Below are 57,671 nucleotides of genomic sequence, written 5' to 3'. Positions count from 1 at the left end.
GTCGGCGGTGTGGTGATTGGTCGCGTCGCCGATATTTCGTTGGATACCAAAACGTATTTGCCGCGCGTTGCCATGGATATTCAACGCCGGTACGACCATATTCCCGACACCAGTTCACTGGCGATCCGTACCTCCGGGCTGCTGGGAGAACAGTATCTGGCGCTGAATATCGGTTTCGAAGATGAAGAAATGGGTACCAAGATCCTGGCCGATGGCGGCGTGATTCAGGACACCAAATCCGCCATGGTGCTCGAGGACTTAATCGGACAATTCCTCTATAAGAGCGGGGGCGATAGCACCGACAATACGGAAAAAACGGAATCTGTACCGCAAAACGCTCCGGCATTGACGCCAGCGCCGTCAGCCCCTGCGCCGGCCGTAGCACAATAATCAAGAGGATATCTGCATGTTAAAACGTTTACTGATGGTGGCACTGCTGGTCGTGGCACCTCTTGCCAGCGCGGCGGATCAAACCAACCCTTATCGTTTGATGAACGATGCGGCGGAAAAGACCTTTACGCGTCTGAAAACGGAACAACCGCGCATCAAGCAGGATCCGAACTACTTGCGTCAAATCGTGAAAGAAGAGCTGCTGCCGTATGTGCAGATTCGCTATGCGGGTGCGCTGGTGCTGGGCCGCTACTATAAAGACGCGACGCCAGCGCAGCGTGATGCCTATTTCAAAGCGTTCGAAGCCTATTTAGCGCAGGCCTACGGTCAGGCGCTGGCGCTGTATCACGGGCAGAACTACCAGATTGCGCCGGAACAACCGCTGGGCAGCGCTGATATTATTCCTATCCGTGTGACCATTCTTGACAACGGCGGCCGTCCCCCGGTGCGTCTGGATTTTCAATGGCGTAAAAACAGCCAGACCGGTAACTGGCAGGCTTACGATATGATTGCCGAAGGGGTGAGCATGATCACTACCAAGCAAAACGAATGGGCAGCCATTTTGCGTCAACAGGGTGTTGATGGGTTAACCAAGCAGTTGGAAGCCTCTGCGCGTCAGCCGATTACGCTGGAGCAGAAGAATGGCTGAAGCGCTGCGCTGGACATCGCAAGACACAACGCTGGCGCTGTCCGGCGATTTGGATCGCGATTCCCTGCTGCCGTTTTGGCAGCAGCGCGAGACCTTGTTGGCGGGCAAGCACACGCTGGATATCTCTGCGCTGGACCGAGTGGATTCCGCCGGGCTGGCGCTGTTGGTACACCTCTATCAACAGCAAAACAGTTCAGCGTCATCCTTGGTGATTTCTGGCGCCGGTGAGCGGGTAAAAACGCTGATTGCGCTGTACAACCTCAACGACGTTATTCCCGTCGTTTGATTTTTTTCTTTACCTTTCCCGCGTATAGATAAAAACAGCCCTCTTGGCTTACGCCAAGAGGGATTTCTTTGTTTAAGAAAGCGGCGTATTCATCTAAGATACACGGCTGATAATCCTCCCCAGAACACAGAATTGAGAGCGATGGAAAATAACGAGATCGAAGAGGTGCTGATGAAGGCACTCGCACTGCAAGAAGTCCACGTAACGGGCGATGGCAGCCACTTTCAGGTCGTCGCCGTGGGGGATATTTTTGTTGGTATGCGTCGTGTCAAACAGCAGCAGACCGTATACGCGCCCTTGATGGAGTACATTGCGGACAACCGCATTCATGCGCTTTCTATCAAGGCCTATACACCGGAAGAATGGCAGCGCGATCGTAAGCTGAACGGCTTTTAAGCGAGAGCAGTGCGCCCTGGAATACTTTTAGCAAGCTGAGAACCTTTAACTATGGACAAATTTCGTGTGCAGGGTCCCACCCGGCTCACTGGTGAAGTCACTATCTCCGGGGCGAAAAATGCCGCCCTGCCTATCCTGTTCGCGGCCCTGCTGGCGGAAGCGCCGGTAGAAATCCAGAATGTTCCCAAGCTGCGTGATATCGATACCACGATGAAGCTGCTCGGCCAGTTGGGTGCTCACGTGACGCGCAACGGCTCGGTGCATGTGGATGCCCGCGACGTTAACGTATTTTGCGCCCCTTACGATCTGGTGAAAACCATGCGCGCCTCCATCTGGGCCTTGGGGCCGCTGGTGGCGCGTTTCGGTCAGGGTCAGGTCTCACTGCCCGGCGGCTGCGCGATTGGCGCTCGTCCGGTCGATCTGCACATTACCGGGCTGGAGCAGTTGGGTGCCAAGATCGTGCTGGAGGAGGGCTATGTCAAAGCCACGGTTGACGGGCGCTTGCAGGGCGCGCACATCGTGATGGACAAAGTCAGCGTCGGTGCGACCGTCACCATCATGACGGCGGCAACGCTGGCTGAAGGCACCACGATTATTGAAAACGCCGCGCGTGAGCCGGAAATCGTTGATACCGCAGGCTTCCTGAATGCGATGGGCGCAAAAATCACCGGTGCAGGCAGCGACAAGATCGTTATCGAAGGCGTTGAGCGTCTGGGTGGCGGCGTTTACCGCGTGCTGCCAGACCGTATCGAAACCGGTACGTTCCTGGTGGCGGCTGCGGTCTCTCGTGGCAGCATTGTGTGCCGCAACACGCGCCCGGATACGCTGGATGCCGTGCTGGCGAAATTGCGTGATGCAGGCGCGGATATCGAAGTGGGTGAAGACTGGATCAGCCTGGATATGCATGGCAAACGCCCGAAAGCGGTTACCGTGCGCACCTCTCCGCATCCCGGCTTCCCGACCGATATGCAAGCGCAGTTCAGTCTGCTGAATCTGGTGGCTGAAGGCACCGGTGTTATCACCGAAACCATCTTCGAAAACCGCTTTATGCACGTGCCTGAACTGATTCGTATGGGCGCGCAGGCAGAGATTGAGAGCAACACTGTGATCTGCCACGGCGTTGATACGCTTTCTGGCGCACAGGTGATGGCGACCGATCTGCGTGCCTCAGCCAGTCTGGTGCTGGCGGGCTGTATTGCGGAAGGCACAACCCTCGTCGATCGTATCTATCACATCGATCGTGGCTACGAACGCATTGAAGACAAACTGCGTGGACTGGGCGCGAACATCGAACGTGTGAGCGGCAACGACGCGTAATCCTGTTTCAGTATGAGCAGCCGTGGTGCTGCTCATACTGGCAAGATTAACTCTCCGGGAACTCCTGAATCGTTACCGACAGCGTCATCTCCTGATCGCCGCGGCGAATGGCTACCGGAACGGCAGTGCCGGGACGAACTTCAGCCACCTGATCCATGGTTTCAATCACTGAGACGGCGGGCTTGCCGTTCATGGTCAGCAGCACGTCACCTTTTTTCATGCCGCCTTTATCCGCCGGGCCACCGGGTTCGACGTTCATCACGATCACACCTTGCAGGCGTTTATTGCCGTCCAGCGTGCTATTGGGTGATAACCCTTCCGCTTGTGCGCCGTTAATGCCGATATAGCCGCGAACTACACGACCATCGCGAATCAGTTTTCCCATCACCTTGGTAGCCAGCGCTACCGGGATGGCGAAGCCAATCCCTTCCGGCGTTTCTCCGTCGCTGCCTTTATCAAAGGTCAGGGTGTTGATGCCGACCAGTTCACCCAGCGTGTTGACCAATGCACCGCCAGAGTTACCGTGGTTGATGGAGGCATCGGTTTGCAGGAAGTTCTGTCGCCCGCCAAAGCCGGAACCTGAACCGTCCATCAGGCTCAGCCCCACGCGGCCGGTGGCGCTGATAATGCCCTGGGTGACGGTTTGCCCGAGGTTGTAAGGGTTACCGATAGCCAGCACCACATCGCCGATATGCGCCGTGCGTTTTTCGTTGATGGTGATAACCGGTAGGTTAACGGCTTCCATTTTCACCACCGCCAGATCGGTCAGTTTGTCTGTGCCAATCACGCTGGCCTCATAGACGCGGCCGTCCTGTAACGAGATAACCAACTGCGCAATATTGTTGATCACGTGATTATTGGTGAGCACGTAGCCTTTTTCACTCATGATCACGCCAGATCCGAGCAGGCGAATATTCAGTTCCCCGTTGTTCTCGCTGGCCGATTCTCGGCTATAAACATTAACCACCGCCGGTGCTGCGCGGCGAACCGCCTGATTGTAGCTCAGCGGCACATCCTCGCTCTGGATACTGTGTGAGCGGGAAAACAGTGCGGTATTTGACCGTAGCAACGGCATGATCGCGAGCAGAATTCCCGCCACGATCGCGCCAATAATGGCGGAGCGAAAGAGTTTTGCGAGCATAAAACGTACAGGGAAGTGGACAGGTAAGCGGAGGATAACATGAGTTTACCGGACACGGCATGTACCGTGTCCGATTTTATAGTATTGATACAATATATTGTATTAGCGTAACAGCAGGTAAATCGTTTCTTCGCCACGCACCACGTTCAGCGCCAACACGCTGGGTTTGCTTTCCAGAATTTTGCGCAACTGGGTGATGTTTTCTACCCGCTCACGGTTAACGCCGATAATGATATCGCCCTTCTGCAAGCCCACTTGTGCTGCGGGTGTGTCTTTGGTGACGTCTTCAATCTGCACCCCTTTGCTGCCATCCTTCGCCTGACCATTGGCAAGCGATGCGCCCTGCAAGGCCGGAGAAAGGCTCTCAGCGCTGGTGGCGGCAGAGGTGTTGTTATCGAGAACCACGGAGAGTTCCAGCGGTTTACCTTCGCGCAGCAGGCCAATCTTCACCGTTTTACCGGGCGCGGTGGTGCCGATTTTGGCGCGCAGCTCAGCAAAGCTGCTGATCGGCTTGCCGTCCAGTGATGTCAGCACATCACCGGCTTTGATACCGGCTTTGGCGGCCGCTGATTTTGGCAATACTTCACTGACGAAGGCACCACGTTGCGCCTCCACCTTGAAGGCTTTCGCCATGTCGGCGGTCATTTCACTGCCTTTGATGCCCAACAGACCGCGTTTCACTTCACCGAACTCGATAAGCTGCTGTGCCAGGTTTTGCGCCATGTTGCTGGGAATGGCAAACCCGATACCGATGTTGCCGCCGCCCGGTGCCAGGATCGCGGTGTTAATCCCGATCAGCTCACCGTTGAGGTTAACCAGTGCACCGCCGGAGTTACCGCGGTTAATGGAGGCATCGGTCTGGATAAAGTTTTCTAACCCTTCCAGATTCAGGCCGCTGCGACCCAGTGCGGAGATAATGCCAGATGTGGCCGTTTGGCCGAGGCCGAACGGGTTACCCACGGCAACGGCGAAATCCCCGACGCGCAACTGGTCAGAATCCGCCATTTTAACTTCTTGCAGATTCTTGGCATCGTTCAGTTGCAGCAGCGCGATGTCGCTTTGCTCATCGCGACCCAGCAGTTTGGCTTCATATTCCCGACCGTCATTCAACTGCACGCGAATTTTATCGGCGTTGTTGATGACATGGTTATTGGTCAGGACATACCCTTTGGCCGCATCAATAATCACGCCGGAACCGAGGCCTTCAAACGGGCGACTGTTCTGCTTGCCTGACGGCGCATTCGGGCCAAAGAAGAATTTAAACTCTTCCGGTACGCGTTGGCGCTGGGTTTGCGTGCCTTCGACATGCACGCTGACCACCGCAGGCAGCACTTTTTCCAACATTGGTGCCAGACTGGGTAACTGTTGACCTTCCACCACGGCGGGCAGGGCGGCAAATGCTGCTGGAAGCGATGACAATGCCAGGCTCATGCTTACTGCCAGTGCGCTGAATAATAATGATTTTTTCTTCATTTGACGTTATCTCTCACAACCTGCGAACCATCGACAGAATGTCGATTATGAATAAAATGATGATATATAAACTTAAACGGCTGGTGAAGAGTCGACCAGCGAATAACGTGTAAAGTTCACTGTTCTTTCGTCAAGGGAATGTAACTATCGTCAAACTGGCAGGGAAGGGACGTCGGGGATGTAGGCTGCGTGAAGGATGTTGTCCTTCACGCAGTAGGGCGCAGGGTGATTATTTGCGCAGAGGGCGCTCACCGCGCAGCAGTCCGGACGCGCCGTCTGAATAATCGCGTGGCGGCATGCCCACTGGGGCCTGATCGTTGTCTGCTTCCGCCTCGGTTAAGCGATAGCGAAACGGATTATCCTGCATCGGCAAATCTGGCAGCAGGTTGCTAGAGCTTTTTGCCATATGCTGGTACAACTGACGGTAATCTTTTGCCATGTTGTCCAACAACTCGGCGCTGTGGGCAAAATGGCCCACCAACTCCTGACGATAGGTCTCCAGTTCGGTTTTGCTCTTTTCCAACTCGCTTTGCAGCGCTTGCTGCTGCCGCAGAGTACGGTTGCCAAAGCGCATGGCGACAGCACCGATGATGATGCCGACAACTAATCCTATTAGCGCATACTCCCAAGTCATAAAGACACCTCTTTCGACGTCGTTGTCCCGTAGGGTTTTTTCACTTCATAATAGCCACTATAACCGCTAACGCCGCCCGAGTGGAGTCCCGAAACGCGACGCTGTAAGGTAATTGGGATCTCTTTCAGGTGATATCATGGAAAAATGCGACGATCGCGGAGCGAATCGCCGGTAACGGGCGATAAAACACGACTAACTTTTTTTCGGAAAATGACGGATGAAGGGAGAACGCGAGATGATACAACCGACAACGCTGCCGCTTGCTGGGCCATTGGCACATTATCAGCAGGCAGTGGCGGCGGGCGAGTATCAGCCTGATGAGGTACAACGGCAAACGGTAACCGCGCTGCATGGCATTTATCAGGCCTTGCAAGCGCGCGAAGCGTCGCAGGCGACTCCCGTATCCGATGGCCGCTTTGTCCGCTGGCGGCACTGGCTGGGACTGGCAGATAAAACGCCTGCGGCTCCGGTGCAGGGGCTTTATATGTGGGGCGGGGTCGGGCGCGGCAAAACCTGGCTGATGGATCTGTTTTTCCAGAGTCTGCCGACAGAACGCAAGCTGCGGCTGCATTTCCATCGCTTTATGCTGCGCGTGCACGAAGAGCTGAACCAGCTACAGGGGCAACCGAACCCGCTGGAGCTGGTGGCGGATGGGTTTAAAGCGCAGACCGATGTGCTCTGCTTTGATGAGTTTTTCGTTACGGATATCACCGATGCCATGCTGCTGGCGGAACTGTTGCGTGCGTTGTTCGCCCGCGGCGTTACCTTGGTGGCCACCTCCAATATTCCTCCGGATAACCTCTATCGTAACGGCTTACAACGCAGTCGTTTTTTGCCGGCTATCGATCTGATCAAGCAGTACTGCGAGGTGCGCAATGTCGATGCGGGCATCGATTATCGCCTGCGCACGCTGACGCAGGCGCATCTCTATCTGACGCCGCTGTCGCCCGACACCGAGGCTGAAATGCGACAAATGTTCTCGCGCTTGTCTGGCCGGGCATTCTCTGCGCCGGGACCGGTGCTGGAGATCAACCACCGGCCTATGCCGACGCTCAGTGCGGGCGATGGCGTGCTGGCCGTCGATTTTGCTACGCTATGTCTCGATGCACGCAGCCAGAATGACTATATTGCGCTGTCGCGCCTCTACCACACGGTCCTGCTGCACAACGTGACGGTGATGGGGACCAAAGAGGAGAATGCGGCGCGCCGTTTTCTGGCGTTGGTGGATGAGTTTTATGAGCGGCGGGTCAAGCTGGTGATCGCGGCGCAAACCTCGATGTTCGCGCTGTATCAAGGCGAGCACCTGAAATTCGAATATCAGCGCTGCCTGTCGCGGCTGCAAGAGATGCAAAGTGAAGAATATTTGAGCCAACCGCACCTTGCCTGAGTGGGCAACGGGTAATTTATTGCGCTTTGGTGGAAAAGAGGTCGATCTTTGCTATCGACTTCTCTATAATCCTGCGACCCCACGTTACAACGTTTTTTTCCCGAAACGTTAATCGCGCCGGCATGGCTATTCGAAGGGGTAGGTTTGCTGGACTAGATGCCGTGTGAACCTCGACACTTTATTTCTGAATTTATTGAAGCGTTTGGGTGTTCACCAACGTGTAACTTAAATTGGGTAAGCTTTTAATGAAAACTTTTACAGCTAAACCAGAAACCGTCAAACGCGACTGGTATGTTGTTGACGCGACCGGTAAAACTCTGGGCCGCCTGGCTACTGAACTGGCTCGCCGTCTGCGCGGTAAGCATAAAGCGGAATACACCCCGCACGTCGATACCGGTGATTACATCATCGTTCTGAACGCTGACAAAGTTGCTGTAACCGGCAACAAGCGTACTGACAAGATTTACTATCACCACACCGGCCACATCGGTGGTATCAAGCAAGCGACCTTTGAAGAGATGATTGCCCGCCGTCCTGAGCGTGTGATTGAAATCGCGGTTAAAGGCATGCTGCCGAAGGGCCCGCTGGGTCGTGCTATGTACCGTAAACTGAAAGTTTACGCAGGTAACGAGCACAACCACGCGGCACAGCAACCGCAAGTTCTGGACATTTAATCGGGATTATAGGCAATGGCTGAAAATCAATACTACGGCACTGGTCGCCGCAAAAGCTCCGCCGCTCGCGTGTTCATCAAACCGGGCAACGGCAATATCGTCATCAACCAGCGCAGCCTGGAACAGTACTTCGGTCGCGAAACTGCCCGCATGGTAGTTCGTCAACCGCTGGAACTGGTCGACATGGTTGGCAAACTGGATCTGTACATCACCGTTAAAGGTGGTGGTATTTCCGGTCAAGCGGGTGCCATTCGTCATGGTATCACCCGTGCGCTGATGGAGTACGACGAGTCTCTGCGTTCTGAACTGCGTAAAGCGGGCTTCGTTACCCGTGACGCACGTGAAGTTGAACGTAAGAAAGTCGGTCTGCGTAAAGCACGTCGCCGTCCTCAGTACTCCAAACGTTAATTTCTGGCGTTTATCGCTGCAAATCAACGCAAAAAACCCGGTGCTTGCACCGGGTTTTTTTTGCCTTGCATTCGCCTCATCAGGTTCATTCTGCTCACATTCCGCCTCTCCAGATAAAAAAATAATCCTGCTTTTCTGAGGGTTAGTAATGAAATTGCGCTTCTTTCACCACAGAACGCACAAAATCTGGTAAACTATTTGCCGATTTTGTGCCTGTATGCCAGTCGGCAATTTTCCCGAATGTTGATGCCGCCAGACGTTTTTCTTGTGGACAATCACGTACAGTGATTCCGGGCTATGCAGGATAGCGCCGTTTAGTTATTAGTCGTATTTCTCGATAAACTTGGAGGTTTTCATGGCTGTCGCTGCCAACAAACGTTCGGTGATGACGCTGTTTTCTGGTCAGTCCGACATTTTTAGCCATCAGGTTCGCATTGTCTTGGCGGAAAAGGGCGTGAGTGTCGAGATTGAGCTGGTGGATATGGATAACCTGCCACAGGATCTTATTGACCTCAATCCCTATGGCTCCGTGCCGACGCTGGTCGATCGTGAACTGACGCTGTATGAATCTCGTATCATCATGGAGTATCTGGATGAGCGTTTCCCTCATCCTCCGCTGATGCCGGTGTATCCGGTAGCGCGCGGAACCAGCCGCCTGATGATGCACCGCATTGAATCCGATTGGTATTCCCTCCTGAAAAAAATCATGCAGGGGAATGCACAAGAGGCAGATGCTGCGCGTAAACAGCTGCGCGAAGAGTTGCTGGCCGTTGCACCCGTGTTCAATGAAGCGCCTTATTTCATGAGCGAAGAGTTCAGCCTGGTCGACTGCTATCTGGCACCGCTGCTGTGGCGTTTGCCGCTGCTGGGCATTGAATTGACGGGCGCAGGGGCGAAAGAGCTGAAAGGTTATATGACGCGCGTCTTCGAACGTGATGCTTTCCTGGCATCCTTGACCGAAGCCGAGCGTGAAATCCGTTTGCACACCCGAGGTTAAATCTGTATGGCGTTGTCTCAACTGTCTCCGCGCCGTCCGTATCTGTTGCGGGCTTTTTATGATTGGCTGCTGGATAATCAATTAACGCCGCATCTGGTGGTTGATGTATCGCTGCCGGGCGTAATGGTGCCAATGGAATTCGCCCGCGATGGGCAGATAGTACTGAATATCGCACAGCGCGCGGTAGGTGGCCTGGAGTTGGCTGATGACAGCGTGCGTTTTAACGCTCGCTTTGGCGGCGTACCACGTCAGGTTTATGTGCCGATGGCCGCCGTGCTGGCCATTTACGCCCGTGAGAACGGCGCTGGCACCATGTTTGAGCCCGAGCCAGCCTATGAGCTGGATAACCTGACGGATGCGCAGGGTGAGGCATTGACGCCGGGTGTGGTGATGTCGGTTGTGGATAACGAGCATCAAGACAACGTGATAGAGACTAACCCGCCTGATGACGAGCCACCACCGGCTCCGCGCGGCGGGCGACCCTCGTTACGCGTGGTAAAATAACCACATTCACAGAAAAGGGGCAACCGTCGGTATGCCCCTTTTTTATGGCAACAGCGTTGAAAAAAACGATAACCGTTTGCGGCAGGAGGGCGTGATGAAAATGACCAAGGGCCAGTGCTTATGCGGTGCAGTCACCGTCGACGTGCCGGAAGCGTGCGTGCATGACGTTAGCGTGTGTCACTGCAATATGTGCCGCCAGTGGGGCGGCGGACCGCTGTTGGCGGTAGAGTGCAAACAGGACGTGGTGATGCACGGTGAAGAGAACGTCACGCATTATCGCTCGTCAGAATGGGCCGAGCGTACGTTCTGCCGCATCTGTGGCACCCATCTCTATTACCTGCTGTTGGAAACGCAAACCTATGAGCTGTCTGCGGGGATATTCCCGGACGATCGCAAACGGTTGGTGAGCCAGATTTATATCGAAAGCAAACCGGATTTTTATGATTTCGCCCAGCAAACCCCAATGCTGACAGAGCAGGACATCCTCGATCAGTTCAACAGCAGTAGCTGACTCATCCAGCCACTCATTTCCGTCCACCCCGTCATTCCCGCGAAGGCGGGAATCTCGTGCAGATGAAACGCGTTTCGTCTGACAAAGATCCCCGGCTTTCGCCGAGGATGACGAGGGGTAAAGTGACTTTCTCAGCAACGTCAGGCTACGATTACACTTCCAGATAGTTCATGATGCCATCCGCGGCCTTGCGGCCCTCGGCAATGGCGGTCACCACCAGATCGGAACCGCGTACTGCATCGCCACCGGCGAAGATTTTCGGGTTGCTGGTCTGGAACGCGCTCTCGCTCTGCTCGGGGGCCACGATGCGCCCCTGGCTGTCCAGATCCACGCCGTGTTTCGCCAACCAGTCCATCTTGTGCGGACGGAAACCAAACGCCATGATCACGGCGTCTGCTTCCAGCACATGCTCGGAGCCTTCGACGATTTCAGGACGACGGCGGCCATTGGCATCCGGCGCACCCAGTTCGGTACGCGCCATTCTGACGCCGCAGGCTTTACCGGCACCGTTGATTTCGATGCTGAGCGGTTGCAGGTTGAACAGGAATTCCACACCCTCTTCGCGCGCATTTTTCACTTCACGCTTGGAACCGGGCATGTTGACTTCGTCACGGCGGTAGGCACAGGTCACGTGCGTTGCACCGTGGCGCACCGAGGTACGCACGCAGTCCATCGCGGTATCGCCGCCACCCAGCACCACCACGCGCTTGCCGCTCATGTCGGTGTAGGGTTCATCCGGTGCGGTTTCAAAGCCCATCAGTTGCTTGGTGTTGGCAATCAGGAACGGCAGTGCGTCGTACACGCCCGGCGCATCCTCATTTTCCAACCCACCACGCATGGACTGGTAAGTACCGACACCCAGGAACACTGCGTCGTAATCGGCAAGCAGAGTCTCCAGCGCGATATCTTTGCCAATCTCGGTATTAAGCTGGAACTCAATGCCCATCTCACTGAAGATTTCCCGGCGTTTGATCATCACCTCTTTCTCCAGCTTGAAGGCTGGGATCCCGAAGGTCAGCAATCCGCCGATTTCAGGATGACGATCGAACACTACCGCCTGCACACCGCTGCGTGCCAGCACGTCAGCACACGCCAACCCCGCCGGGCCCGCGCCCACAATAGCGACACGCTTGCCGGTGGGTTTCACGTGAGACAGATTCGGCTTCCAGCCCATTTCGATCGCTTTGTCATTGATGTAGCGTTCGATATTGCCAATGGTGACCGCGCCGAACTCCGCATTGAGCGTACAGGAGCCTTCACACAGTCTGTCCTGCGGGCACACGCGTCCGCACACTTCCGGCAGGCTGTTGGTCTGGTGTGACAGCTCAGCCGCTTCGATAATGCGCCCTTCGTTCGCCAGTTTCAGCCAGTTGGGAATGTAGTTATGTACCGGGCACTTCCATTCGCAATAGGGGTTACCGCAGGCGAGGCAGCGGTCTGCCTGCGCCTTGGACTGGCTTTCGGAAAAGGGTTCGTAGATTTCCACGAACTTGATTTTGCGAATCTTTAACGGCTTCTTCGGCGGATCAACGCGCTGTAAGTCGATAAATTGATATACGTTCTGACTCATAATGCCCTCTTACTGCGCCTGAACCCGCAATTCGGCTGCGGAACGACTACGATGCCCTAATAATGCCTTCACATCACTCGACTTGGGTTTCACCAGCGCGAAACGCGACGCCCAGACCGGCCAGTTAGCGAGGATCTCTTCGCCACGCTGGGAACCGGTGTGCTGCACGTGCTCGGTGATCAAACCGCGCAGGTGCTCTTCGTGAATCGCCAGGTCGTCGACCGACAGCACTTCCACCAGCTCAGGGTTGACGCGCTTACGGAACTCGCCGTCTTCATCCAGTACGTAGGCGAAACCGCCGGTCATGCCTGCGCCAAAGTTGACGCCGGTGCGACCCAATACGCAGACGATACCGCCCGTCATGTATTCACAGCCGTTGTCGCCGATACCTTCCACCACGGTGATGGCACCGGAGTTACGCACGCCGAAACGTTCACCCGCGCGGCCTGCGGCAAACAGCTTGCCGCCGGTGGCACCGTACAGACAGGTGTTGCCGATAATGCTCGCCTCATGGCTGCGGAACGCGGAGCCGACTGGTGGACGCACGGAGATGCAACCGCCAGCCATGCCTTTGCCCACATAGTCGTTGGCATCGCCGGTCAACGTCAGTTCGACGCCGCCTGCGTTCCATACGCCGAAGCTCTGTCCGGCAGTACCGGAGAAGTTGGCTTTGATCGGATCGCTTGCCAGCCCTTGATCGCCGTGCTGCGCGGCAATGGCACCGGACAGCGTTGCGCCGACGGAACGGTCGGTGTTGCGGATATCAAAGTAGAGCGCTTTGCTCTGTTTCGCTGCGATGTGCGGTTGCGCCTGAGACAGCAGCGCCTTGTTCAACAGCCCTTCATCGAACGGCGGGTTGCTCTCGGTGCAGTACAGCGCTTTACCCGGCTGCGGCTGTGCGGTTTGCAGCAGCGCAGAGAGATCCAGTTTGTTCTGTTTGGCGGTGAAGCCATCCAGTTCCACCAGCAGATCAGTACGGCCAATCAAATCAACCAGTTGACTGACGCCCAGTTCCGCCATCAGCAGGCGGGTTTCCTGCGCAATAAAGTTGAAGTAGTTGATCACACGCTCAGGCAGGCCGTGGTAGTGATCTCGGCGCAGCTTGTCATCCTGGGTGGCGACGCCGGTAGCACAGTTGTTCAGGTGGCAAATACGCAGGTATTTACAGCCGAGCGCCACCATCGGGCCGGTGCCGAAGCCGAAGCTTTCTGCGCCCAGAATCGCCGCCTTGATGATATCAACGCCGGTTTTCAGACCGCCGTCCACTTGCAGACGGATTTTGTGGCGCAAGCCGTTAGCCACCAGCGCCTGCTGAGTTTCCACCAGCCCCAGTTCCCACGGGCAGCCCGCATATTTCACTGAGCTGAGCGGGCTGGCACCGGTGCCGCCGTCATATCCGGCGATGGTGATCAGGTCGGCATAGGCTTTGGCTACGCCGGTCGCAATGGTGCCCACGCCCGGTTCAGAAACCAGCTTGACTGAGATCATCGCTTTCGGATTGACCTGCTTCAGGTCGAAAATCAACTGCGCCAAGTCTTCGATAGAATAAATATCGTGGTGCGGCGGCGGCGAAATCAGCGTCACGCCCGGCACGGAATAGCGCAGTCTGGCGATGTACGGCGTAACCTTATCGCCCGGCAACTGACCGCCTTCACCCGGCTTGGCCCCTTGCGCCACTTTAATCTGAATCACGTCAGCGTTGACCAGATAGGCCGGGGTAACACCGAAGCGACCAGAGGCCACCTGCTTGATACGTGACACTTTATTGGTGCCGTAACGCGCCGGATCTTCCCCACCTTCACCGGAGTTGGAGTTACCGCCAATCGCGTTCATGGCTTCTGCCAGAGACTCATGGGCTTCCGGACTCAGCGCGCCGATAGACATGGCGGCGGTGTCAAAGCGCTTAAACAGCTCGCTGGCCGGTTCTACGTCATCAACCGGAATCGCTACCCCTTCCTGCGGTTTAATGGCCAGCAGGTCGCGCAGCGTCGCTACCGGGCGCTCGTTGACGTGTTTGGCGTATTCCAGATAGTCGCTGTACTCGCCGCTTTTCACGGCTTGTTGCAGGGTATTGACCACATCCGGGTTATAGGCGTGGTATTCGCCGTCGTAAACGAATTTCAGCAGGCCGCCTTGTTCCAGCGTTTTGCGCTTTAACCAGGCGCGTTTTGCCAGATTTTGCAGGTCTTGCTCGAAATCACCGAAGTTGGCACCGCCGATGCGGCTCACCACCCCGTGGAAGCAGAGCGCGGACAGCTCTTTGTGCAGGCCCACCGCTTCAAACAGCTTGGAGCAACGGTACGAGGCGATAGTCGAGATGCCCATTTTGGACATGATCTTGTACAGCCCTTTGTTGATGCCGTTGCGGTAGTTGAGCATCACGGTGCGGTAAGGCTTCTCGATGGTGTGGTTATCCACCAGCCGCGCCAATGATTCATACGCCAGATACGGATAGATAGCCGTAGCGCCGAAGCCCAGCAGCACGGCGAAGTGATGCGGATCGCGGGCACTGGCGGTTTCAACGATCAGGTTAGCGTCGCAGCGCAGGCTCTTTTCCACCAGACGGTGCTGTATCGCACCCACCGCCATCGGTGCCGGCACCGGCAACCGGTGTTCGCTGATGGCACGGTCGGAAAGTACCAGCAACACCGCACCTTCACGCACTTTGCGCTCGGCCTCTTCACACAGCGCTTCAACGGTTTGCTGCAATGATTTCTCGCGCGGATCGAAGGTCAGATCCAGCGTTTCAGCACGGTAGTGCTGCTGATCTTGGGTGAGCAACTGCGTAAAGTCGGAGTACAACAGGATCGGCGATTTGAAACTCAAACGGTGCGCCTGACCTTCGGCTTCACAGAATACGTTCATTTCGCGGCCAATACAGGTCGCCAGCGACATCACGTGCGCTTCACGCAGCGGGTCGATCGGCGGGTTAGTCACCTGCGCAAACTGCTGGCGGAAATAGTCGTAAATGATACGCGGACGGCTGGAGAGCACGGCAAACGGGGTGTCATCACCCATCGAACCGGTCGCTTCCTGGCCGTTTTCGCCCAGTACGCGCAGGATCTGGTCCAGCTCTTCGCTGCTGTAGCCGAACTGCTTCTGGTAGGTTTCCAACTGGCTGTCATCCAGCTTACGGCTGCCAACCTGATCGTCCGGCAACTCTTCAAACGGCACCAGACGCTTGACGTTACGTTCCATCCACTCTTTGTACGGGTGGCGACCTTTAAGGTCGTTGTCGGTTTCGTTGGAGTGCAGAATGCGGCCTTCGAGGGTATCGATAACCATCAGTTCGCCGGGGCCAACGCGGCCTTTTTCCACCACTTCGTCCGGCTGATAATCCCAGATCCCCACTTCGGAGGCGCAGGTGATCAGTTTGTCTTTGGTGATGACGTAGCGCGCCGGGCGCAGACCGTTACGGTCCAGGTTACAGGCCGCATAGCGACCATCGGACATCACGATACCGGCCGGGCCGTCCCACGGCTCCATGTGCATGGAGTTGAAGTCAAAGAACGAACGCAGTTCCGGGTCCATGTCCGGGTTGTTCTGCCAGGCGGGCGGCACCAGCAAACGCATGGCGCGCACGATATCCATCCCGCCGCTCAGGAACAGCTCCAGCATGTTATCGAGCGAGCTGGAGTCAGAGCCGGTTTCGTTGACGAACGGGGCGGCGTCTTGCAGATCGGGGATCAGCGGCGTTTTAAATTTGTAAGCACGCGCTCGCGCCCATTGACGGTTACCGGCAATGGTGTTGATTTCACCGTTGTGCGCCAGATAGCGGAACGGTTGGGCCAGCGGCCAGCGCGGCACGGTGTTGGTGGAGAAGCGTTGGTGGAACAGGCAAATGGCCGATTCCAGACGCAAATCCGCCAGGTCCAGGTAAAAGCGCGGCAAATCCGCCGGCATACACAGACCTTTATAGATGTTGATCAGGTTAGAGAAGCTACAGACGTAGAACTCTTTATCCTGAATGCGCTTTTCAATACGGCGGCGCGCCATAAACAGGCGACGCTCCATATCGCGCGGCGACCATCCCGCCGGGGCGTTGACAAAAATCTGTTCGATGCGCGGCAGCGAGGAGAGGGCAATTTCACCGAGCACGTCCGGGTTGGTGGGCACTTCACGCCATCCCAGCACCGACAAGGTTTCATTTTGCAGCTCTTCTTCCACAATGCGACGCGCCGCGCGTGCCAGATCCTGATCCTGATTGAGGAACATCATGCCCACGGCGTAATTCTTCGCCAACCGCCAGCCGTGCTCTTCGGCCACCAGTCGGTAGAAACGATCGGGTTTTTGTAATAACAAGCCGCAGCCGTCGCCGGTCTTGCCGTCAGCAAGGATCGCGCCACGGTGCTGCATACGGGCCAGTGCGTGAATCGCAGTACGCACGACCTTGTGGCTCGGTTCACCTTCTATATGGGCGATCAATCCGAAACCACAGTTGTCTCTCTCTTGGGATGCATCGTACAACATATCTCAGTGAACCTCCCCAGGCTCTGTGTGACTCTCACAACCTACTTCGTTCGGCACCGTGGCGTTGAACGGTGGCGGATGACGGGGTCGCGCATCCTGCCGTTCTCTTCTTCGGCCTCTCGTGACGGTCTTACAAGTGGACTATGACTTGCTTTAAGAGGGAGTCTTTCTTTTCTAACTGCATAAATATGACGAGTCGCGGACTCGTCGGGAAAGCTTCCAGCGGACTCCCAAATTAGCGAGAAAGCCAGTTCAGGTCAAATATCAATGCAAAATGTGCGATTAAGGGATAATTTTTAGTTATGATTATGAAAATAAATGATTTTTTTGAGAAAATCTCCGTTGGGCTACGCATTGATGGCCGAATGAAGTGTGAGCTGTATCACTATGCAAAAGCGTGAACATCTCGTCACCCTGCTGCGTTATCTCTACGTTATAGAATATTCTGCTGTGAATATCTACTTTTAGATTTAATGAAACTCTTTTTAAGTAACGCTTCATCTTTTCATGACGTGTGCGTCAGGGATTAGAAAATTTAATCAGCGTGGATGTGAGTTTATTTTCACTAAAAGCGAATAAAAATGCATTTCATTGGGATGTGCGTGATTGATCGCGGTCATCGCGAACGCAGGAAGAGAAGGGTAGTCTGCTTTCCCTCAGGGGGTAGGTTAGAATATGCAATTGCAAAAATTAATCAATATGTTTGGCGGGGATTTACAACGTCGTTATGGCGAGAAGATTCATAAACTGACGCTGCACGGCGGATTTAACTGCCCAAACCGGGATGGCACGCTCGGGCGCGGCGGTTGCACGTTCTGCAATGTGGCCTCTTTTGCCGATGAAACCATGCAGCGCCAAAGCATTGCCGATCAACTCAATACGCAGGCGGGCAAGGTCAATCGCGCCAAGCGCTATCTGGCCTATTTTCAGGCGTATACCAGCACCTATGGCGAAGTGCAGATGCTGGACCGGCTTTATCAGGAAGCCTTAAGTCAGGCTGACATCGTTGGCCTGTGCGTGGGCACGCGCCCCGATTGCGTGCCGGACAGCGTGCTGGATCTGTTGGCGGGTTACCATGCGCAAGGCTACGAGGTGTGGCTGGAGCTGGGGCTACAGAGCGCCTGGGATAAAACGCTGCATCGCATCAATCGCGGTCACGATTTTGCCTGCTATCAGGAAACGGTGCAGCGTGCGCATCAGCGCGGTCTGCGCGTGTGCTGCCACCTGATTGTCGGGCTGCCGGGCGAGCGTGCCGATCACTGCATGACGACGCTGCAACGCGTGGTGGACACCGGCGTTGAGGGCATTAAGCTGCACCCTCTGCACATCGTTGACGGCAGCATTATGGCCAAGGCCTGGCGCGCCGGACGACTGAGTGAATTGCCGCTGGAAACCTACGTCGCCACGGCCGGCGAGATGATTCGCCACACGCCGCCAGAGGTGGTGTTTCACCGTATTTCCGCCAGCGCCCGGCGACCGACGTTGCTGGCACCGCTATGGTGCGAAAACCGCTGGACCGGGATGGTGGAACTGGATTTATACCTTCAGGCGCATGGGGTGCAAGGTTCCGCGCTCGGTCAGCCATATCAACCGGTTATCCTCGGATAATGTTAAGGTGTTGTGCTGATTGTCTCACCGCATCGTGCTGGGTTTTACGTTATGATGGCGCAGTGGGTATCCAAGGGAATTCTCTATGAAGCAGATCCGGTTGTTGGCGCAGTACTACGTCGATTTGATGGTAAAGCTCGGGCTGGTGCGTTTTTCACTGTTGCTGGCCTCGGTGCTGGTGCTGCTGGCAATGGCCGTGCAGATGGCAGTCACGCTGCTGCTGACCGGCAAGGTCGAAGACATCGATGTGGTTCGTTCGGTGTTTTTTGGCCTGTTAATCACCCCCTGGGCGGTTTATTTCCTCTCCGTGGTGGTGGATCAGTTGGAGGAGTCGCGCCAACGGTTAGCCAAGCTGGTGGCGAAGCTGGAGGAGATGCGTCTGCGCGACCAGACGCTGAACGAGCAGCTAAAGGGCAATATTGCCCAGTTGAATCAGGAGATTGCCGATCGCGAAAAAGCGGAAGAGGCGCGCCTGATGATGCTGAGCAAGCTCAAAGAGGAGATTGCCGGACGCGAACAGGCGCAGGTGGAGCTGGAGCAGCAATCAGCGCTGCTACGATCGTTTCTGGATGCCTCGCCGGATCTGGTTTACTACCGCAATGAGAATAAAGAGTTTTCCGGCTGTAACCGCGCCATGGAACTGCTGTTGGGCCGCAGCCAGAAACAACTGGTGGGCCTGACGCCAAAAGACGTTTACACCCCCGATGTGGCAGAAAAAGTGATGGAAACGGATGAGAAAGTGTTCCGTCACAACGTGTCGCTCACCTATGAACAGTGGCTGGTCTATCCCGACGGGCGTAAAGCCTGTTTTGAGTTGCGCAAGGTGCCTTTCTACGACCGAATGGGCAAACGACATGGGCTAATGGGTTTTGGACGCGATATAACCGAGCGTAAGCGCTATCAGGACGCGTTAGAGAATGCCAGTAGGGAGAAGACCACTTTTATCTCAACGATCAGCCACGAGCTTCGTACGCCGCTTAATGGCATTGTTGGCCTCAGCCGCATCCTGCTCGATACCCACCTGGACGCGGAACAAGAAAAATACCTCAAAACCCTGCATGTCAGCGCCATTACGCTGGGCAATATCTTTAACGACGTGATCGAGATGGACAAGCAGGAGCGCCGCAAGGTGCAACTGGATAATCAGCCTATTGATTTCATTGGCTTCCTGGCGGATTTGGAAAACCTGGGTGGCTTGCTGGCGCAGCCGAAGGAGTTGCAACTGGTGGTTGAACAACATCCGCCACTGCCGCAGCGGGTGATTACCGATGGCACGCGTCTGCGCCAGATTCTGTGGAACCTGCTCAGCAACGCGGTGAAGTTTACCCAGAAAGGAAAAATCGTGGTGCGTGTCTCGCATGACGCGGACAGTCTGCTGCGTTTTGAAGTCGAAGACTCCGGCATGGGTATCCCTGAAGACGAGTTGGAGAAAATCTTCGCCATGTACTATCAGGTAAAAGATAAACATGGCGGTAAACCGGCGACCGGTACCGGCATTGGCCTGGCGGTCTCCAAACGTCTGGCGCAGAACATGGGCGGCGATATTCATGTCACCAGTACGCAGGGCAAAGGCTCTTGCTTTACGCTGACGGTGACCGCCCCGGCGCTGGAAGATGAGGTGATCGTTGGCGGTGAGGATGAATTGCCGTTACCCGCGCTCAACGTGCTGCTGGTAGAGGATATCGAACTGAACGTGGTGGTGGCGCGTTCGGTGCTGGAGAAACTGGGCAGCAGCGTGGAAGTGGCGATGACCGGGCAGGAAGCGCTGACGATGTTCGATCCGGACGAGTTTGATCTGGTGTTGCTGGATATCCAACTGCCGGACATGACCGGGCTGGATGTGGCGCGCGAACTGCGTAAAAAATATGCCGGGCAAGATTTGCCGCCGCTGATTGCCTTAACGGCTAACGTGCTGCGCGATAAAAAAGAGTATCTCGATGCGGGCATGGACGATGTGCTGAGCAAACCGCTGGCGGTGCCTGCATTAACCGCTGTTATTAAACAGTATTGGGACTATCAGGATGAGCCTGAGCAGGCCATCCCCGATGCGTCGGAGCAGGAACCGGTTCGAGAAGCGTTGCTTGATATTCCCATGCTGCAACAATATCTCGATTTGGTCGGACCATCGCTGATCCACCAGAGCGTGGCGATGTTTGAGCAGATGATGCCTGGCTATCTCGCGGTGCTGGATTCCAACATGACCGCGCGCGATCAAAAAGGCATTGCGGAAGAGGGGCACAAAATCAAAGGTGCTGCCGGTTCCGTTGGGCTGCGCCATCTCCAGCAGGTGGCACAGCAAATCCAGACCACGACGCTGCCCGCCTGGTGGGACAACGTGCAGGAGTGGATTGACGAACTGAAACACGACTGGCAGCACGATATTGACGTATTGAAAGTCTGGGTCGCTGAACAGGAAAAACGCGCCCGCAAATAGCGGGTGCACGCAAGCTCGGTGCGCTAATGCGTGGTGTGAACAGCGTGAGAGTGTGGGCGGGAAGAATTTTTCAGGGGCCTAAAAAAAAATGACCCCGACCGAGGCCGGGGTGCGCGAATTATGCGCCAACACCAGGGAAACTATGCACCTGCTTGATAATTCTCAGCAGTTTCAGTTAGCAGGTGCGAGTATTCGCAACGTCGTAAGGTGACGAACCGCTCAAGCAACAAAATAGCAAATGCAGAAATCTTTGTTACAAGAATCATTAAAATGTGTGATGTAGATTAGTGTTTGTCAATCAAAAAATCAATTAGTTGATGTAATGAAATGAAGGAAAATATGATGAAACGAGTCGGCATCGTTCTGAGCGGTTGCGGCGTCTATGATGGCGCCGAAATTCACGAAGCAGTGCTGACGCTGCTTGCCGTCGATCGTGCGGGGGCTCAGGCGGTATGCTTTGCGCCAGATAAGCCGCAATTTCATGTGGTTAATCACCTGACGGGTGAAGTAACTGGTGAGAATCGCAATATTTTAGTTGAGTCCGCGCGCATCACCCGTGGGAACATTCAGCCACTGTCGCAGGCGGATGCCAGCCAATTGGATGCGTTAATTGTTCCCGGCGGTTTTGGTGCGGCGAAGAATCTCAGTGATTTCGCGACCGAAGGCGCGGCCTGTCAGGTTGATGAATCATTGGCGTTACTCACGCAAGAAATTTATAAGCAGAACAAACCAATTGGTTTTATTTGCATCGCCCCGGCGCTGTTGCCAAAACTGCTGGGGGAGTCGGTAAGAGTTACAATTGGAAATGATATCGATACCGCAGAATGCATAGAACAGATGGGTGGTACGCACATTGTTTGCCCGGTGGATGATATCGTGGTGGATGCACAGCACAACGTGGTGACGACGCCGGCTTACATGCTGGCGAATTCCATTAGCGAAGCGGCCAAAGGCATCGATAAACTGGTTGAACGTGTTTTGGGCTTTACCGAATGAGAGGGTGGGGCAAAAAACGCGGTGTGATCCCTGGGATAAAACGCTGGGTAATTCGCGGCGTCCTCTCGTTGCTTGGCCTGTGGCTGGCGGGGATTATTCTGTTCGCGTTTTTGCCGGTTCCGTTTTCTGCCGTGATGGTGGAGCGGCAGGTGAGCGCCTGGCTGAGCGGTGATTTTTCTTACGTTGCGCGCTCGAGTTGGGTGTCGATGGATGAGATAGAGCCGGTGATGGCGCTGGCGGTGATCGCCGCTGAAGATCAGAAATTCCCGGAACACGCCGGGTTTGATATGGCCGCCATCCGGGCAGCGCTGGCGCACAATGAGCGCGACGGTGTGCGGGTGCGCGGTGGCTCGACGCTCACCCAGCAAATGGTGAAAAACCTGTTTCTGTGGGATGGCCGAAGCTGGTTGCGTAAAGGGCTGGAAGCAGGTATCACAGTGGGGGTTGAGCTGGTCTGGACCAAACGGCGGATTTTGACGGTTTACCTGAATATCGTGGAGTTCGGGCCGGGCATTTTCGGCGTGCAGCAGGCGGCACAGCACTTCTTCAACAAGCCTGCCAGCCGTTTGACGGCCAGTGAAGCGGCGCTGTTGGCGGCCGTGTTGCCGAATCCGATTCGCTTTCGGGTTAATGCGCCGTCACGCTATGTGAGCCAACGCCAGCAGTGGATATTGCGTCAAATGTCCCAGATAGGGGGCGAAGCGTTTTTGCGGACTAACGGACTGCGTTGAAGGCTGACTTGCCCTGTGCCGTTCGTGCGTTTGACTATCGTTGAAAGGGGAAGTTATGCGAGTGGTGATGTTTAACAGGCTGGCAAGCGTGTGTGCGCTGATGCTGTGGGTGATTGGCGGTGTCGTCATGCAGGCACAGGCGCAGGAACGTCGCGACGATCCTTACGCGTTTCTGCAACAATCGGTGCTGACGACGGTCAAGCAGCAACTGCGGCAGGGCACTGAGAAACCGCAAACGCGACTCGCTTACACCGAACTGATCGCTCAGGCAGAAAAAGCGCTCAATAAACCGAACCCGAGTGTGACGGAAAAGGGTATGACGCCACCCAGTGGCTCTAAACACGATTATATGAGCCTCAGCGTCTACTGGTGGCCCGATAGCAACAAATCTAATGGATTGCCTTGGGTGCGCCGTGACGGCGTTATAAACCCTGTCAGCAAGAGTGATGACATCGACGGCGTTCGCTTGGAGGATTTTACCGATCAGGTGTACACGCTGACGTTGGCCTGGTACTTCTCCGATAACGCCGCCTATGCCGATAAAGCGATTTCGCTGATTCGCACCTGGTTTATCGACCCTGAAACCCGCATGAATCCTAACCTTGATTTTGCCCAGGGCGTGCCAGGCATTGCGCCAGGACGCGGGGCGGGCGTGCTCGACGGGCGCTACTTCTCCACCCGCATTGTGGATGCGCTGATTATGCTGCGTGATTACAACGGGTGGAAAAAAGAGGATGACGCGCAGATGCGTGAGTGGATGACAGCCTATCTGGGATGGTTGCAGACCAGCAAGCTGGCGAAGCGGGAATCGGAGGCGAAGAACAACCACGGTAGCTGGTACGCCGCGCAGGTGGCCGGTATTGCCTGGTATCTCGACAAGAAAGACCTGGTCTCTGCGATGGCCGCGCTACAGCGCACCAAGCTGAATCACCAGATTCAGGATGACGGCGCGCAGCCGGAAGAACTTTCTCGCACCCGTTCCTTCCACTACAGCTATTTCAACCTGCAAGCCATTACCAACATGGCGGTATTGGCAGACAAGGTGGGCGAAGATCTGTGGCGCTATCGCACGCCGCAGGGCAGCGGTATTGCTACCGCCTTTAATTTTCTGGCCCCTTATCTGGACAAAGACAACCGCTGGCCTTACAAATCGCTCGATCAGAAAGGCGCGCGTTTAATTCCTCTGATGCTGCGGGTGGATGAGGCCAAGGGCAATACGCGTTACCGTAATCGCATTGAAAAGGCCGGATTTTCTACCTTTCTGTCCGGCATGACGCGTGACAAGCAGGATGTTGGCGGCGAAATCGGTCAGGAGACGCGGCGCGATGTGTGGCTGCTCTCTTCGCTGGCCAGCGCGCCCGGTGCGTAATCGGGATATTGGACAATGAAAAAGGGTGCCGAGGCACCCTTTTTCTTGCGACGATGTGCGATTATTCCAGGAAGGTGAACGCCGTCGTTACGTGTTTAACGCCACTCACTTTGCTGGCAATCTCAGCAGCGGAACGCCCTTCGCGCTGAGTGACCAGACCCAGCAGGAAGACTTCACCGTTCTCGGTCGTCACTTTCACATTGGATGATTTTACCGTGTCGGTGGCAAGCAACTGGGAGCGAACTTTGGTGGTGATCCAGGTATCCATGGACGCGGTGCCCATTGAGACCGGGGTGCCTTTACGGATCTCGTTATAGACTTCCGTAGCGCCATCTACACCCATGGCTATTTGTTTCGCCCGGCTGGCCAGATCGGTAGTGGGCGCCTGCCCAGTCAGCAATACTTTTCCCTGATAGGCTGTCGCCACGATGCGTGCGTCTTTGGATAACTGCTGATCTTTGCTGATGGCGTTGGAGACACGGACTTCCAATGTACCATCATCCACCTGCGTGCCTACCGAGCGTGGATCGGTCGCAGTCTTGGTTGCAACAGCACCGCCTACGGCAGCGACGCCAATACAACCTTGCAGCAACAGGGCGACAGACAGCACGGCAAATGCAGAACATATCCTCATGGGGGTGCTCCTTAATCGTTCTGGTGTGGGAAAAGGGAATTATCAATCAAATCGCACAGGCAATTAACGGTCAGCATGTGCATTTCCTGCACGCGCGCACTGCGATGTGAAGGTATACGGATTTCAACATCTTGCGGGCCAAGCAGACCGGCCAGTTCTCCGCCGTCGTAGCCGGTCAGCGCGACTATCGTCATATCACGCGTCACCGCGGCTTCCACCGCTTTCACAATATCGCGGCTGTTGCCTCGGGTGGAGATAGCCAGCAAAATATCGCCCGCTTGCCCGAGTGCACGCACTTGTTTTGCGTACACTTCTTCATGCAGGCGATCGTTCGCTATCGCGGTTAAGACCACATTATCCGCATTTAGTGCAATCGCCGGTAAACTGGGGCGCTCCGCTTCAAATCGGTTGATCATACTGGCGGCAAAATGCTGTGCGTTAGCGGCGGAAGTCCCATTGCCACAGCACAGGATTTTGTTACCGTTGAGTAATGAGTGCACCAGTGCAGTGGCTGCTCTGGCGATCGCATCGGGTAGGGCTTCCGCTGCGGCGATTTGTGTTTGAATACTTTCGGTGAAACAGACTTTTATTCTATCCAGCACGGTGCATTAACCTATTTTCCAAGCGATCCATTGAGCAATATACCCGTTATACTTCCTTCACGTTGCGGGTGCGTTGGCGGTATTTTGTCCTGCAATTCGCATTATTTGGGCATCGCGATCTTTTCTCTGACAACGACACCGTCCAGATGCGGTGTTTACGCGCCAAAGGCGTTTGGCAACCAATCATAGTGTTCGCCGGTAATCGCCAGTATATCGAATCGGCAGCTTGTCGTGTCAAAACTCTGCTGTCGCTGCGCCAGCCACAGCGCGGCGGCCAGCAATAACCGCCGTTGCTTGCGCGGCGTCACACTCTCCGCTGCCGAACCAAATTGCGCATTTTTGCGGTAACGCACCTCTACAAAGACCCAGGTGTGTCCATCCCGCATAATCAAATCCAACTCACCGCCGCGATAATTCACGTTGGCGGCAACGAACGTCAGCCCGGCCTGCTGTTCCAGATAGCGCCGGGCCTGTTGTTCATAGTGTGAGCCTGTCGCTCGCCGATTCAGGGAACCGGCACCAACTGACCCTGGCGATATTGCAGCCAGGTTAATTGGCGATTGATAACGCAATCTGCGCTGGCGGTTAACGTGCCCGTTGCGCCGGTAATTTGCTGACCAGACGACTGCCGCAAATCGGCAAAGTGATTCGCCAGCGCCCAGGCATCCATCCCCATGGCGTAGAGGCGTACCAGCGAGTAATCATTCTTGAACTGGCTAGACACTTGTTGCATCAGCGCCGGGTTGCTGCCCGCCAGCAAGGGGATCTCACTGAACTGAAGGCCTTCCATTTCAAGACGGAAATCTGGCCCCAGTCCTGCCTGGAAGCTACGCGAGCTGGCGTATAACGCCGGGCGTGACTGCGAGGTGGTGCGCATATCGATCATGGGTTTAATCAGCGCCAATTCATCCGGCGTCGCCAGAATGTAAACCGCGTCGACATTGCCGCTGCCGCTGGTGCTGACCGTCGGTTCAATCTGTGCCGGAATGGTTAACCCGCCGATGGTGGTGCCCGGCTGTGCGGCCGAGGACATCACATTGACCGGCTGGCCGTTCAAACTCAACCCTGCACCGCTGTTGATAGCCTGTTTCAGCTCTGCGGTATTGCCAAAACGTTGTTGCAGCAGCGAATTGCCGCCCTGGCTTTGCCAGGCTTGGGCAAAGGCGTTAATCACGCGATCGCCCAACGCGCCGCGTGGTACCAGCAGCAGCGGCTGTTGTTTGCCCTGACGGTGAATAAATTGCGCGGCGTCACGCGCTTCATCTTCCGGTGACAGGGCGAAAAAGCACATGTTGGGGGTGTTTTGCACATGCTCGGGCTGATTGAGCGCCAGAATGTTCACGGTGGTTTGCTGACTGGTAAGTTGCTCAACGTCGTTTTTCAGCAATGGCCCAACAATCAGTGATGCGCCATCCTTCTGCGCTTGTGCCACCAGATTCGCGATGGGCTGAGACGTGGTGTCGTAGACTTTTACCGGCACGCTGCTAGCGGCTGCCGGCGTGGCCGTGGGGGCTACACTGGCGGCGGTATACGGAGCACTGATTGAGGTTACCGCCCCGTTGTCTGTTGCTGCGGAGGCCGTATCGGCAGGGGCGCTGTATGCCATGCTGGCCTGACCGCTCTTCGCCGCATTAAAACCCAGTTGGATGGCATTGGCGAACACCTGTGCCTGACCGTTGAGCGGCAGCAGCAGGGCGACGCCACTGCCGACACCGCCACCAGCGACCGGCAAGGCCGTCTGGCCCGATGCCAGCGGCGTCGGCAGCGTTTGTGCCGCCGGGTGGCGCGGATAGCGCGTTTGCCAGTCGCTCAGCGCGGCTTTCAACTGATCGCTCGACTCACGGTTGTTCTGGTAAGTGGTGAGCAAATCCATCCACCCGGCCAGCACGTTTTCGTTGGCGTTAATCAGCACGGTGCTGGCTGCCTGCGCAGACATCTGCGTCAGGGCAACCCAGGTCTGATCGATATTCTTTTGATGCTCATCGCCTTTGAGCTGCGGCTCTTGGGCGATATAGGCGCGCAGCAGGTCAGCAGAGGGCTGGCCTTGATGTGCGTTGATTTGCGCCTGATAGTAACGCGCCTGTTGATCGGCGGAGAGTGCGCTGACGTCCAGCCCTTGCAGTGCGCTTGCAGTGCCGTTGCTGTCGTTGTTGGCGGCAGCAATTTCCGCTTTCAGTAGTTGCTGTTCACGCTGTTGCGGTTGTGCCAACTGCGCAGGCAACGCGTTGAACTGCTCGGTTGCCTGAGGGAGCTTTCCTTCCTGAACCAGGGCACGAATCGCAAGTAATTGCCAGCCAGCCTTGTTATTATCTCGGCTTTGCTCCATTTGTTGCAGGTAGTAGTAAGAGGAGGCTCCGGCCTGACCTTGAACATCAGGTGTAGGCGGCTGTGGCGCCTGGCCTGGACATCCCGCAAGAAGCAGCGCCGCGAATAACACAGACGCGATACGCCCTGTTTGCGAACGGATGAAATGATTGGGAAGCATACTGTATCCAGTGGTTTTTTTATAAAGATGCTCAATATTAAATCGGCAACCCGGATGAAACAATGAATCATGAACAACAAGCAGACATTTCTGCATCCACGCTTTACATTGTGCCAACGCCCATTGGCAATCTGGGCGATATTACGGAACGTGCGTTAAGCGTACTGCGTGGCGTGGATGTGGTTGCCGCGGAGGATACGCGCCATACCGGCCTGTTATTGCAACATTTTGCCATCAGTGCTCGCTTATTTGCACTGCACGATCACAACGAGCAGCAAAAGGCCGATCATCTGCTGGCTAAGCTTCAGCAAGGACAATCCATTGCGCTGGTCTCCGATGCCGGGACGCCGCTGATTAACGATCCCGGTTACCATCTGGTGCGCCGCTGTCGTGAAGCGGGCGTACGCGTGGTGCCATTGCCGGGGCCGTGCGCGGCGATCACGGCGCTGTCGGCAGCGGGCATTGCCTCAGATCGTTTTTGTTACGAAGGGTTTCTGCCCGCGAAAACCAAAGCGCGGCAGGATCGCCTACTGCAACTGTCTGAAGAGACGCGCACGCTGATTTTCTACGAATCCACCCACCGCTTGATTGACAGCCTGGCCGATATGGCAACGGTGCTGGGGGATGCGCGTTATGTGGTGTTGGCGCGTGAGCTGACTAAAACCTGGGAGTCAATTCAGGGTGCCCCGGTGGGTGAACTGCTGGCCTGGGTGAAAGAAGACGAAAATCGCCGCAAGGGCGAGATGGTGCTGATCGTAGAAGGCTTCCAGCCGGATGAGAGTGTGCTTTCAGCGGAAGCGCTGCGTACCCTGGAGCTGTTGCGCGCTGAATTGCCGCTGAAAAAGGCCGCGGCGCTGGCGGCGGAAATCCACGGCGTGAAAAAGAACGCACTGTATCGCTATGCGCTGGCGCAAAATGCGGCGGATGACGACGCAGAGGATGACAACCAAGACTAATTCGCCTATCATTCGCGCCGAAGTTGACCAGACAGTCGCCGCTTCATGGTTGTCCCTTTCGGGGGATACGCGTGGAGGGGAGGAAAGTCCGGGCTCCATAGGGCAGGGTGCCAGGTAACGCCTGGGAGGGTAAAACCTACGACCAGTGCAACAGAGAGCAAACCGCCGATGGCCCACGTAAGTGGGATCAGGTAAGGGTGAAAGGGTGCGGTAAGAGCGCACCGCGCGGCGGGTAACCGTTCGCGGCACGGTAAACTCCACCCGGAGCAAGGCCAAATAGGGGTTCACATGGTACGGCCCGTACTGAACCCGGGTAGGCTGCTTGAGCCAGTGCGTGAGTGCTGGCCTAGATGAATGACTGTCCACGACAGAACCCGGCTTATCGGTCGACTTCACCTCTTAAAAAACCCCGCTTCGGCGGGGTTTTTGCGTATAGGCTCCAGTGGGGATGAATGACTGTCCACGACACTTTTTATGAAAGAAAGCGGCTTATCGGTCGACTTCACGTCTTAAAAAACCCCGCTTCTGCGGGGTTTTTGCGTTCAAGGGCCTGCACCTGAATGCATGACTGCCCGAGTGCTTATCTATCTCATTGCTCAACGAGATAAAAATTAACCTTGAGTCAGATCCTGCGGTCCGCTAACCTTTGCCGCGACGAACTTCTCGTCTCACCGGAGCGCACACGGAAAATGAACAAACACGACTGATGAATTCGGATCCTTGCTAACGCGAATGCGTTATCGGGGATGGTTATTGATTTCATTCAGGAGTGCTTATGGCTCATTGTGCGCAATCCCCTTGTTTTATTTTGCATCAGGTCACCTGCCAATTTGCGACCGGCTTGACGCTTTTCGGCCCGCTAACTCTGTCGCTTGATTCCACATTATGCGGTTTGGTCGGACGTAACGGCTGCGGAAAAACATCGCTGCTACGTCTGCTGGCAGGGTATGAATCCCCCGCTTTCGGTCAAATTGAACGTGTGAGTTCTCTGGCTTATGTTGCTCAGCAGCATAGGATTTTACCAACGACAACGCTGGCTGAACTGCTGGGTTATCGGGATATTTTTGCCGCGCGTCAGCGTATTGAATCAGGCGACTATCAGCCGGAAGATCTCGAACATCTGGACGGTGCTTGGGATTTACAAGAGCGTTTGGCGGCAGCGTTTGCCGAAGCCCATTTGCCTGCGTTTGTTCCTGATAAACGTGCTGCTGAACTGAGCGGCGGTGAACGCGTGCGGGCACTGTTGTGCGCGGCGTTTATGGCTGATGCTGACTATTTACTGCTTGATGAACCGACTAATCACCTCGATCGCCAGGCGAGATCGTGGTTTTACGACAAGCTTTCCCAGCGACGCGGCGGCGCATTAGTGGCAACGCACGATCGTGAACTACTGGCGATGATGCCACGCATTTTGGAACTGACCCCGATGGGTCTGTGTCACTATGGCGGCAATTATGATGACTATCAGCGTCAGCGCCAGACCGAGCAGCAGGCTGCTCAGGCGGCATTGGAACATGCTACCACCGAGCGTCGGCGCACCCGTATGCGTTTGCAAAAAGAGCATGATGCCAGCCAGCGGCGTTCGGCGCAGACCTTACGCACGGTAGATTCACTGAATATTGCTTCCTTTGAGCGGGTGCAATACAAAGCGGCGGCAAAAGCGCGTTTAGGTACGCTGCGTAAGCAACACCGTGAGCAAAATGATGTGCTTAATGCCGCTGTCTGTGAGATGCGGGGAAGGGTAGAGGAAGATAGCCCGATATTATTCACGCTGCCAGGCAGCCATGTCGCCCCCAACAAACCGGTACTGGTGATGGATCGCCTCGTATTGCCCCATATCGCGAATTCTCCTTTCAACTGGCGGATGGATGGCCCGATGCGGGTAGCGCTGCGCGGGCCAAACGGCTGTGGCAAATCGACCATGCTCAAGGTGATGATGGGCGATGAAACGCCGGTCTGTGGTGACTGTCGCGTTTCAGTTATCACGGCTTATCTTGATCAGCATTTGTCGCGTTTAGATCTCTCGTTGTCGGTGCTGGCGCATCTGAATACCGACGATACGCCGCTGGAGGAGGGGGTCTTGCGTACCCGGCTGGCGCAACTGCAACTGGGTGCTAATAAGGTTGGTTTACCTCTGACGGCGTTGAGCGGCGGTGAGCGCTTGAAGGCGGCGCTGGCTTGCGTGCTGTGGCGCCGTGATGCTGCGCAATTGCTTCTGCTGGATGAACCCACCAATCATCTCGATCTGGCGTCAACGCAGGCGATTGAGGCCGCGTTGTCCACGTTCCCGGGCGCAATAATTGTGGTATCGCACGATGAAGCCTTCCTTTCTGGTTTGAGGCTTACGCACAGTCTCGAATGGCGGGAAACGGGGTGGCAGTGTGAACGAGCATAGCGAAGGTGCTGACGTCAAGATTACGGGGGACTACACGTGATGATTCAAATTTATTGATGTTCTTCATCACCCGCCGGTGACTTTCTCCCGGCGAAAAAGGGCGTAGAGTAATCCTATCGAGTGCACCGGCACATCAATATGACTCACTAAGGATACTTCTATGAACACTTCCCGGATGCCCGCACTGTTTCTCGGCCATGGTAGCCCGATGAACGTGTTGGAAGAGAATGAATATACGCGCGCATGGCGTCAGTTAGGCGAAACCCTGCCGCGCCCGAAAGGCATTATCGCGGTCTCGGCTCACTGGTATACCCGTGGCACGGCGGTAACGGCGATGGAAAAACCGCGCACCATCCACGATTTTGGCGGTTTTCCGCAGGCGCTGTTTGATACCCAGTATCCGGCACCGGGATCGCCTGAATTGGCGGAGCGCATTCAACACGCGTTGGCACCGCTGCCGGTGATTGCTGACCACGAGCAGTGGGGGTTTGACCACGGCTCCTGGGGCGTGTTGATCAAGATGTACCCGGATGCGGATATTCCTGTGGTGCAACTGAGCGTGGACGGTACGCAATCGGCAGAGTATCACTACCAATTGGGCACCAAACTGGCAGCGCTACGCGATGAGGGCTATATGATCGTCGCCAGTGGTAACGTGGTGCATAACCTGCGTATGGTGAAATGGGATGGCGATGCCACGCCTTATGACTGGGCGGTTTCCTTCAATCAGTTTGTGAAAGACAACCTGAACTATCAGGGCGATAACCACCCGCTGGTGGACTTTATGCAACATAAAGGGGCGGCGTTATCGAACCCGACGCCCGACCACTTTTTACCGCTGCTCTATGTGCTGGGCAGTTGGGATGGCGAAGAACCCATCACGGTGCCTGTCGATGGTATTGTGATGGGAGCCTTGAGTATGTTGTCGGTACAAGTAGGCAGTTAAGTTTGAGCATCGGGCCCGCGTTTATACGCGGGCTTTTTTTTGGCCGATGCATCAAATGCAGTGATTGATTAGCCGGGATGCTAATCGTGGACGGTATTCTCAGCGATAATAAGTTATATGGTGATCAAACCATGGTGGCGTATAGGGTTATAACCTGGTGGCGGGCCAACTTGATGTTTATATTATGAGATTTTAATTAATCACGTAGAAGAAATAAAATGTCAATAAACATAAATGGCTATGAACTTAATTACTCTAGGGTTTCCCATCTATTGAGTGGCAATCGATATGAAGCCACACATATGGGGTTATGGGACAAATTTAAAGACCTGTTTAGAACAGAAAAAAAAGAACACGCCATACAAACCTTATATAACATTCTTTATCAGGATAGAGCCCCTTGTCAGGGAGTTGAAAGCAGTGATGGCGTTGATATTCCTTCTAATCACTGGTACGGCGTCATTTCCGTTTTTGAGAAACTTAAGTCCTACGCGGGCGAAGCACACAAGGATCGCTTTCATAGCGAATTTGATACGGATACTAGAACGATCACTCTCTCAATAGATAATCATATTATTAAAAAAATAAGGATGGATATTATGTTGAGCGATATCGCTATTGATGAACGGTATTTCATTGCTGACTATCAGAATATCCTTCGTTCGACGCATTCCAGAAGTAGCAGTCTGGGGAGCTTAAAAGAGAATAACGAGAGCTTTATTTTTCATGATTTTTACTCTAGGTTTCCGAAACTCCATAACATATTATTGTCATGCAAAATGAATGATTTTGACATGATGGGATCTATTATGTCCGATTTGACCCAAAACAGATTAATGAGCAGTCAGATGGCACTTAATCTTATGGAGATGCAAAAACATCTCACTGAAAAATTATCGTGTGAGCAACCCGTCAGTGCGATTAAGGGAAGACGGCCTCATTCTCTTTAGTACAGGTTAGGGCTTAAATAAGCCCACATACTGTGGGCTTGCCTAACGACTCACACTCTTCGTTTACTGGTGTGAACGCGTTAGCCGTTTTTAAGTGAGTCTACAATATCCTGCGCTGTTTTTTTGTGGCTCTCTGATGCTTTGGCATTGTTCAGCAGGCGGTTTGCCCAAAACGCCGACGCTTTTGCATCCTTCTTCAACGCTTTGCCATCGGCGAGCAGGCTTGCCAGCGCCATTTGCGCGATAGGTAAATTGGCATCGGCCGCTTTGGTCAGGTACGCCTGTCCCTGCTGTGGATCGTGTGGAATTCTTTTCGAGGTGAAATAGATTTTGCCGACAGCAAACTGCGAGGGGACATGCCCACCATCCGCAGCGCGTTTCAGCCATACAAATCCTTCTTTCCAGGCACTGTCTGAGCCACTGGTAGTCAGGTTGTACGCCAGGCGGTTCTGCGCTTCAAGATCGCCCTGTTCTGCACGTTTTACCAGATCGGTATCTTCATCGTAGATGGCTTTAACATCGGGAGGCAGAGAGGCGGTGCTGGCGGCATGGGCAGTAAACAGGGTGCTGACGGCGCAAAGCAGCAGCGCGGACAGAAGTCGCTTTTTCATAAAAGTCCTTTTTCGATGATGTAAATATCGCTATTGAGTATCGGCGAAGAGAGCTTGTTCTTTAATCTTTTCAGGAATTAATTCAATTACATCATGATATTAGTGAGGTATGGTTAAGAAAAAAGCCACCGATTTCAGTGGCTTTTCCTGACTGCGAGAGTCAGTCCAGAATGATATGTGGGTAAAAGCGTGACAGATCCTGAGTGATCAGTTCGCGATCTTCGCGCAGACCAATACCGCACGGCTGATCGTTGATCAACCAACTGCCGATCACCGTATGGCTGTCGCCAAAGGTTGGCAGTGGGTAGTACTGCTGAACGATCTTGCCTTCTTCACCGTAGGGGCCGTCAACGGTGGCGATCTGCTGCCCATTTTTCACGATCTGAATATTGGCACCTTCACGTGAGAACAGCGGTTTGACCACGTAGCTGTCGAGTGGCGGGTGATCGTCACCGGCAAAATAGGCGGGCAGCAGGTTGGGATGGTTGGGGAACATTTCCCACAGCATCGGCAGCAGCGCCTTGTTGGAGATGATGCTTTTCCAGGCCGGTTCCAGCCAGCGCACACCCGCATCTTCCAGCTTGGTGGAAAATATTTCGCGCAGCATGAATTCCCACGGGTAGAGCTTGAACAGGTTGCCGATCACCTGATTTTGCATATCGGTGAACTGGCCTTTTTCACCCAGCCCAATCTCTTCCATAAAGAGGAATTCTGTGGGCAGGCCTGCTTCCAGCGCGCAATCCTGAAGGTATTGCACCGTGCCGCGATCTTCTTCAGTGTCCTGACAGCAGGCCATATGCAGCAGGCCGAAGCCGTGATTGAGGCGCAGTTCTTCAAAGCGGGCGATCAGCGCTTCCTGAATGCTGTTGTACTGATCGGCATTCTGCGGCAGCTTTCCGGCATCTTTCTGATCTTCCAACCACAGCCATTGAAAAAAGGCTGCTTCATACAGCGATGTCGGTGTATCCGCATTGTTTTCCAGCAGCTTGGCCGGGCCTTTTCCGTCATAGACCAGATCGAGGCGCGAGTAGAGCGAAGGCTGCTGGCTGCGCCAGGAGCTTCTGACAAATTCCCAGGTATGCTTGGGAATGCAGAATTTAGTCATTAGCTCATCGCTGCCGACCACCTTTTCGACCACTTGCAGGCACATCTGGTGCAGCTCTGCGGTCGCGGCCTCCAGCTCTTCAATCTGCGCCAACGTGAACTGGTAGTATGCATTTTCACACCAGTAGGGCTCGCCGTACATGGTGTGAAAGTTGAAACCAAACTCTGTAGCCTTTTCACGCCAATCCGGGCGTTCGGCGATATCAACGCGCTTCATGCTTATGTTCCTTAGCCACCCATACTGCGAGAAGAGGAACTGGAACCGGTGCTGGCGCTGCTACGTTGCATGCTGGTCTGCTTGGCGACGCTTTCGCCAAAACCACCGCGGGTGATGGTGTTGGTGGTCGCGGGTTTAGGTGCCAGAGCTGTTTTGGGTACGGTAACGCTACGACCGGAGGTGGCAGCGCCGTAGCTTTTACCGCTGGCGTCAACGAACTGGCCGTTGGCCGGGCTTGCCGGAGAGCGGGAAGAGAACAGCGGCTGCTGAGCAAAGCCCGCGCCACCGCCCATCATGCGGCCCATCATATAACCGGCCATCAGCGGCATCCAGGAACTGCTGGTTTGCGTTGGTTGCGCGGCGACGCCTGCCTGAGCGGGGACTGGCGTACATTGCGCTTCGCCAAATTCTGCGACGCAGTCTTCTTTGCTGGCGTATTTCGGTGCGGTTTTTTCGGCTTCTTTCAGCGCGTTGTTGTACGCCGTGGTGCACTGCGCGCTCATGGACGGGTTCGCCGTCGAACAGTCATCCGCATTTTGATACATCGACACGGTTTCGTCGGTCTGCTCACAACCGGCCAGAATAAAAGCAGCGCCGATCGCCAGCGCGACCGGTGCCAGACGATAAGTGCGCCACCCTTTTCGGAAAGCGTCCTTCTGTATGTTTTCTGTACGTTTCATATGGTTATCCCAGAGGGTAAGGCGTCAATGCCAAAGGTGTGCCAAGTCTGCATTAGCATAGGGGATGGCTGGCTGAATTTAAAGCATTACGCTTGCCAGAACGTCTGCTCTTTACGTTGCTATACATTTTATTGCGCGTTCGGACCGCTTGGCATAAATCCGAGGCAAACAAAAAGGAGATACGCTAAGTATCTCCTTAAGGTCGTTAACGGTCTGACGGGGTCGACGTCATTAGCCGCGCGGCGCTCTCGGCTCCGGTGCGCTGCTGTCAGTAAAGACCGGTGAAGTGGAAACGTCCTGACCTAACGCGCCGTTCAGCGCCTGCAAGTCGTTTTCATTCAAGGTGCCCAACGCTGACTTGATGTTCAACTGGTTGATCAGGTAGTCGTAACGCGCGTTAGAAAGCTGCTGCTTGGCGTTATATAACGTGGTAGTCGCATCCAGCACGTCGACAATGGTACGAGTACCGACCTGATAGCCTGCTTCCATCGCATCCAGAGAACTTTGCGCTGACACTTCGGCCTGCTTGTAAGCGTTGATGCTGCTGATCGAGGCAGAAATATTGTTGAACGAGGAACGCACGGTTTGCACCACGGAACGGTGTGCGCTTTCCAGCAGTTCACTGGCGCTGACGAAGCTGTGCTGTGCCTGTTTCACACGCGAACTGGTGGCACCACCGCTGTAGAGCGGCACGGTTAATGACAGGCCGATTTTATTTTGGCCTGCATCGATCTCCGATGCTGTCTTATTTGCACCAGAATTGCGCGTATTGCTGACGCCGGAGGAGGCCGTCAGATCCAACGTTGGCATATGACCGGTTTCCGCTGAACGAATCTGCTCACGCGACAGATCCTGGCTGAGACGTGCGGACAGCAGGCTCAGGTTATGGCTTTCCGCGTCTTTCAGTAAGGTGGCGATCGCCCCCGGTTTCTCGGTGGAGAAACGGGAGATGTTCAGCCCCGCCAGTTGCGGATAGAAATTACCGCTGACCTGACGCAGATTTTCCAGCGCGTTATCCAGCGTGTTGCGTGCAGATACTTCGCTGGCCAATACGCTGTCGTATTGGGCACGGGCGTTCTGTACGTCGGTGATAGCCACCAAGCCGACATTAAAGCGCTGGGTGGTTTGATCGAGCTGGCGGTAAATGGCCTGTTTCTGGGCGTTAACGTAGGAGAGCGCGTCAATGGCGCGCAGCACGTTGAAATAGGCGGTAGCGGTCGTGAGGATCAGTGACTGTTGGGCCGTCTGGTAGGTCACGTCTTGAATGCCTGCCTGCTTTTCTTGCAGCGTCAGGGCACGCCATTTCGACATATCAAACAGGGTCTGGGTCAACTGTAAGGAACCGCTGATAGCATTGCTGTTGACGCCGTCTTGCGCACCGCGAAAGTTGTTGGTGTAACCGTAGTCACCGCCAAGCCCGAGCTGTGGCAACAGGGGGCTGCGCGCCTCGTTGATTTTCTCGAAGGCGGCATCACGGGTGGCAGCCGAGCTGCGCAAATCCGGGTTAGTGGTTTTAGCCTGTTGATAGACCTGTAACAGATTTTCCGCGTGACCCACGGCGCTAAAGCCGCTCAGGCTCAGACCAATAAGAAGAGGGAGCAATTTCTTCATGTGCATTCCTTGTTGTGCAGCTAAGGCAACGATGTAGCGGAGATAGCGCTGTCAAAAAACGAATCCGGCAGATTCTATCAGAATGTGCCAATAGGATAAGTTGGCTGAACGTGCCATCTTCCCCCTGACCGACCCCATTAGGGGGTTTAATTTGCTCTCAGGCCCTAACGTTTGGTCAAATAGGTGTTGTACTAATCCAATTTATCACAAAGCATCGCAAGTATGATGTCCATCATGATATATGAGACACGTCTACATACCTGCTATTGCTCGCAAGGAGTTGAGGTATGGCTGTGTCTGTGTCCCATCCGGCGACTTTCCATAAAGACGATGTAGAAATTATTGCACGAGAGTCACTGTACGATGGTTTTTTTTCGCTGGAGCGTTATCGTTTTCGTCATCGGTTGTTTAACGGTGGAATGAGCGGTGAAGTCAGCCGGGAAATTTTGGAGCGTGGTCATGCGGTTGTGTTGCTGCCCTACGATCCGGTGCGCGATGAAGTGGTGCTGATTGAACAGATCCGCATTGCCGCGTATGACACCAGCCCGAGCCCGTGGCTGTTTGAACTGGTGGCCGGCATGATTGAACCGGGTGAGAGCCTGGAAGCGGTGGCGCGACGGGAAGCGCAGGAAGAGGCCGGTCTCAACGTTGGGCGCTGTAAGCCGATTATCAGCTATCTGGCGAGCCCAGGCGGCACCAGTGAACGTCTGGCGGTGATGGTGGGCGAAGTGGATGCCCGTGCCGCACAGGGCATTCACGGTCTGGTCGAAGAGAATGAAGACATTCGGGTGCACGTTGTCAGCCGCGAACAGAGCTATGCCTGGGTGGAGAGTGGAATTATTGATAACGCGGCGTCTGTCATTGCGCTGCAATGGTTGGCGTTGCACCATACGCAATTGAGACAGGCGTGGACGGAGTAAGCTGATGAAACGCTACACCCCGGATTTTCCGGCCATGATGCGGCTGTGCGAAATGAATTTCGCACAATTACGCCGTTTATTGCCGCGAAAGGATGAAGTCGGAGAAAGTGCGGTTTATCATGTAAATAGTGCGAGCTATCGTTTAACGATAGTGGAATCCACGCGTTATACCTCATTGGTTGAAATCCAGCAGATTGCGCCCGCCGTCAGCTATTGGAGCCTGCCAACGTTGAGCGTGCGGCTCTACCACGACGCGCTGGTTGCGGAAGTGTGTGCCAGTCAGCAGATCTACCGTTTTAAAGCACGTTATGATTACCCGAATAAAAAGTTACATCAACGTGATGAAAAGCATCAAATTAATCAGTTTCTTGCTGATTGGCTAAGGTACTGCCTGGCGTATGGTTTTACATCGGCACCGCTCAATGCCGATTCCAGTCTGTTAGACAGATTTCAGTAACCAAGGATACTATTTTTTGGAAAGTCTGCTGAAAGTTCCTGTGGCGAGTGGGGCCAGAATCAGGATTTTGCAAATAACCGATACCCACTTGTTTGCCGGCGAGCACGAGACGTTGCTCGGCGTGAACACATACCGCAGTTACCATGCCGTGCTGTCTGCCATTCAAGCGCAGGGGCCGGGGCAGGATGTTGACCTGATTGTGGCAACGGGAGATCTTGCTCAGGATCATTCGCAGGAGGCCTACCACCATTTCACGCGCGGCATTGCGCAGTTATCCGCGCCTTGCGTGTGGCTGCCGGGAAACCATGATTTCCAGCCTGCGATGGTGGATGTGCTGGCACAGGCCGGCGTAGCCCCTTCCAAGCACGTGCTGCTGGGTGAATCGTGGCAGATTATTTTGTTGGACAGCCAGGTGTTTGGCGTGCCCCACGGCGAGTTGAGCGAATATCAACTTGAGTGGTTGGAGCGCAGCCTGCTGCGTTTTCCAGAGCGCCATACGCTGTTGCTGTTACATCACCATCCGCTGGCTTCAGGCTGTACCTGGCTCGATCAGCATAGCCTGCGTAACGCGCACCATCTGGATGCGGTGCTGGCGCGTTATCCGCAGGTGAAAAATGTGCTGTGCGGGCATATTCATCAGGAGCTGGATCTCGACTGGAACGGACGCAGGCTGATGGCGACGCCCTCCACCTGTGTGCAGTTCAAACCGCACTGCACCAACTTTACCATTGACGATGTCGGCCCCGGCTGGCGTTATTTGGATCTGTTATCGGACGGTTCGCTGGAGACGCGCGTCTACCGTCTGAACGGCAGAGAGTTTTTGCCCGATATGGATTCGGACGGCTATTAATGCCTACGCTACTCTACCTTCACGGATTCAACAGTACGCCGAAATCGGCGAAAGCGACGGCGCTGGCTGCATGGTTGGCGCAACACCATCCCCACATCGAGATGTTGGTGCCGCAACTGCCGCCCTATCCAGCGGAGGCGGCGGATTTGTTGGAGTCACTGGTGATGGAGCGCGCGGGGCATCCGATCGGTCTGGTGGGCTCATCGCTGGGCGGCTATTACGCCACCTGGCTGTCACAATGTTTTACCTTGCCCGCCGTTGTCGTCAATCCGGCGGTGAAACCCTTCGAACTGTTGCTGGAACATCTCGGCGAATATCGTAACCCCTATACAGGTGAAGAATATGTGCTAGAGTCTCGGCATATTTACGACCTGAAAGTGATGCAGATTGAATCACTCGAGGCGCCGGATTTACTGTGGTGTTTGCTCCAGACAGGGGATGAAGTGCTGGATTATCGGCAGGCTGTGGCGTATTACACGGCGTGCCGCCAGACGGTGGAATCGGGCGGGAACCACAGTTTTGTTGGGTTTGAACACCATTTTGACCCTATTGTGCGTTTCCTTGGATTGAGCGACGATTGATCCGTTCTGTACTGCACTGTCCTGACTGACACGGACAACGACAACGCGTCGTCCGCGGGCAGTGCATCCTCTCAGCGCCATTCCGTTTTACACATTTAAACAACGACTAACGCGAATATGAGTCAATCAAGTTATAACGCTGACGCCATTGAGGTGCTCAGCGGCTTAGAACCGGTGCGCCGCCGTCCTGGGATGTACACCGATACCACACGCCCCAACCATTTGGGGCAGGAAGTGATTGATAACAGCGTCGATGAAGCGCTGGCGGGTCATGCGCGCCGTGTTGACGTGATCCTGCATGAAGATCAGTCACTTGAAGTGATTGACGATGGCCGTGGCATGCCCGTGGATATCCACCCGGAAGAAGGGGTGCCCGCGGTTGAGCTGATCCTGTGCCGCTTGCACGCCGGGGGGAAATTCTCCAATAAAAACTACCAGTTCTCCGGTGGTTTGCACGGCGTAGGGATCTCCGTAGTGAACGCGCTCTCTTCACGCGTGGAAGTGACCGTGCGCCGCGACGGGCAGGTTTACGATATTGCCTTCGAAAACGGCGAGAAGGTGCAAGAGCTAACGGTGAGCGGCACCTGCGGGCGACGCAACACCGGCACCAGCGTGCATTTCTGGCCGGATGCCAGCTTTTTTGACAGCCCGCGTTTTTCTGTCTCGCGCCTGACGCATTTATTGAAAGCCAAAGCGGTGCTGTGCCCCGGCGTGGAAATCACGTTTAAAGACAAGGTCAACAATACCGAACAGCGCTGGTGCTATCAGGATGGTCTGAACGACTACCTGTGCGAAGCGGTTAACGGCCTGCCGACGCTGCCGGAAAAACCGTTTATCGGCGCTATCGCGGGCGATACCGAAGCGGTGGACTGGGCGCTGCTGTGGCTGCCGGAAGGTGGCGAACTGCTGACGGAAAGTTACGTCAACCTGATCCCCACGGTGCAAGGTGGGACGCACGTTAACGGCCTGCGTCAGGGTTTGTTGGATGCCATGCGCGAGTTTTGCGAATTCCGCAATATTCTGCCGCGCGGCGTGAAGCTCAGCGCTGAGGATATCTGGGAACGCTGTGCCTACGTGCTGTCGGTGAAGATGCAGGATCCGCAGTTTGCCGGGCAGACCAAAGAGCGCCTTTCTTCACGCCAGTGCGCCGCGTTTGTGTCTGGCGTGGTGAAGGATGCGTTTAGTCTGTGGCTGAACCAGAACGTGCAAGCGGCTGAAATGCTGGCCGAATTGGCGATTTCCAGCGCCCAGCGTCGCATGCGTGCGGCCAAAAAAGTGGTGCGCAAGAAATTGACCAGCGGCCCGGCGTTACCGGGGAAACTGGCGGATTGCACCTCACAGGATTTGAATAAAACCGAACTTTTCCTGGTGGAAGGGGATTCTGCGGGCGGTTCTGCGAAGCAGGCACGTGAGCGTGAGTTTCAGGCCATCATGCCGCTCAAAGGCAAGATCCTCAACACCTGGGAAGTCTCTTCCGATGAGGTGCTGGCCTCACAGGAAGTGCATGACATCTCTGTCGCGATCGGTATGGATCCAGACAGTGACGATCTTAGCCAGTTGCGCTACGGCAAGATCTGTATTCTGGCGGATGCCGACTCGGACGGCTTGCACATCGCCACGCTGCTGTGTGCGCTGTTTGTGCGCCATTTCCGTCCGTTGGTTGCCGGTGGTCACGTGTATGTCGCGATGCCGCCGCTCTACCGTATCGATCTGGGCAAAGAGGTGTACTACGCGCTGGATGAGGAAGAGAAAGCCGGCGTGCTGGAGCAGCTTAAGCGCAAGAAGGGCAAGCCTAACGTTCAGCGCTTTAAAGGGCTGGGCGAGATGAACCCGCTACAGCTGCGCGAAACCACGCTTGATCCCAATACCCGCCGTCTGGTGCAGCTCACCATCAGCGAAGATAACGTCGATGAAACGCTGGCAATGATGGATATGCTGCTGGCGAAGAAACGCTCTGAAGATCGCCGCAACTGGCTGCAAGAGAAGGGCGATCGGGCGGATATTGAGGTGTGATGCCGCTATCGCGTGATACGGTATAAGCAGAACCGCTCCAACGCATGACCCGCCGGTATTTTGGGATAGTTAAAATCATCACCGGTGTTGGTCATGCCTGCTTTTATCATCACGCGCTGTGACGCCCTATGTTGCAGCGGGGTATACGCGTAGACCGCAGGTGCCTCGAGTTGCTCAAAGGCATAGCGAATCGCGCGTTTTGCCCCTTCCGTGGCATAGCCGTTTCCCCAATGGCGCGCCTGCAAGCGCCAGCCCGCTTCGATAAGCGGTGCATGAGGAATGCCGCTCTCTTCTTGCTGTTTATGTAAACCAATGAACCCAATAAATTCGCCGCTTGATTTCAATTCCACGGCCCAGAAGCCCCAGCCTTTATTGGCAATATGTCTTGTGAAACGGCCTATCTGTGCATCGCTTTCCTCACGCGACATCAGCTCAGGGAAATAGCGCATCACTTCCGGGTCGGCATTCAATTGGGCAAAAATGGGGTAATCTTCATCGCGCCACTGGCGCAGAATCAATCTCTCCGTCTCGATCATGGTGATTTTTCTCCTTATTCACGCTCAAGGCTAACAAATCAATGTGAAAGACGCTGACAGCCTTCATGGCTTCACAGTAGAGTAAGTGTGCATCTTAATCCTTGACGACTGTGTAAGATTATGGAAAACAATCACAAAAAAAATCCGGTTGACGCAGAAAAGAGTGATGGCGGTTCGCGCCGAGTACGGCTGGAAGATATCGCCTTACGCTGTGGCACCTCGTTAAGCACGGTATCACGTGCGCTGAGCGGCGAAAAAGGGGTGAGTCAGGCGCTGCGCGCGCAGATCCTGGAAGTGGCGCGGGCGGTGCGCTACAGCCCTGCCGTGGAAATGGGGGGCTCCCGTATCGTTCTGGCCGTCTCTCAGGTGGCGATGCTGGATTATCACCGTTATCAATTCAGTTGGTATGTGCTGCAAGGGCTGAAAGAGCGCGCCAAAGTGCTGGGGCTGGATTTGGTGACCCATCCGCTGTCCGACAAAGGCACGCAGGCGCTGACCGATCTGCTTAATCAGGATGATATCGGCGGGATGCTGGCACTGACTGTCGACGATCCGGCGATTTTAGACGTTGTCGTCAACCTGAAAAAACCTGCGGTGCTGGTGAACAGCGAAGATCCGCTGATGCGGCTCTCCAGCGTGATGCCGTGTAACCGCTCGGCAACCCGGATGGCGGCTGACTATCTGGTGTCGCACGGGCATCGCGATATCCTGTTTTTGACCCATCCCGGCCGACGAACCATTGAACAGCGGCATGAGGGCTGGCAGGAGTCGATGCGTTATTTTCAACTGCCCTGCGCCGAGCAGCAGGTGATCAGCGTCACTGATTGGCTTCCCGAACTGGCTGAACAGGCGGTGGTAGCGTGGTTTCGCGAAAAAAAGCGCACCTGCACGGCGATCCTGTGTGCCAATGACTCTTTGGCGTTAGGGGCCATTAACGGGTTGCAGCGCTTAGGTCTGGATGTGCCGGGGGATATCTCGGTGGTGGGGATGAATGACTTGCCGCAGGCCGAATTTGCATCGCCGCCGCTGACCACTGTGCACCTGCCGGTGCAGGAAATCGGCGTTATTGCGCTTGAGTTGTTGCAGGACATTATCGTCGGCAACGTGACGATCCCACGGCGTATAGAACTGGCGTGTGCCATGGTTGAGCGCCAGTCCGTGGCGGCGTTAAACGCATCATGAGGGCATTAGCCCTCATGATGGTGTATGAAATTTATTGAGCGATTATTTGAATTTCGCCCGTTCCATATTGGGGATCAGCAGCAGGTACATCACGCCCCAGGCGACCAGATAGGCCACGGAACTGATGGCGAACAGCGCCCAATAGTTGCCTGACGCCTCGAGTACGGCACCGATCACCGTGGAGAAGATCACGCTGCCGATCATGCCAAAGGTGCTACCGATACCGACGACCGAACCCACCGCCGCGTTGGGGAACAGATCGGACACCGACGTCAACAGGTTTGCTGACCAGCCTTGGTGCGCAGCAGCAGCCAACCCGACGATGGCAACGGCCAGCCACAGGCTTTCCACCTGCGTCGCGGCAAAAATAGGAATGACCGCACAGGCGCAAATCAGCATGGTGGTTTTGCGTGCTTTCGCAGCGCTGAAACCCATACTCATCAGTTTACCGGGCAACCAGCCTGCCCCCAGACTGCCGCCAATGGCAAACAGATAGATCATGATCAACGGCACACCCAATCCGGCCATATTGATATCGCGGGTTTCGTTCAGCCATTTTGGCAGCCAGAACAGGAAGAACCACCAGATAGGATCGGTCAGCATCTTACCCAGCGCAAAGGCCCACAGTTGACGGTAGCGCAGCAGGTGCGTCCATTTGATGGATTCCACGCTGACGTGCTCTTCTTTGTCCTGACGGATCCAGGCCAGTTCCTCGGCAGAGGCTTTATCTTGCGGTTTGCCAAACAGGAAAAACCACGGGATAAGCCAGACAAAGCCCACCGCACCCAGAATCAGAAACGCCCCGTGCCAGCCGTAATGAATGGCGATAAACGGAATCAAGGCGGGAGAGACGACGACGCCAAGGTTAACGGCGACGCCCAGAATCCCCGTAGCCAGCGTGCGCTCTTTCTTGGGGTGCCAGTCGGCGATGACTTTCATCGCCGCCGGGAAGTTGGCCGATTCCCCCAGTCCCAGGATGACGCGCACAATGGCAAACCCAACCACGGTGCCGACGGCGGCGTGCAACATGGCGGCGGCGCTCCAGACCACCATCGCCACGGCGTAGCTGATCTTGGTGCCCAGCTTGTCGATGATGCGGCCGCAAATCAGCGTGCCCGCGCCGTAGGCAATGGTGAAGGCGTTAACCAGCCAACTGTACTCCATTTGCGTCCAGCCGATATCTTTTTGCAGCATCGGTGCCAGCAACCCGAGCAGTTGGCGGTCCATATAGTTCACCGTAGTGGCGAACACCAGCATCGAGCAGATAGTCCAGCGGTAGCGCCCTTTGGGGGGCGTGTTGGCGGCGGTTTGGCTGTCGCCGTGAGGGACAGCAGCTTCTTTTTGGCTAACTTGAGTGTCCATAGTGATCCTCCAGCTCAGGCCAGTGGCCTGAGCAGTTGATTATTAGGGTAGAGCGGTGTTGTCAGTGGTGTTGCGTGATGAAAAAGGGTTACAGCGCCAGTTCGCCGTGTGTGCCCGCCACGCTCCAGGCATCCGGGTCAAGGGTGCGGCCCTGCGCCTCCACGCGGCCATCCGGCAGAAAGCGCACTTCACCGTAGACCGGATCGCGCACCCGCAGGGTGTCATCGGCCTCGCGTTGCACGGTGAGATCGGCAAAGGTCTGGGTAAAACGGTCCAGCGAGTGAATGTCAGCGGCATCATTCAGGCGCACCAGCCAGGTGGTCTGTCTGCCGTGCTGCTGCACTTCACAGTGGCGGGTCGGGCCCGTTTCCACGATGTGAAAAGGCTGGGAGCCGAACAACAGCGCCATGCCAGCGCCGCTTTGCAACGCGATGCGCTCGGGGCTGATACGCACATCGCTAAAGATGTGCTGCGGCAGCCAGGCGTGGGTGAACGTCGGTTGTCCTTCGTGGGTGGTGAAGGTCAGCACTGCAAGTCCACGATACTGCTGGACGCGCGGCAGCGTACCGCAACCGCCCCAGTAAGACGGTCTGCCAAATCCGCCGTGTATCGTTTCGCCGGGGTGGTTGATCCACACCTGCGCTTCGGGAATATCACCAATGCGCAGATGCAGCGGCGTCTCCTGATATCCCCACTCGCCCCAGCGGTAAGCGGCAATGGAGCCCATTGCCACATGGCGGGTTTTGTAGTGGTACAGTTTGGCGATACGGTTGGCCCCTTGGGCAAAGCACCACTCTTGCGCGGTCGGTTTCTGCCACACCGCAACCTCGGCCAGTGCCGGATCGAGGGTCAAGCCGTGATCGCGCAGCAGTAGCGCCAACTGCGGCAAGGCGTGGAAGCGGCAGCCGTAGTTGCCTTTGCCCCACAGCAGACGCGAGATCGCGGCCAACTCCAATGAGCGTCCGGCGCGCAAGGTGTGCTCGTAAGAACGCCCCTGAGAAGCCGTCAACATCCCCTGATGACAGGAACGGGCGATTTGCTCAATCAACCGTTGGATCGCGCGGCGGCTGCGTGCGGCAATATCGGCGTCGGGAGAAAGTGCGGCCAACGCGGTTAACCCTTTCAAATCCACCGGGAAGTAGGGGGCGGAGTTCCACTCTGCCATCTCGCAGGATTCAAAATGCGTGAGCCAATCGAGCACCCGCTGCTTGCCAGCGGCAGCCTGCTCGCTCCCGCTGCGGTTGGTACGCACGAAGGTGGCCTGTGGGAAGAAGCTGCCCGCCAGGTAGGCGGCGGTGTGGAACAGCAGCGCATGGTTTTCCGAGAAGTACCACTGCACGTCGTTGCCCGGCTCATCCATCCAGTAACGGAAGTGCAGAATGGCGGCATCGATTTTTTCCCGGGTGGCCGGTGCAATGGCATCACCCCAGGCGATGCGGCACCACAGCAACGGCACCAGCGTGAAGTCGGCACAATCATGACAATCCAGCACCGAAGGCAATACCCCCTCCAGCATGGCGTGGGTTTCCTCATCGGCCATGCCGCAAGCCAGTCTGGCTAACGCTTTAACGCTGCTGTATTCCCCTTGCGTGGCGACGGTGTGCAGCGCGTCGGCAATACGCGCCGCTAAGGTCTCTGGCACAATCTGCTGCGCGGTGGCATGGCAAATCTCGACGCCAAGGGTGCGGCTGATCGAAAAATCACTGCTGGAGAGCGTAATCACGAAGTTGCGGAAATCCGCCGGGAGCTGCGCGGTATTGGCGATTCGCGCCATCTGTTGCCCCGGGCGCAATTCGGTTTCCAGCTCGATAGGGCTATCCAGCGAAATAAAATCGCCTAATACCCGGCAGGCGATGGTCAGCGGCCGGGTTGCAGGTGCGGGGAAGCAGAGGTTGATATCCCCGCGGCTGTAGGCGGAGTATTCGAAGGACACCCCTTCCAGCAACGCTTCCATTTCCGCTACGCACGGTGCGCAAACCGGTGAGGCCAGCGCCACATTGACGGGGATGCCCGCCACGTAATCGAGTTGGAAGAAAAAGCGAATATCCCGCTCGGCCAGATCGTCAAACCAGACTCGAACATCGTTTAGCCCCGATTTAAGGGAGACGGTGACCTCAAGGGTGTTTTCCAGATTGCGCTGGTAGGCGGCGCTCCAGGCGACATCTTCGCCGTTAACCTGCACGATGCCACCGCCGCAGGTGGTGAAACGCAGGGTCACCTCACCGTCGGTTTCGGCTTCCAGCCAGGTTTGCGCCCAGGCACCGATGCGGGTAGGGCGGAACCAGAAACCAGAAAGGTCTACGCGGTCAGAACCAAACGGGAACCACCACCGGGTCAGTTCGAACGCGCCGAACGGCTGTGGTTTCTTCTCCAGATAGCGTTGCTGGAAGTCGACCCGGCAAGGATAGGTATGCGGGATAAAGTTTTTCTTTTTGCTCAGGAAGAAAAACGGGTCCATGTCACCCTGCATGGGCACATCGGGTACGTCATAACGCTGGCTGGCGATATCGGAATAGTGCCAGTAACGAATCGCGTCACCCTGTTGCAAAGCACGGCGATAAATAGTGTCAGTGTTCATTTATTATTCCCCGGATCACAATGTGTCGTAGATCATTTATTCCGCAATACGGATGCCTTCACTCAAACACAAAATGGCGAGCGACTGACCGTAGGCGGTGGGTTGCAGCGGAATCTGTTTATAAAAATCAAGCGTGCGCCCCATGCGCGTGCCGTACGAGACATTCTGCACCGTGCCTTGCGCATCGATATTCTGGCGCACTGCCTGTAACGCTTTTTTCCCCGCCGCCAGCCAGCGCTCATCGCCCAGACCCAGGCGTGCGCCTTTCAGCAGGCCGTAGCCGAAACCGGCGGTAGCGGAAATTTCTTCATAGCTGTCAGGGTGGTCCAGCAGGGTATGCCAGGCACCGCTTTCGGCTTGCAGATCGATCAGGGTGTTCACCTGTGCGTTGAGGCACTCCAACAGATAGAGACGCACACCGTTGTCGATATGAGCGACCTCTAGCAGGTCGAGAATCCCAACGGTGATCCACGCGTTGCCGCGTGCCCAGCGCGCTTGCGCAAAATTACTCTTTTGCGCAAAACTCCAGCCGTGATACCACAGACCGGTTTTCGGATCGTTAAGGTAGCGCGCGTGCAGCAAAAACTGGCGTACCGCTTCGTCGACCAGTTCCTGACGGCCTGACACCGTACCGTAATGCGCCAGGAACAACACCACCATAAACAGCGTGTCGTCCCATATCTCCATCTGGTTCACGCCGTCGGATACCACATGCTGGAAGCCTTGTTCCGGCGTGCGCGGCAGCTTGGTCATCACATCGTCCGCCCAACTGTCCAGAACACGCGCGTAATGGTCATTGCGGGTGTGTTGCCACAGCAGTGACAGCGGCAGCATCGGGGCGGTGGTATTCACATTGAGCGGCGGTAAGCCCTGTGCGATTTGCCTGTCAAACCAGGTGTTAAGGGTGGCGAGCAGATCGTCTCGGCGGGTGAATTCCCACAGGCGAAACAGACCATACAGGCCCACGCCCTGCGGCCATTCCCAACTGTTGAAAGAGATATAATCTCCCGGCGTGCCATCCAGATTAGGCTCATGAAAGCGGCCTTCGTCTTTCAGGCCGAGGGTGCCTGTTATCAGGGCATCTAACTGTGCGTTCAGTGTGGTGTTGCTGCTCATTGAGTCGGTTTTCCCTTGGTGAAAGCGTGCGTGTTGCAAATGGTGTAGCATTTGCGCAAAACAATGCGCAATACGAAAATTTTTTGCGTTAATGTTTTGTGATTTTGGTTAACTTTTTGGCGAGATGCGTACCGATCAGGGTTTTTTTTATTTATTAAAATAACCGGTTATGATGACGCTATCTGAGGCAGAGAAACGGCAGCGAAAAGCGATGAAAGTCACGCTGGAAGAGTTGCAAGCGTTTGTGGTGGTCATCGACAGCGGATCGATCACGGCAGCGGCAGAGCAGTTGGGGCAGACGGCGTCCGGCATCAGCCGTGCACTGCGCCGGCTGGAAACCAAGCTGGACACCACGCTGTTGCACCGCACCACGCGCCGTCTGGCGTTATCACAGGAAGGCGAACTGTTTCTGGCGCAGGCGCGTGAAGTGATTGCCTCCGTTGAGCAGGCGGAAGAGTTGATGGCCGTTGGGCGTGAGCAACCCTGCGGCACGCTGCGCGTCAATGCCGCGTTCCCGTTTATGCAACACGCCATTGTGCCGCTGATCCCCGAATTTCGCCGCATTTACCCGCATATTCAGTTGCAATTGAATACTGATGACGTCTTTATCGATTTGCTGGAGCAGCATACTGACATTGCCATCCGCATTGGCTCCCTGCGGGATTCCAGTATTCATGCGCGTCTGCTCGGTAGCACGCGCACGCGCATCTTGGCCAGCCCCGATTACTTGCAACGCCACGGCGTGCCGCAGAGCGTGGAAGCGCTGGATAATCACGTAGTATTCGGTTTTACCCATGTGGATGCGCTCAATGTCTGGCCGGTACGTAAAGCCAACGGTGAGTTGTACCGCATTAAACCGGCGCTGGTGGCCTCGAGCGGTGAAACGCTGCGCCAGCTGGCGCTACGCGGGGAGGGGATCGTCCGCTTGTCTGATTTTATGACACAAGACGATCAGAAAAGCGGTCGATTGGTGCCGGTGCTGGCGCAACAGACGATTGAAACGCGCATGCCAGTGAATGCGGTTTACTACCGCAACACCAAGCTGACGGCGCGTATCAGCTGTTTTCTCGATTTTCTCAGCGAGAAGATGGCGCAACAGTTGCTGTGAGCCGCGCTCAGGCGAATACGCGGGTCAAATGTTCACGGTATTCCGCCAGATAACGATCCACCTCCGGCTGCTTGATCACATCATTGCAGATAAAGGTCGGCAGCGGCGACAGGCCGATAAACTGGTTGGCCTTGTGGAACGGCAGGTAAACACCATCAACACCGACACCGTGAAAGAACTGGTCGGGATCGGTAAAGGCTTCCAACGGCGCGTTCCAGGTCAGGGACAGCATATAATTCCGCCCTTGCAGCAGACCGCCGGAGCCGTATTTTTTGCTGGCGTCTGAGCGGGTGCGGCCATCGCTGGCATACAGCGAGCCGTGACCGTGAGTAAACACTTCATCGACGTATTTCTTCAGAATCCACGGCACGTCCATCCACCATCCCGGCATTTGATAAATGACAGTGTCCGCCCATACAAAGCGCCGTACCTCTTCATCCAGGTTGTAGCCCTGATCGACGTTAGTCACCTGTACGTTATGGCCCTGTTCGCTGAGCAAGGTGGCGGCAAAATCCGCGAGCGTATTGTTCAATTGGCCCTTGGAGTGACCAAAGGATTTGCTGGCGTTGATCAGCAGAATGTTTTGCATGGTGACGATGATCCTGATTGCTTAATGAAAGTAAGGCAGTGTAGTGCGCAGGATAACGATGAAAAACGGGGGGAATCGCATAACACTCTTGACTGCCAGTCAATAAAGTCAACATTTCTCAGGCAGCGGATTGGCAAAAAAGGCAGGAAAACCAACGTATCGGCTTTCCTGCCCTGAAGAGGCGTTATCTTATTTCACGCAACAAACGTAACGATTAGAAATCCACGCTCATGCCCAGTTGGAAGGTGCGTCCCGGTGCAACCGACAACTGCTGATCGTAATAGTGTGAGTTGTTGGGATCGGTGTTGGTCGGTGCCTCAATGTTGCGGCTGTTCTGGTAATCCCAATATTTACGGTCAGTCAGGTTGTAGATACCGCCGTTGACGCGCACGTTTTTGGTAATGCGGTAGTACGCGGTCAAATCCACCAAACCATAGCCCGGCACGCGCATAAAGGTGACGTTGTCTGTGCCCACCACGTTACCGTTACCGATGCGTTTACGGCCAGCGGCGTAATTGGCGGTTTTCCCTTTGGTAAAGGTGGTGATCAATGCAGCGCCATAAGTACTGCTCGGATCGTCATAGGCCAGCCCAACCACGGCTTTTTGTGGCGAGACGGTATCGAGATTGACGTAGCGGTCACCGGAGGCGCTGGATTTCGCGGCACCTTGGGTATAGCCGTAAGCCAGCCGGGTGCTGAACCCTTTAGCCTGTTCAAACCAGGTGCCCAGTTCGAAACGTGCACTCAGCTCGCCGCCGTAGATATAGGCTTTATCGCGGTTTTCGGTGAGATAGAGAGTGCGTATATTACCGGGGATATTGCCAAACATCTCAGGGTTGCTGTCTTTGTTGTAATAACCATTAGCAATAAAGTTTTTATAATCGTTATAGAACGCGGCAGCGCTAATCGTTACCCCGTCTACGATACGGCCCTTCAATCCAAGCTCATAGTTATCGCTGGTTTCGGTTTTCAGATTAGGATCGCCAATCGTAGCATAGGAACTGGAACCGCCGCCGTAACCCAGCGCCCATGAACCATAAAGTTGCCCGGCGTTAGGGAACTGCGCACCGCGTTTGTACTGCACATAGGCCAGCAGATCGGGTTTCAGATTGTACTGGAAGGTCAGTGCAGGCAGGATCTGGCCGTCGGCGTTGGTGCCGTACATTTTGGCGGTGTCACTTGCCGTTACATTACCGCTGGTATTGGTAAACAGGTTGTCGGTATTTTCCGGTTTGGCGTGCTGCCAGGCGAAACGTACCGCAGGGATTACTGAGAAATCACGGCCAGCCACGTCCCAGGTCATCTTGTCCTGCACAAAAGCACCGGCATTGATGATCTTGCTGTCGGCCTGTGGGCGTCCCAGGTTTACTGCGCCAGCCAGTATATTTTTGGCAACCAATGGGCGCTCAGACTCTGATTGGCGCAGGTTAACCCCGTAACTGAAGCGGTGGTTGCGCCACTCTTTGGTCGCTTTGCTTTCCAGCCCAACGGTGTTGGTATCGTAGCCGCTCCACACTTGAGTCGGTGACGCAGCATTGCTGATGGTGTAGTCGTGGGCTTCAGTTTTGCTAAAGAACAGTTTGCTGTTCAGACTGTCAAACAGCAGACCGTCAGTTGGCGTATACAGATCGGCAACGCTCACGCCCCAACGGCGCGTTTTGCTGTCCTGGAATGAGGTGCTGCCATCGCGGGTAGAGCCACCACCAGCGCCCACATTCCAGGTGGGGAAGTTGCTGTGGTTAAACTTCTCGTAATACTCCACGGTGCCGGTTAGCTGGTGCAGGTCGGTCGCTTGCCAGATTCCGGAGGCCAGCACCGCGTTGGAGTGCCAGTTGGCCGGATTGCTGTCGATGGTAGCATCGCTGTGGTTTTCGGTTTCATTACCGTCACGGCGGCTGTAGACCACCACGCCGCGCAGGGTGTCGTCACCGCCTGCGGCGGTAATCCCGTTGTGGAAGCTGCGATCGGCGGAGTCATACCCGGCCTGATAGCCAAAGTAGCTGTGTTTGTCGCTGCTGAGGAAATTGTCCGGGGATTTGGGTACAAAAGAGACGGAGCCGCCCAGCGCGTTATTGCTGTTCGACACATCGGTAGCGCCGGAGGCGATATCTACTGAACCGTACAGATAGGGATCGAGGTAATCACCGCGTCCGATACTGGTGCTGCCTGCCTGAACGCGGCCGCTCGGCGTAGAAGTACCGCGATCGGTGCCTGCGGGAAGTTCAACGCCGTCGATATCGATAGAGACGCGGTTGTTTTCCAGCCCGCGAATGTTGTAGCCGCTATAACCACCGCGATCGTAGCTGCTCTTGCCTGCGGTGGCCCCAGCGCTGACGCCCGGTGCACTCACCAGCGGCTGGTAGCGCATGATATTGCCGAAGGTATTACCGCCTTCTTTTAGCAAGTCGTTGGCTGTCAGGGTGGTTTTCGTGCCCGCTTCTCGCTCCACGCGGGGAGAAAGTACCGTCATGGTGTCCTGGGACTCTTTCTGGGCAGTGTCCGATTTGCCCTGCGCGCTTTGCGCCGCATTGGCACCAAATGCCAAGCCGGACAGGACGCCGGTCAGCAAAATGTTATTCATATTCTTATGATTTAACATGATAGAGCTCTTGGGTTCGCGATGGTTTGAGTACGTGAAAATGGCGGTGCCGATATTGTCATCGGTGCGGTTCAATGCCGCGTATAGCTAAATGATAATCATTAGCAGGTAGCAAATATAATCATTATCATTACGTTTGCGGCATTAAGATTTCTTAATAAAGGAACTCGAAAGCGATTGATGAAGTGTTGAGGGAGGAAGGCACCTGAGGTTTGTGACAGTGGCTGGCAAGATGCTGTACTATCTGCGCAGACATTACCGCGCGCGTTGCGGGAATTAAGCCTTTTTAGATGACCTGTTTTGGCATGATCATTGAGTCACCGCGTAAGGATTATCGATGAGTGAGATAACTCATGACGGCGCAGAACGTCTTGCGCTGCATACGTTTACAGAAAATGCGTACCTGAACTACTCCATGTACGTCATCATGGACAGGGCGCTGCCTTTTATTGGTGACGGCCTTAAGCCGGTGCAACGCCGTATCGTGTATGCGATGTCGGAACTGGGATTAAGCGCCAGCGCCAAGTTTAAAAAATCCGCCCGAACCGTGGGTGACGTGCTGGGGAAATACCACCCGCACGGTGACAGTGCCTGCTATGAAGCGATGGTGCTGATGGCGCAGCCTTTCTCTTACCGCTATCCGCTGGTGGACGGTCAAGGGAACTGGGGGGCACCGGACGATCCGAAATCCTTTGCGGCGATGCGTTATACCGAATCGCGCCTGTCCAAATATGCCGAAGTGCTGCTGGGCGAGTTGGGACAAGGCACCGTCGAGTACCAGCCCAACTTTGACGGCACCTTGCAGGAACCGAAAATGTTGCCTGCGCGTCTGCCCAACATTTTACTCAACGGCACCACTGGCATCGCGGTCGGGATGGCGACGGATATCCCGCCGCACAACGTGCGCGAAGTGGCGGCCGCCGCCGTCGCGCTGCTGGAAAAACCGGATTCATCGCTCGACGATCTGTTGCAGTTCGTTCAAGGGCCGGATTTCCCCACCGAAGCCGAAATCATCACGCCGCGTGATGAGCTGCGGCGCGTCTATGAGCAGGGACGTGGTTCCGTGCGGATGCGTGCCCTGTGGAAGAAAGAAGATAACGAAGTAGTGATCACCGCGTTGCCGCATCAGGTTTCGGGGGCGAAAGTGTTGGAGCAGATCGCCAGCCAAATGCGGGCGAAAAAGCTGCCAATGATCGATGATTTGCGCGATGAATCAGATCATGAAAATCCGACGCGTCTGGTGCTGGTGCCGCGATCTAACCGTATCGATCTCGATCAGGTGATGAACCACCTGTTTGCCACCACCGATCTGGAAAAAAGCTATCGCATCAACATGAACATGATCGGTCTGGATAACCGTCCTGCCGTGAAAGGTCTGGTGGAGATCCTGAGCGAATGGCTGGTGTTCCGCCGTGATACGGTGCGCCGCCGCCTTAACTACCGTCTGGAAAAAGTGCTCAAGCGTTTGCACATTCTGGAAGGTTTGTTGATTGCGTTCCTGAACATTGATGACGTTATCCATATCATCCGCACCGAAGATGAGCCCAAAGCGGAACTGATGCACCGCTATGGCCTGAGTGACACCCAGGCTGAAGCCATTCTGGAGTTGAAATTACGGCATTTGGCGCGCCTGGAAGAGATGAAAATCCGCGGCGAGCAACATGATTTGGAAAAAGAGCGCGATCAGCTTCAGGCGCTGCTGGCATCAGAACGCAAGCTCAGCAACCTGCTGAAAAAAGAGATTCAGTCGGATGCTGAACTGTATGGCGATAATCGCCGTTCGCCGCTGCATGAGCGTGCGGAAGCCAAGGCCATGAGCGAGCACGATTTTGTGCCGTCTGAGCCGGTCACGATTGTGCTGTCAGAAATGGGCTGGGTGCGTAGCGCCAAAGGGCACGATATCGATCCTTCCGGGCTGAGCTTTAAAGCGGGCGACAGCTTCCGCGCGGCTGCGCGCGGCAAGAGCAACCAGCCAGTGGTGTTTATCGATTCAACCGGGCGTAGCTATGCGCTCGATCCGATCACGCTGCCGTCGGCGCGCGGGCAGGGTGAACCGCTGACCGGCAAACTGACGCCACCGCCGGGTGCCACCATTGAGCATGTGCTGATGGCGGCGGATGAACAGCGTCTGTTGATGGCGTCCGATGCAGGCTACGGGTTTGTTTGCACCTTCAACGATCTGGTGGCGCGCAACCGTGCCGGTAAGGCGATGATCTCGCTGCCGGACAACGCCAAAGCGCTGGCGCCGATCGTGGTAGAACGCGATGACGACCTGCTGATGGCGGTCACCGCTGCGGGTCGCGTGTTGCTGTTCCCGGTGTCCGATCTGCCCCAGTTGTCGAAAGGCAAAGGCAACAAGATCATCTCCATCTCCTCGGCAGATTTCGCCGCAGGCAAGGATCGTCTGGCTATCCTGCTGGTGCTGTCGCCGCAGGCGACGGTGAAACTGTTCTCCGGCAAGCGCAAAATTGTGGTGCGCGCGAGCGAACATCACGGTGAGCGGGGCCGTAAAGGTACCCTGCTGCGCGGGCTGCAAAACATTGACCGCATTGAGGTTGATGCGCCGCCAGCGCCGAAGGATGACAGCGAGGAGTAATGCGTTGCCTGATATCGTCCGATGGCGGTATCAGGTATCTCCCCCCTTTGTTACCTGGCCGTTGGCGCGGGTGCCACGGCAAAGGATTACCCGTGTGTTTTATGCCGAAGCCGCTATACTAGCGGCGGCGGTTGGCTTATGAGGTTGTTATGTTATTCATTATCCGTTTTGTGGTAGTGGTGATTTTTTCCATTCTGATTTGCCTGTTCGGTACGATTTACTGCCTGTTTAGCCCGAAGAATCCGCGTCACGTGGCGACCTTTGGTCATGCGTTTGGGCGGCTATCGACCCTGTTTGGCCTAAAAGTGGAAGTCAGAGTGCCTGCGGATGCGGGAAACTATGGTAACTGCATTTACATTGCCAACCATCAGAACAACTACGATATGGTGACGGCGGCAAATGCGGTGCAGCCGGGCACGGTGACCGTCGGTAAAAAAAGCCTGATGTGGATCCCTTTCTTTGGGCCGCTCTACTATCTGGCCGGTAACTTGCTGATTGACAGAGAAAACCGTGCCAAGGCGCACGGCACCATTGCGCAAGTTGTTCAACACATTAAAGATCGCAATATTTCTGTCTGGATGTTTCCAGAAGGCACGCGCAGCCGTGGCCGTGGATTGATGCCGTTCAAGACCGGCGCTTTCCATGCGGCGATCAGCGCAGGCGTACCGATTGTGCCGATTTGTGTGACCGACACGCACAATAAGGTCAAACTGAACCGGTGGAATAACGGCCATGTTATCGTTGAAATGCTGCCACCGATTGACACCTCTGCCTATGGCAAAGAGCAGGTGCGTGAACTGGCTGCCCATTGTCATGATGTGATGGCGGCGCGTTTGGTTGAACTGAATGTTGAAGTGGCTGAGCGGGAGAAAGCGGCGAAGCGTTAACGTTTTTTACGTCCTCTGCGTTGGCGGGCGTACACGGTTGGTTAGCAAGATTACGGAGTTTTTATGTCACTTAGCCGCCGCCAGTTTATTCAGGCATCGGGGCTTATGGTGTGTGCGGGCGGGCTACCTGCGACGGCGCTGGCAAAGGGTAAGCAAAATGCGCTACCTATTCCGCCCCTGCTGGAGTCCCGTCGCGGGCAGCCCGTTTTTTTGACCATGCAGCGTGCTCATTGGTCGTTTTCCGGCGACCGTAAGACCTCCGTGTGGGGCGTCAACGGACGCTACCTCGGCCCGACAGTAAAAGTGTTCAGCGGCGATGACGTTAAACTGATCTACGGCAACCGCTTGAATGAGCCGGTTTCCATGACGGTCAGTGGCTTGCAGGTGCCGGGTCCGTTGATGGGCGGTGCCGGGCGCATGATCTCTCCGGGCACCGACTGGGCCCCCGTGCTGCCGATTCGGCAGGCGGCGGCGACCTGCTGGTATCACGCCAATACGCCGAATCGTATGGCACCGCACGTTTATCAGGGGCTGGCCGGACTTTGGCTGGTGGAAGACAGCACCAGCAAGAGCCTGCCGATTCCCAATCACTACGGCGTGGATGATTTTCCGCTGATTATTCAGGACAAACGCCTGGATAACTTTGGCGTGCCGGTCTACAACCCGCCCAGCAGCGGGGGCTTCGTCGGCGATACGCTGCTGGTGAACGGCGTGCAAGAACCGTTTGTTGAAGTCTCACGCGGTTGGGTGCGCTTGCGTTTGCTGAACGCGTCGAATGCGCGCCGTTACGTGATGCGTCTGAGCGACGGTCGCCCGATGTACCTTATCGCCAGCGATTTGGGCTTTTTACCTCTACCGCTGGCGTTGAATCAGATTTCACTCGCGCCGGGTGAACGCCGTGAAATTCTGATTGATATGTCTCAGGGCGGTGAAGTGACCTTGACGGCGGGCGACGCGGCTACCCTGATGGAACGTCTGCGCGGCTTGTTTGAGCCCTCCAGCATCCTGGTATCAACGCAAATTCTGACCTTAAAACCCACCGGCCTGTTGCCACTGGTGACCAATAATCTTCCCGCCCGCTTGCTGACGGATATTGTGCTGCCCGCGAATATCAGCCGCACGCGAGAGTTCCGTTTGGGCGATAGCCTGCCGGGGATTAAC

General features: G+C 55.5%; 49 protein-coding genes and 1 other RNA gene (2 of these 50 only partly in view). 31 read left to right on the top strand and 19 right to left on the bottom strand.

The genetic code is table 11. From position 1 onward, the window contains the following. The 5 genes from mlaD to murA form a co-directional block, all read left to right on the top strand. Positions 1 to 390, top strand: the 3' portion of a protein-coding gene (mlaD, locus tag J5067_RS13095; RefSeq protein WP_264651289.1) for an outer membrane lipid asymmetry maintenance protein MlaD. It extends 177 nt beyond the left edge of the window; the window shows 390 of its 567 coding nt (coding positions 178-567); its start codon lies beyond the left edge, outside the window; the stop codon is at positions 388 to 390. Positions 391 to 406: 16 nt separating this feature from the next. Further along, a complete protein-coding gene (mlaC, locus tag J5067_RS13090; RefSeq protein ID WP_264643847.1) occupies positions 407 to 1,039 on the top strand; it encodes a phospholipid-binding protein MlaC in 633 nt (210 codons plus the stop codon). Continuing rightward, positions 1,032 to 1,325, top strand: coding sequence for a lipid asymmetry maintenance protein MlaB (gene mlaB, locus J5067_RS13085; protein WP_264643848.1), 294 nt, complete (start codon positions 1,032 to 1,034; stop codon positions 1,323 to 1,325). The genes mlaC and mlaB overlap by 8 nt, the downstream gene beginning before the upstream one ends. Before the next feature lie 141 nt (positions 1,326 to 1,466). Next, positions 1,467 to 1,721 carry a BolA family iron metabolism protein IbaG gene (gene ibaG, locus J5067_RS13080; protein WP_264643849.1) on the top strand — a complete coding sequence of 85 codons (255 nt, stop codon included), beginning with the start codon at positions 1,467 to 1,469 and terminating at the stop codon, positions 1,719 to 1,721. Positions 1,722 to 1,772: 51 nt separating this feature from the next. Next, positions 1,773 to 3,038 (top strand): UDP-N-acetylglucosamine 1-carboxyvinyltransferase, encoded by a 1,266-nt coding sequence (gene murA, locus J5067_RS13075; RefSeq protein WP_264643850.1) that lies wholly within the window; start codon positions 1,773 to 1,775, stop codon positions 3,036 to 3,038. 46 nt (positions 3,039 to 3,084) lie between these two features. Here the strand turns inward: murA and degS are convergent, their stop codons facing one another. The 3 genes from degS to zapG form a co-directional block, all read right to left on the bottom strand. Further along, entirely contained in the window at positions 3,085 to 4,179 is a 1,095-nt protein-coding gene (gene degS / locus J5067_RS13070; protein WP_264643851.1) for an outer membrane-stress sensor serine endopeptidase DegS, read from the bottom strand. Between the two features lie 102 nt (positions 4,180 to 4,281). Further along, positions 4,282 to 5,652 carry a serine endoprotease DegQ gene (gene degQ / locus J5067_RS13065; RefSeq protein WP_264651288.1) on the bottom strand — a complete coding sequence of 457 codons (1,371 nt, stop codon included), beginning with the start codon at positions 5,650 to 5,652 and terminating at the stop codon, positions 4,282 to 4,284. A 229-nt stretch (positions 5,653 to 5,881) separates the two neighbouring features. Next, positions 5,882 to 6,286 carry a Z-ring associated protein ZapG gene (gene zapG / locus J5067_RS13060; RefSeq protein WP_264643853.1) on the bottom strand — a complete coding sequence of 135 codons (405 nt, stop codon included), beginning with the start codon at positions 6,284 to 6,286 and terminating at the stop codon, positions 5,882 to 5,884. Positions 6,287 to 6,521: 235 nt separating this feature from the next. Between zapG and zapE the strand changes: the two genes are divergently transcribed. From zapE to J5067_RS13030, 6 genes are all read left to right on the top strand, one after another. Next, a complete protein-coding gene (gene zapE, locus J5067_RS13055; protein WP_264651287.1) occupies positions 6,522 to 7,673 on the top strand; it encodes a cell division protein ZapE in 1,152 nt (383 codons plus the stop codon). Between the two features lie 245 nt (positions 7,674 to 7,918). Further along, complete coding sequence (gene rplM / locus J5067_RS13050; protein ID WP_264643855.1) at positions 7,919 to 8,347, top strand: 50S ribosomal protein L13; 429 nt, start codon at positions 7,919 to 7,921, stop codon at positions 8,345 to 8,347. A gap of 15 nt (positions 8,348 to 8,362) precedes the next feature. After that, a complete protein-coding gene (gene rpsI, locus J5067_RS13045; RefSeq protein WP_195314295.1) occupies positions 8,363 to 8,755 on the top strand; it encodes a 30S ribosomal protein S9 in 393 nt (130 codons plus the stop codon). A 355-nt stretch (positions 8,756 to 9,110) separates the two neighbouring features. Beyond that, on the top strand, positions 9,111 to 9,752 hold the full coding sequence (gene sspA / locus J5067_RS13040; protein ID WP_222159226.1) for a stringent starvation protein SspA: 642 nt from the start codon (positions 9,111 to 9,113) through the stop codon (positions 9,750 to 9,752). Positions 9,753 to 9,758: 6 nt separating this feature from the next. Further along, positions 9,759 to 10,256, top strand: a complete 498-nt coding sequence (gene sspB / locus J5067_RS13035; RefSeq protein WP_264651286.1) for a ClpXP protease specificity-enhancing factor — start codon at positions 9,759 to 9,761, stop codon at positions 10,254 to 10,256. A 94-nt stretch (positions 10,257 to 10,350) separates the two neighbouring features. Beyond that, positions 10,351 to 10,767 (top strand): GFA family protein, encoded by a 417-nt coding sequence (locus tag J5067_RS13030; protein ID WP_319802391.1) that lies wholly within the window; start codon positions 10,351 to 10,353, stop codon positions 10,765 to 10,767. Positions 10,768 to 10,918: 151 nt separating this feature from the next. Here J5067_RS13030 and J5067_RS13025 read toward each other — a convergent pair whose 3' ends face one another. Then, positions 10,919 to 12,337, bottom strand: a complete 1,419-nt coding sequence (locus J5067_RS13025) for a glutamate synthase small subunit (RefSeq protein WP_264651285.1) — start codon at positions 12,335 to 12,337, stop codon at positions 10,919 to 10,921. Between the two features lie 9 nt (positions 12,338 to 12,346). After that, entirely contained in the window at positions 12,347 to 16,807 is a 4,461-nt protein-coding gene (gene gltB, locus J5067_RS13020) for a glutamate synthase large subunit (protein ID WP_264643857.1), read from the bottom strand. 675 nt (positions 16,808 to 17,482) lie between these two features. Here gltB and J5067_RS13015 point away from each other — a divergent pair. The 5 genes from J5067_RS13015 (at position 17,483) to J5067_RS12995 (ending at position 23,945) form a co-directional block, all read left to right on the top strand. Then, complete coding sequence (locus tag J5067_RS13015; RefSeq protein WP_264651284.1) at positions 17,483 to 18,415, top strand: TIGR01212 family radical SAM protein; 933 nt, start codon at positions 17,483 to 17,485, stop codon at positions 18,413 to 18,415. Positions 18,416 to 18,500: 85 nt separating this feature from the next. Next, entirely contained in the window at positions 18,501 to 20,849 is a 2,349-nt protein-coding gene (gene arcB / locus J5067_RS13010; RefSeq protein WP_264643859.1) for an aerobic respiration two-component sensor histidine kinase ArcB, read from the top strand. Between the two features lie 342 nt (positions 20,850 to 21,191). Next, entirely contained in the window at positions 21,192 to 21,845 is a 654-nt protein-coding gene (elbB, locus tag J5067_RS13005; RefSeq protein WP_264644360.1) for an isoprenoid biosynthesis glyoxalase ElbB, read from the top strand. After that, positions 21,842 to 22,576 (top strand): monofunctional biosynthetic peptidoglycan transglycosylase, encoded by a 735-nt coding sequence (gene mtgA / locus J5067_RS13000; RefSeq protein ID WP_264651283.1) that lies wholly within the window; start codon positions 21,842 to 21,844, stop codon positions 22,574 to 22,576. Before elbB ends, mtgA begins: the two co-directional genes overlap by 4 nt. 127 nt (positions 22,577 to 22,703) lie before the next feature. Further along, on the top strand, positions 22,704 to 23,945 hold the full coding sequence (locus J5067_RS12995) for an alginate lyase family protein (protein ID WP_264644361.1): 1,242 nt from the start codon (positions 22,704 to 22,706) through the stop codon (positions 23,943 to 23,945). A gap of 61 nt (positions 23,946 to 24,006) precedes the next feature. Here the strand turns inward: J5067_RS12995 and dolP are convergent, their stop codons facing one another. From dolP to J5067_RS12975, 4 genes are all read right to left on the bottom strand, one after another. After that, complete coding sequence (dolP, locus tag J5067_RS12990) at positions 24,007 to 24,579, bottom strand: division/outer membrane stress-associated lipid-binding lipoprotein (protein WP_222159233.1); 573 nt, start codon at positions 24,577 to 24,579, stop codon at positions 24,007 to 24,009. 11 nt (positions 24,580 to 24,590) lie between these two features. Beyond that, positions 24,591 to 25,181 (bottom strand): DnaA initiator-associating protein DiaA, encoded by a 591-nt coding sequence (gene diaA / locus J5067_RS12985; protein ID WP_195314305.1) that lies wholly within the window; start codon positions 25,179 to 25,181, stop codon positions 24,591 to 24,593. Between the two features lie 155 nt (positions 25,182 to 25,336). Continuing rightward, positions 25,337 to 25,690 (bottom strand): YraN family protein, encoded by a 354-nt coding sequence (locus J5067_RS12980; protein ID WP_264651318.1) that lies wholly within the window; start codon positions 25,688 to 25,690, stop codon positions 25,337 to 25,339. After that, the gene (locus J5067_RS12975) at positions 25,687 to 27,666 is read right to left on the bottom strand and encodes a penicillin-binding protein activator (RefSeq protein ID WP_264651282.1); all 1,980 of its coding nucleotides are present in this window, start codon (positions 27,664 to 27,666) and stop codon (positions 25,687 to 25,689) included. Before J5067_RS12975 ends, J5067_RS12980 begins: the two co-directional genes overlap by 4 nt. Before the next feature lie 62 nt (positions 27,667 to 27,728). Between J5067_RS12975 and rsmI the strand changes: the two genes are divergently transcribed. From rsmI to J5067_RS12950, 5 genes are all read left to right on the top strand, one after another. Continuing rightward, entirely contained in the window at positions 27,729 to 28,622 is an 894-nt protein-coding gene (gene rsmI / locus J5067_RS12970) for a 16S rRNA (cytidine(1402)-2'-O)-methyltransferase (RefSeq protein ID WP_264651281.1), read from the top strand. Between the two features lie 19 nt (positions 28,623 to 28,641). Continuing rightward, an RNA gene (rnpB, locus tag J5067_RS12965) (RNase P RNA component class A) lies at positions 28,642 to 29,020 on the top strand. A 377-nt stretch (positions 29,021 to 29,397) separates the two neighbouring features. Beyond that, positions 29,398 to 31,017: an ABC-F family ATP-binding cassette domain-containing protein gene (locus tag J5067_RS12960; protein WP_264651280.1), complete on the top strand. Its 1,620-nt coding sequence runs from the start codon at positions 29,398 to 29,400 to the stop codon at positions 31,015 to 31,017. A 160-nt stretch (positions 31,018 to 31,177) separates the two neighbouring features. Continuing rightward, entirely contained in the window at positions 31,178 to 31,963 is a 786-nt protein-coding gene (gene ygiD / locus J5067_RS12955; RefSeq protein WP_264651279.1) for a 4,5-DOPA dioxygenase extradiol, read from the top strand. 218 nt (positions 31,964 to 32,181) lie between these two features. Beyond that, positions 32,182 to 32,913: a hypothetical protein gene (locus J5067_RS12950; RefSeq protein ID WP_264628382.1), complete on the top strand. Its 732-nt coding sequence runs from the start codon at positions 32,182 to 32,184 to the stop codon at positions 32,911 to 32,913. An 80-nt stretch (positions 32,914 to 32,993) separates the two neighbouring features. Here the strand turns inward: J5067_RS12950 and J5067_RS12945 are convergent, their stop codons facing one another. The 4 genes from J5067_RS12945 to tolC all read right to left on the bottom strand — a co-directional run bounded on the left by J5067_RS12945 (position 32,994) and on the right by tolC (position 37,136). Then, positions 32,994 to 33,524 carry a tetratricopeptide repeat protein gene (locus tag J5067_RS12945; RefSeq protein ID WP_264643866.1) on the bottom strand — a complete coding sequence of 177 codons (531 nt, stop codon included), beginning with the start codon at positions 33,522 to 33,524 and terminating at the stop codon, positions 32,994 to 32,996. A gap of 160 nt (positions 33,525 to 33,684) precedes the next feature. Continuing rightward, entirely contained in the window at positions 33,685 to 34,845 is a 1,161-nt protein-coding gene (locus tag J5067_RS12940) for a glutathionylspermidine synthase family protein (protein ID WP_264651278.1), read from the bottom strand. 11 nt (positions 34,846 to 34,856) lie between these two features. Beyond that, positions 34,857 to 35,525, bottom strand: a complete 669-nt coding sequence (locus tag J5067_RS12935) for a DUF1190 family protein (RefSeq protein ID WP_264643868.1) — start codon at positions 35,523 to 35,525, stop codon at positions 34,857 to 34,859. A 231-nt stretch (positions 35,526 to 35,756) separates the two neighbouring features. Then, on the bottom strand, positions 35,757 to 37,136 hold the full coding sequence (gene tolC, locus J5067_RS12930; RefSeq protein WP_264643869.1) for an outer membrane channel protein TolC: 1,380 nt from the start codon (positions 37,134 to 37,136) through the stop codon (positions 35,757 to 35,759). A gap of 287 nt (positions 37,137 to 37,423) precedes the next feature. Here tolC and nudF point away from each other — a divergent pair, with 287 nt between their 5' ends. The 5 genes from nudF (at position 37,424) to parE (ending at position 41,957) form a co-directional block, all read left to right on the top strand. Then, a complete protein-coding gene (gene nudF, locus J5067_RS12925; RefSeq protein ID WP_264643870.1) occupies positions 37,424 to 38,056 on the top strand; it encodes an ADP-ribose diphosphatase in 633 nt (210 codons plus the stop codon). 4 nt (positions 38,057 to 38,060) lie between these two features. Further along, positions 38,061 to 38,513, top strand: a complete 453-nt coding sequence (locus tag J5067_RS12920) for a DUF1249 family protein (RefSeq protein ID WP_264643871.1) — start codon at positions 38,061 to 38,063, stop codon at positions 38,511 to 38,513. A gap of 16 nt (positions 38,514 to 38,529) precedes the next feature. Continuing rightward, positions 38,530 to 39,363, top strand: a complete 834-nt coding sequence (gene cpdA, locus J5067_RS12915) for a 3',5'-cyclic-AMP phosphodiesterase (protein ID WP_264651277.1) — start codon at positions 38,530 to 38,532, stop codon at positions 39,361 to 39,363. Then, positions 39,363 to 39,944, top strand: a complete 582-nt coding sequence (yqiA, locus tag J5067_RS12910) for an esterase YqiA (protein WP_264643873.1) — start codon at positions 39,363 to 39,365, stop codon at positions 39,942 to 39,944. Before cpdA ends, yqiA begins: the two co-directional genes overlap by 1 nt. 117 nt (positions 39,945 to 40,061) lie before the next feature. Then, the gene (gene parE, locus J5067_RS12905) at positions 40,062 to 41,957 is read left to right on the top strand and encodes a DNA topoisomerase IV subunit B (RefSeq protein WP_264651276.1); all 1,896 of its coding nucleotides are present in this window, start codon (positions 40,062 to 40,064) and stop codon (positions 41,955 to 41,957) included. A 5-nt stretch (positions 41,958 to 41,962) separates the two neighbouring features. On the opposite strand, the gene J5067_RS12900 is transcribed toward parE, so the two are convergent. After that, the gene (locus J5067_RS12900) at positions 41,963 to 42,493 is read right to left on the bottom strand and encodes a GNAT family N-acetyltransferase (RefSeq protein ID WP_264651275.1); all 531 of its coding nucleotides are present in this window, start codon (positions 42,491 to 42,493) and stop codon (positions 41,963 to 41,965) included. A gap of 120 nt (positions 42,494 to 42,613) precedes the next feature. Here J5067_RS12900 and J5067_RS12895 point away from each other — a divergent pair, with 120 nt between their 5' ends. Continuing rightward, positions 42,614 to 43,675, top strand: a complete 1,062-nt coding sequence (locus J5067_RS12895) for a LacI family DNA-binding transcriptional regulator (protein WP_264651274.1) — start codon at positions 42,614 to 42,616, stop codon at positions 43,673 to 43,675. Between the two features lie 42 nt (positions 43,676 to 43,717). On the opposite strand, the gene J5067_RS12890 is transcribed toward J5067_RS12895, so the two are convergent. The 3 genes from J5067_RS12890 to J5067_RS12880 all read right to left on the bottom strand — a co-directional run bounded on the left by J5067_RS12890 (position 43,718) and on the right by J5067_RS12880 (position 48,731). Further along, positions 43,718 to 45,037 carry an MFS transporter gene (locus J5067_RS12890; RefSeq protein ID WP_264643877.1) on the bottom strand — a complete coding sequence of 440 codons (1,320 nt, stop codon included), beginning with the start codon at positions 45,035 to 45,037 and terminating at the stop codon, positions 43,718 to 43,720. A gap of 88 nt (positions 45,038 to 45,125) precedes the next feature. After that, positions 45,126 to 47,615, bottom strand: coding sequence for a hypothetical protein (locus tag J5067_RS12885; protein WP_264651273.1), 2,490 nt, complete (start codon positions 47,613 to 47,615; stop codon positions 45,126 to 45,128). Positions 47,616 to 47,651: 36 nt separating this feature from the next. Beyond that, positions 47,652 to 48,731: a glycoside hydrolase family 105 protein gene (locus J5067_RS12880; RefSeq protein ID WP_264643879.1), complete on the bottom strand. Its 1,080-nt coding sequence runs from the start codon at positions 48,729 to 48,731 to the stop codon at positions 47,652 to 47,654. A 211-nt stretch (positions 48,732 to 48,942) separates the two neighbouring features. On the opposite strand from J5067_RS12880, the gene J5067_RS12875 reads away from it, so the two are divergent. Further along, entirely contained in the window at positions 48,943 to 49,839 is an 897-nt protein-coding gene (locus J5067_RS12875; RefSeq protein ID WP_264644363.1) for a LysR family transcriptional regulator, read from the top strand. 7 nt (positions 49,840 to 49,846) lie between these two features. Here J5067_RS12875 and J5067_RS12870 read toward each other — a convergent pair whose 3' ends face one another. Both J5067_RS12870 and J5067_RS12865 read right to left on the bottom strand, forming a co-directional pair. After that, the gene (locus J5067_RS12870) at positions 49,847 to 50,428 is read right to left on the bottom strand and encodes an NAD(P)H-dependent oxidoreductase (RefSeq protein ID WP_264651272.1); all 582 of its coding nucleotides are present in this window, start codon (positions 50,426 to 50,428) and stop codon (positions 49,847 to 49,849) included. Between the two features lie 214 nt (positions 50,429 to 50,642). Continuing rightward, positions 50,643 to 53,027: a TonB-dependent receptor gene (locus tag J5067_RS12865; RefSeq protein WP_264651271.1), complete on the bottom strand. Its 2,385-nt coding sequence runs from the start codon at positions 53,025 to 53,027 to the stop codon at positions 50,643 to 50,645. A gap of 337 nt (positions 53,028 to 53,364) precedes the next feature. On the opposite strand from J5067_RS12865, the gene parC reads away from it, so the two are divergent. The 3 genes from parC to ftsP form a co-directional block, all read left to right on the top strand. After that, the gene (parC, locus tag J5067_RS12860) at positions 53,365 to 55,623 is read left to right on the top strand and encodes a DNA topoisomerase IV subunit A (RefSeq protein WP_264651270.1); all 2,259 of its coding nucleotides are present in this window, start codon (positions 53,365 to 53,367) and stop codon (positions 55,621 to 55,623) included. A 149-nt stretch (positions 55,624 to 55,772) separates the two neighbouring features. After that, positions 55,773 to 56,510 (top strand): 1-acylglycerol-3-phosphate O-acyltransferase, encoded by a 738-nt coding sequence (locus J5067_RS12855; RefSeq protein ID WP_264643883.1) that lies wholly within the window; start codon positions 55,773 to 55,775, stop codon positions 56,508 to 56,510. 63 nt (positions 56,511 to 56,573) lie between these two features. Further along, positions 56,574 to 57,671 carry the 5' portion of a cell division protein FtsP gene (ftsP, locus tag J5067_RS12850; RefSeq protein ID WP_264651269.1) on the top strand. It continues 309 nt past the right edge of the window, so only the first 1,098 of its 1,407 coding nucleotides appear in the window; the start codon lies at positions 56,574 to 56,576; its stop codon lies beyond the right edge, outside the window.

Source organism: Candidatus Symbiopectobacterium sp. NZEC151, assembly GCF_025962655.1.
In the GTDB taxonomy this organism is placed as follows: Bacteria; Pseudomonadota; Gammaproteobacteria; order Enterobacterales; family Enterobacteriaceae; genus Symbiopectobacterium.
Note: the sequence above shows the minus strand (reverse complement) of the source record. Positions and strands in the feature narration are given on the sequence as shown.

Excerpts from the sequence above, each read along its gene's own strand:
- mlaC (WP_264643847.1), top strand. The coding sequence starts at position 407 with ATGTTAAAACGTTTACTGATGGTGGCACTGCTGGTCGTGGCACCTCTT.
- mlaB (WP_264643848.1), top strand. The coding sequence starts at position 1,032 with ATGGCTGAAGCGCTGCGCTGGACATCGCAAGACACAACGCTGGCGCTG.
- ibaG (WP_264643849.1), top strand. The coding sequence starts at position 1,467 with ATGGAAAATAACGAGATCGAAGAGGTGCTGATGAAGGCACTCGCACTG.
- murA (WP_264643850.1), top strand. The coding sequence starts at position 1,773 with ATGGACAAATTTCGTGTGCAGGGTCCCACCCGGCTCACTGGTGAAGTC.
- degS (WP_264643851.1), bottom strand. The coding sequence starts at position 4,179 with ATGCTCGCAAAACTCTTTCGCTCCGCCATTATTGGCGCGATCGTGGCG.
- degQ (WP_264651288.1), bottom strand. The coding sequence starts at position 5,652 with ATGAAGAAAAAATCATTATTATTCAGCGCACTGGCAGTAAGCATGAGC.
- zapG (WP_264643853.1), bottom strand. The coding sequence starts at position 6,286 with ATGACTTGGGAGTATGCGCTAATAGGATTAGTTGTCGGCATCATCATC.
- zapE (WP_264651287.1), top strand. The coding sequence starts at position 6,522 with ATGATACAACCGACAACGCTGCCGCTTGCTGGGCCATTGGCACATTAT.
- rplM (WP_264643855.1), top strand. The coding sequence starts at position 7,919 with ATGAAAACTTTTACAGCTAAACCAGAAACCGTCAAACGCGACTGGTAT.
- rpsI (WP_195314295.1), top strand. The coding sequence starts at position 8,363 with ATGGCTGAAAATCAATACTACGGCACTGGTCGCCGCAAAAGCTCCGCC.
- sspA (WP_222159226.1), top strand. The coding sequence starts at position 9,111 with ATGGCTGTCGCTGCCAACAAACGTTCGGTGATGACGCTGTTTTCTGGT.
- sspB (WP_264651286.1), top strand. The coding sequence starts at position 9,759 with ATGGCGTTGTCTCAACTGTCTCCGCGCCGTCCGTATCTGTTGCGGGCT.
- J5067_RS13030 (WP_319802391.1), top strand. The coding sequence starts at position 10,351 with ATGAAAATGACCAAGGGCCAGTGCTTATGCGGTGCAGTCACCGTCGAC.
- J5067_RS13025 (WP_264651285.1), bottom strand. The coding sequence starts at position 12,337 with ATGAGTCAGAACGTATATCAATTTATCGACTTACAGCGCGTTGATCCG.
- gltB (WP_264643857.1), bottom strand. The coding sequence starts at position 16,807 with ATGTTGTACGATGCATCCCAAGAGAGAGACAACTGTGGTTTCGGATTG.
- J5067_RS13015 (WP_264651284.1), top strand. The coding sequence starts at position 17,483 with ATGCAATTGCAAAAATTAATCAATATGTTTGGCGGGGATTTACAACGT.
- arcB (WP_264643859.1), top strand. The coding sequence starts at position 18,501 with ATGAAGCAGATCCGGTTGTTGGCGCAGTACTACGTCGATTTGATGGTA.
- elbB (WP_264644360.1), top strand. The coding sequence starts at position 21,192 with ATGAAACGAGTCGGCATCGTTCTGAGCGGTTGCGGCGTCTATGATGGC.
- mtgA (WP_264651283.1), top strand. The coding sequence starts at position 21,842 with ATGAGAGGGTGGGGCAAAAAACGCGGTGTGATCCCTGGGATAAAACGC.
- J5067_RS12995 (WP_264644361.1), top strand. The coding sequence starts at position 22,704 with ATGCAGGCACAGGCGCAGGAACGTCGCGACGATCCTTACGCGTTTCTG.
- dolP (WP_222159233.1), bottom strand. The coding sequence starts at position 24,579 with ATGAGGATATGTTCTGCATTTGCCGTGCTGTCTGTCGCCCTGTTGCTG.
- J5067_RS12975 (WP_264651282.1), bottom strand. The coding sequence starts at position 27,666 with ATGCTTCCCAATCATTTCATCCGTTCGCAAACAGGGCGTATCGCGTCT.
- rsmI (WP_264651281.1), top strand. The coding sequence starts at position 27,729 with ATGAATCATGAACAACAAGCAGACATTTCTGCATCCACGCTTTACATT.
- J5067_RS12960 (WP_264651280.1), top strand. The coding sequence starts at position 29,398 with ATGGCTCATTGTGCGCAATCCCCTTGTTTTATTTTGCATCAGGTCACC.
- ygiD (WP_264651279.1), top strand. The coding sequence starts at position 31,178 with ATGAACACTTCCCGGATGCCCGCACTGTTTCTCGGCCATGGTAGCCCG.
- J5067_RS12950 (WP_264628382.1), top strand. The coding sequence starts at position 32,182 with ATGTCAATAAACATAAATGGCTATGAACTTAATTACTCTAGGGTTTCC.
- J5067_RS12945 (WP_264643866.1), bottom strand. The coding sequence starts at position 33,524 with ATGAAAAAGCGACTTCTGTCCGCGCTGCTGCTTTGCGCCGTCAGCACC.
- J5067_RS12940 (WP_264651278.1), bottom strand. The coding sequence starts at position 34,845 with ATGAAGCGCGTTGATATCGCCGAACGCCCGGATTGGCGTGAAAAGGCT.
- J5067_RS12935 (WP_264643868.1), bottom strand. The coding sequence starts at position 35,525 with ATGAAACGTACAGAAAACATACAGAAGGACGCTTTCCGAAAAGGGTGG.
- tolC (WP_264643869.1), bottom strand. The coding sequence starts at position 37,136 with ATGAAGAAATTGCTCCCTCTTCTTATTGGTCTGAGCCTGAGCGGCTTT.
- nudF (WP_264643870.1), top strand. The coding sequence starts at position 37,424 with ATGGCTGTGTCTGTGTCCCATCCGGCGACTTTCCATAAAGACGATGTA.
- J5067_RS12920 (WP_264643871.1), top strand. The coding sequence starts at position 38,061 with ATGAAACGCTACACCCCGGATTTTCCGGCCATGATGCGGCTGTGCGAA.
- yqiA (WP_264643873.1), top strand. The coding sequence starts at position 39,363 with ATGCCTACGCTACTCTACCTTCACGGATTCAACAGTACGCCGAAATCG.
- parE (WP_264651276.1), top strand. The coding sequence starts at position 40,062 with ATGAGTCAATCAAGTTATAACGCTGACGCCATTGAGGTGCTCAGCGGC.
- J5067_RS12900 (WP_264651275.1), bottom strand. The coding sequence starts at position 42,493 with ATGATCGAGACGGAGAGATTGATTCTGCGCCAGTGGCGCGATGAAGAT.
- J5067_RS12895 (WP_264651274.1), top strand. The coding sequence starts at position 42,614 with ATGGAAAACAATCACAAAAAAAATCCGGTTGACGCAGAAAAGAGTGAT.
- J5067_RS12890 (WP_264643877.1), bottom strand. The coding sequence starts at position 45,037 with ATGGACACTCAAGTTAGCCAAAAAGAAGCTGCTGTCCCTCACGGCGAC.
- J5067_RS12885 (WP_264651273.1), bottom strand. The coding sequence starts at position 47,615 with ATGAACACTGACACTATTTATCGCCGTGCTTTGCAACAGGGTGACGCG.
- J5067_RS12880 (WP_264643879.1), bottom strand. The coding sequence starts at position 48,731 with ATGAGCAGCAACACCACACTGAACGCACAGTTAGATGCCCTGATAACA.
- J5067_RS12875 (WP_264644363.1), top strand. The coding sequence starts at position 48,943 with ATGAAAGTCACGCTGGAAGAGTTGCAAGCGTTTGTGGTGGTCATCGAC.
- J5067_RS12870 (WP_264651272.1), bottom strand. The coding sequence starts at position 50,428 with ATGCAAAACATTCTGCTGATCAACGCCAGCAAATCCTTTGGTCACTCC.
- J5067_RS12865 (WP_264651271.1), bottom strand. The coding sequence starts at position 53,027 with ATGTTAAATCATAAGAATATGAATAACATTTTGCTGACCGGCGTCCTG.
- parC (WP_264651270.1), top strand. The coding sequence starts at position 53,365 with ATGAGTGAGATAACTCATGACGGCGCAGAACGTCTTGCGCTGCATACG.
- J5067_RS12855 (WP_264643883.1), top strand. The coding sequence starts at position 55,773 with ATGTTATTCATTATCCGTTTTGTGGTAGTGGTGATTTTTTCCATTCTG.